Origin of the sequence: Sphingobacterium tenebrionis, from assembly GCF_037126265.1 — a bacterium.
GTDB lineage: Bacteria > Bacteroidota > Bacteroidia > Sphingobacteriales > Sphingobacteriaceae > Sphingobacterium > Sphingobacterium tenebrionis.
Map to the genome: position 1 here is coordinate 1 of NZ_JAYLLN010000008.1, position 57,671 is coordinate 57,671.

Sequence of the window (57,671 nt, forward strand, 5' to 3'; positions counted from 1 at the left end):
CTACATCGCAAAAGCGGCCTAATCAGAATATTATTTGGAGAAAATTTAATTTATTATTTGGATATATACACAGTTCATTGCGAGGAGGTACGACGAAGCAATCTTTGGACTTTGCTTTGGAATTTGACTTTGGACTATTGTCATCCTGAGCGCAGTCGAAGGATCTGTACGGTTACATACGAACAGATGCTTCGACTACGCTCAGCATGGCATGTGGGAAGATTGCTTCGTTCCTCGCAATGACGCGGAGTTCCTCGCAATGACGCGGAGTTCCTCGCAATGACCCGGAATTCCTCGCAATGACGCGGAGCTCGCAATGCCAGAGAGCCCCTCCCAAAAACCTTTCTAATCCATTATCGCCTTCACACCTGGCAAGGTCTTCCCTTCCATATATTCCAATAAAGCACCACCACCGGTACTTACATAGCTCACATGCTCCGTCATCCCAAATTTCGATATCGCTGCAGCAGAATCACCACCACCGATCAAAGAAAAAGCACCACGCTCTGTAGCTGCTACAACCGCATTCGCCACAGCACGTGTTCCCTTCTCAAATGTCTCCATCTCAAAAACACCCATTGGACCATTCCACAACAAGGTATTCGATGCCATAATCACATCAAAGAAATGTTCTGAAGACTCCTTACCAATATCCAATCCTTGTAAATCAGCTGGAATCTCATCGATCGGACCATCATACACCTTCGCATCATTCGCAAAACGATCTGCAATCTGCGCATCTGTTGGCAACACCAAATTCACCCCTTTTTCATCCGCTTTCTTCACCAATTCATTCGCCAGATCCAACTTATCCAATTCTACAATGGATTTACCGATCTCACCACCACGAGCCTTGATAAAGGTATAAGCCATACCACCACCAATGATCAAATTATCCACTTTATCCAACAAGGCTTCGATCAGTTCCAATTTATCGGAAACCTTCGCACCACCCATGATCGCTGTAAACGGACGCTCAGGCTTGTTCATTACCTTCTCCGCATTATTGATTTCATTGGACATCAGGTATCCAACAAATTTATTTCCTGGAAAATACTCCGCAATAATAGCTGTTGAAGCATGCGCACGGTGCGCAGTTCCAAAAGCATCATTCACATACACATCCCCAAGTTCAGCTAATTTCTTAGCAAAATCCTTATCTCCTTTTTCCTCTTCCTTATGAAAACGAAGGTTTTCCAACAAAAGCACTTCTCCAGGTTTTAATGCTGCAGCTTTTTCCTTTGCCTGCTCCCCAATGCAATCATCAGCAAACTGAACTTCTACACCCAACACTTCCGATAGGTGCTTAACAATATGTTTCAAGGAATATTTATCGGTAGGACCTTCTTTTGGTCTACCTAAATGGGACATCAAGATCACAGAACCACCATCCTTTAAGATTTTCTTGATGGTCGGCAATGCCCCTTGAATCCTGTTATCATCTGTAATATTAAAGTCGTCATCAAGAGGCACATTGAAGTCTACTCTCACCAATGCTTTCTTGTCCTTAAAATTCAAATCGTCTACTGTTTTCATGATATTTTTTTATTTCCGGTTGATTTTCGTGTCTAAAGATATAAAAAAGGCGTTGAACCCAAAACGATAGTCAACGCCTTTTTAGTTTAATATATTTCTACCAAATAAGGTATTCGTGCCTGTATTCCAGACCGCTTCGTAATTTTTTTAATTTCCGTGAGGTATTTCACATAATCACCCATCTCATCCTCCAGCATCCACATCTTGATTTTTTCTTTGGAGGTGGATAATAGATTGGCAAATGGTTCTTTCGCTCGAGGGTATTCGGAAACACGGTAATTATCCAGTTTCGCCTTTTTTGCAGCGGCTTCAATAGCCTCATCCAACCCAGCTACGCGGTCCACCAGCTTTAACTTAACTGCCTGTTCCCCAGTCCATACACGTCCCTGCCCGATACTATCCACATAGGCAACATCTATTTTACGACCATCAGCCACACGTTTCATAAAAACCTGATAGATCTTGTTCACCCCACCTTGAATGATACTTTTTTCCTCTTCCGTTAGTGGTCTATCCATATCGACATCCATATCTGCGAATTTAGCTGTCTTCACCGCATCAAAATGGATCCCTAATTTATCATTGAACAGCTTCTGCATATTCGGGATCATTCCGAACACCCCAATAGAGCCAGTCAAAGTCGTCGGATCAGCAAAAATAGAATCTGCTGCTGCTGAAATATAATACCCTCCCGATGCGGCATAATCACCCATGGAAACAATCACAGGTTTTACCTTTTTGGTCAGATCCACTTCGCGCCAGATATTTTCTGATGCCAATGCCGAACCACCTGGTGAATTTACCCGCAAAACGATCGCTTTAACCCGATCATCCGTGCGGAGATCCCGAAGTTCTCGAGATATTTTATCTCCCCCAATCTGACCTTCCATCCCTTCGCCATCTACAATCTCGCCATAAGCATACAATACCGCCACACGGCTAGCACCTGCTTCGCCTGCATCAGCTTTATTATTATAATCCAAGATCGAGACATAAGGAACATCCTTTTTCGCATCGATCCCTAATTTTCCACGCAATTTTGCCAAGACCTCATCTTTATATAACAGACCATTAACAAAACCATATTTCTTGGCATCCTCCGGTTCACGGATCAGATATCCGTCAGCAATATGCTTCAAGCTATCCACGGTGATCTTTTTGCTGTTGGAGATGTCCTGTAAAAAGGTATTATAGATACTTCCTAAGTAGGAATTCACCTGTTCTTTATTCGCTTCGCTCATACTGTTCATCATAAAAGGTTCCACCGCACTTTTATAAGTTCCCACCTTCAGGATCTGCATATCTACACCCAGCTTTTCCATGGCTTCCTTAAAGAACATCACCGAAGTCGCTAGCCCGCGAAAATCCAAACTTCCTTGCGGATTTAGGTAGATTTCATCGGCTACACTGTTCATGTAATATCCTTTTTGGCTCATTACATCACTGAACGCGAGTACAAATTTTCCTGATTCTTTAAAATCTACAATGGCTTCTCGAATGGCTTTAGCAGTAGGAAACCCCGCATTAACGCCTGCAACATTCAAATAAATCCCTTTGATATTTGCATCTTCTTTAGCGGCTTTGATCCTGGAAAGGATATCATTCAAGCCAATGCTGCGCGTACCGGAATAACCAGGAACATCCAGCCCCTCGAAAGGATTGGGCTCCGTTTTTTCGGTTATGGTATGATCCAGATTGATCATGAGCACGGCATTGCTCGGGGTAATAGTTTCTGATTTTGTGCCAACAGAACTCACCATGGCGCCAATTATTCCAATAACGATAAAAAATAAAATAATGGAACTAATAATAATACCGGTGATCGTGGCTAATACATACTTAAAAAATGATCTCATACATGTTATGCTTTAGCGTCAGTAAAAATAAGTTATTATTCCAACTTTCCTAATAACTATTCCTATATTAAACGCATGAATCGAGTATACATTTTGTTGGGTGCAAACATAGGTGATCCTTGGCAGCAACTGGCTGCTGCAAGGCTGGAAATTGAGGAACGTATCGGTAGCATTGAACTTCAATCCAGCATTTATGAATCGGAGGCCTGGGGAGTAACTGATCAGCCTGTATTTTTAAATCAGGTATTAGCCGTATCCACTGCGTATTCGGCCATGGAATGTTTGGACATCGCCTTGGACATTGAGCGTGACCTAGGTCGGGTTCGCTTAAAAAAATGGGGCTCACGTGTAATTGACATCGATTTACTCTATTTCAACGAGGAAATAATTAATACGGAAAGACTGAAATTACCACATCCCTATATCCAAGAACGCAATTTTACCCTGGTGCCTTTGGTCGAAATTTCTCCACAATATCTTCATCCGGTTTTAAAGAAAATAAACAAAACCTTATTATTGGAGTCTAAAGACACATTAACAGTTAAAAAACACATTCATGAACACCTATAATATTATCGACGCTGATATTATTCAAAGCAATATGATGAATAATACAGAAGTGATAAAACAAATGATTTCCATGTTTTTGGGACAGGGTAAGGAGGATTTTAAGGCTCTTCAAAAGCTGGTGGAAAACAAGGATTTCGCGGGAATCAAATCCAAAGCCCATCATATCAAACCGACCATGGAATACATTGGCGCAAGCAGTCTAAGATACCAGTTCCAGGAATTGGAAAACTTGGTGACATCAGGCGCGGCTTACACTGCCTTGAAAAGCCATTTCACGATTATGGAAAGAGACTTCAAGGAAGCCATGGAGGAGCTCGAAGATTATGCCTCTACCCTTTCCTGATTTTTCTCCGACGAAAAATGGATAAAGGAAAAGAGGATATAGATCAACAACACTAACGGTAAGGCCAGAAAACTTAACCAAACCAATAATAGCACACTAACGATCAGAAATAGGTATTTGTATTTGTTCACAGACCATTTCAAGCTATTCAGTTTCATCGAGAACAATTTAATTTCAGATACCAAAAGTAGGCTGGATACGATCGCTATGCCTATCAATAGGTAAGCGTTGTTCAGTATTTGGTATTGTTGGGCAATAAAGGGAAGGGAGATGATCACAAAGGTGTTCATTGGGGTGTTCACGCCTATGAAATCGGTCGTTTGGCGGGTATCAATATTAAATTTCGCCAGGCGTAAAGCTGAGAAAACTGTAATAATAAAGCCAATATAGGGCAGGTATTCTTGATCTGTAGCGTTTTTCAACATCATATACATAATCACCCCCGGTACAAACCCGAAACTGATCACATCTGCCAAAGAGTCCAGTTCCTTTCCTATCAGCGATTTTACATGGAGTGCGCGAGCCACCATACCATCGAAAAAATCAAATATCCCAGATGCCAATACGCAATAAAAAGCATAATTAAATTCTCCTTTCAGAACGAACAGCACAGCAATGCATCCGGAGAATAAATTGAGGGACGTTATGGTATTGGGGATATATTTCTTCATAAATAAAAAAAGCCATCTTTGTAACAAAGATGGCTTAAAAATATCAATTTCTCATGGTTTTTTAACCATTCATACTAATTAAAAATTCGGAATTCGATTTGGTACCACGCATTTGGGTCAATAAAAACTCCATAGCTTCCTGAGAATTCATATCCGCTAAGTGGTTTCTCAATACCCATAGACGTTGTAGTTCCTCACGGTCAACCAATAAGTCATCACGTCTTGTACTAGATGCTGTAAGATCGATCGCTGGGAAGATACGTTTATTGGATAATTTACGATCCAATTGAAGTTCCATGTTACCTGTACCTTTAAATTCTTCAAAGATAACCTCATCCATTTTAGAACCAGTTTCTGTCAATGCGGTAGCTAAGATCGTCAATGAACCACCGTTCTCAATGTTACGGGCAGCACCGAAGAAACGTTTTGGTTTGTGGAGCGCGTTAGCATCCACACCACCTGATAGGATTTTTCCTGATGCAGGAGCCACAGTATTGTATGCGCGGGCAAGGCGGGTGATGGAATCCAATAGGATAACCACATCATGTCCACACTCGACCATACGTTTAGCTTTTTCCAATACGATGTTAGCAATCTTTACATGGCGATCTGCCGGTTCATCAAAAGTTGATGAAACCACTTCCGCACGTACGCTGCGCGCCATATCGGTTACCTCTTCCGGACGCTCATCGATCAAAAGGATAATCAAATAAACTTCTGGGTGGTTCTTAGCAATGGCATTTGCCACTTCCTTCAACAAGTTGGTTTTACCTGTTTTCGGTTGTGCTACGATCAATCCACGCTGACCTTTACCGATCGGTGTGAAAAGATCCATGATACGGGTAGAATAATTGCCTGGACCTAAATCCAAATTCAATTTTTCATCCGGGAAAAGTGGTGTTAAGTAATCAAACGGTACACGATCGCGAACTTCGGCCGGATCTTGACCATTGATTGCTTCTACACGTACCAATGGGAAATATTTCTCGCCTTCTTTCGGCGGACGGATACACCCACGTACATTATCTCCAGTTTTCAATCCGAATAATTTGATCTGCGACTGGGAAACATAGATATCGTCTGGTGAAGTCAGGTAGTTATAATCAGAAGATCTTAGGAAACCATATCCATCAGCCATGATTTCCAATACACCTTCATTAACAATGACATTGTCGAAGTCTGTAGGGTTTGCTGCTGGTTTTTGTGTTTGTTCCGGAACTGATGGCTTCTGAGGTTCAGCTGGTTCTTTTTCGGAAGGTGTAGTTGGGAATTCGATCTTCGGTTGATCTTCTTCAGGTGATTTCTTACGACCTACGGCTACTGGTTCAGCCGTCTTTACCGTGCGCATTCGCTTTCTAGGTCTTTCACCACTTGCGTCCACATCCGCATCTTCATGAACAGGTGCTTCTTCAGCTGTTCCTTTTTGTGCCTCTTGGGCTATTACACTAATACGATCAATCAATTCTTGCTTCCTAAGCTTTTCAGCATCGGCAATACCAAGAACTTTAGCGATCTCGCGCAATTCAGACACGAGTTTCGTATTCAATTCATTAATATCCATTAATTTATTCTATGATTTATAGGATTTTTATTTTTATTGAAATTTATCTTTCAGGACTTCGCTATTCTAAGACTTGAAGTCAGGTAACTGACGATCCTTTAAGTGATTTTCCTTTTACCCTGATGAAAGACAATTTTTAGAACCGCCACAAAGTAAAAAAGATAAAATGTAAATTCAAAAGAAAAATAGGTTTTTTTTCCCACTTTTACCAATTTCTAATACAAATTCATTTAGTAAAATGTTTTAGCATCCGTTAAATTTTTGAGAAAAATCAAAAATTAATTCTTTATTTGTAGGTAGATAATCATAAATCAACGCTATTTGATATGAATAACCAACAAACAAACACCAATTACCCAGCACTATACACCCTCATTGTGGTGTTCTTTTTTTGGGGCTTTATAGCCGCCGGAAATAGTGTTTTCATCCCCTTTTGTAAAAATTATTTCCACCTCGATCAGTTTCAATCCCAATTGATCGACTTTGCCTTTTATACGGCTTATTATATAGGTGCCTTGCTCCTATTTATCTTCGGTACGATCTCCGGAAAGGACCTTGTCGGAAAATGGGGCTATAAACGGAGTATCGTTTATGGGTTGCTGTTCTCGGCTTTGGGCGCAGCGGCCATGATCGTGGCTGTGGAGGTCAATGTATATGTGGGAATGTTGATCGGTTTGTTTATTGTAGCCTTAGGTTTTTCCCTTCAGCAAACGGCTGCAAACCCATTTGCCGTTCTGTTGGGTGATCCTAAAACGGGAGCTTCCCGGGTGAACCTTGGTGGTGGTATCAATTCTCTCGGTACTACAATCGGTCCCTTGATCATAGGTTTTGCATTATTTGGCACCTTTGAGACGGTTTCAGACAGCCAGATCGCCAGCTTACCCTTGAATAAAGTGGTATATCTATACGTGGGAGTAGGACTATTGTTCATATTAGCTGCTGGCCTATTCCATTTCTCCAAGAAAGTACCTGCAGGATATAACCTGGAACCGATGGAAGCCGCCAATAAGGCGAGAACAACGCTGGTTATCATGACCATTCTGTTGTTATGTGCGTTCATTCCTGTATTCACCAGTTATAATTCAGCAGAAGCGCTGCAGATCGAGAACCTAAAGGAAGTGGTGAAAACCAGCCGGGATGCAGGCCCAGCTTTTGAATTGGAAATGCTATCACATTCCTTGGAACTGAAACGCATGTTCTGGTTATTAGGAGCCCTATTGGTCGTGGTTGTGGGCTTATTGTTCGCCTATGGTAGTGCTAAGAAAAACCCGGCCGGATGGGGTGCCATGAAATACCCACAATTGGTATTGGGGATGTTGGCATTGTTTGTCTACGTAGGTATCGAAGTGGCTATCGGAAGTAATCTAGGGGAATTATTGACTTTGGAAGAATTCGGAAGTCTGCAATCTTCACAGATCACGCCTTATGTATCGATGTATTGGGGCGGAATGATGATCGGCCGTTGGGCTGGTGCGATTTCTGCATTCAACCTGACAAAATCCAAAAAACAAATGCTGACCATTATTGTCCCTCTTATCGCATTTAGCGTCATTATTGGTGTAAATGCCTTAGCAGGGTTTGATATGTCGGTATTATATTATTATATCGTTTGTGTCGCTATTCAGATCGTTGCCTTCCTGATCAGTAAGGAAAAACCGGTACGTACCTTGATTATTTTTGGAACATTCGGTCTTGTGGCGATGGTGGTTGGATTGATGACTTCAGGTACGATTGCCATCTATTCATTCCTTGCAGGTGGATTGGCTTGTTCCATTATGTGGGGATCGATTTTCAGTCTGTCCATTCAGGGATTGGGAAAATATACCGAACAGGGATCCGCATTCTTGGTGATGATGATTTTAGGTGGAGGTATCATTCCTCCTATCCAAGGAAAACTTTCCGATATCATTGGTATCCACAACTCTTATATTATTCCGGTTATTGGATTTGCCTATATTATCCTGTTTGCGATCTTGGTTAAAAACTTCTTGACCAAGCAAGGGATAAATATGGATGAGATTGAAGCAGAAGCTGGGCATTAATCGCCCATCTAATTGTAAAATATACACTAAGTAAATATTAATTTTACACTTTGTTAATAAGCTCATAATCAAAAAATTATGAGCTTATTGCTTAAAATCAGCAGTCAAAGGGCTTCAAAATTTTTGATTATATCCAATAAAAATTCTTATTTTTAGTAATAAATCCCGTATTTTGGGAACAATACAGTAAAAATTACCATTGTAAAACGTAAAAACAAGTTACTTAATTTTAAAACTATTAAATAATGATAATAATTGCAGATGGAGGGTCTACAAAAACAAACTGGTGTTTGTTAGATGATACTAATAAAAAGATCTATTTCAACACCGAAGGTTACAACCCATATTTTGTAGATAGCGATTACATTGTTGCATCCCTAAAGAAAGGTTTACCACAGGATATTCCATACGATAAGATCACCGAGGTCAATTATTATGGTGCGGGGGTACATAACGAGGAGAAAGCGAAGATTGTGGAAGAAGCCATTCAAGCGGTGTTTCCAAATGCAAAGGTTGAAGTAGGACATGATTTATTGGCAGCTGCTCGTGCGCTGTTGGGTACAGAGGCCGGATTTGCGGCCATCTTAGGAACCGGTACCAATACTTGTATTTACGACGGTAAAGATATCACCCATAACATTGATTCTGCAGCTTATATTTTAGGAGATGAAGGTAGTGGTAGCTACATCGGAAAAAAACTATTGACAGATTTTATCCGTGGTCTTATGCCTAAGGATGTTTCTGATGTGTTCTATGAAACTTATAAACTGACTCCAGATGAGATTATGGACAATGTTTATACGAAACCTTTAGCAAACCGTTTCTGCGCAAGCTTCAGTAAATTTGTTTATGATAATAATGTAAATATTCAATATACACGTAAGATTGTTGATGATGCGTTTGAAGCTTTCTTTAACAATTTGGTGAGTAAATATCCAGATTACCAATCGTATACATTTAATTGTATTGGTTCGGTTGGGTATAATTTCAGAAATGTTCTGGAAGAAAAAGCAGATCAATATGGGATGAAAGTGGGTAAGATCCTACGCTCGCCTATTGATGATTTGGTACAATTCCATATCAATAGATCTAAAAGCATCGCTTAATAAGCAGCATAGTTTAGTCTTTATATACGTCATTGCGAGGAAAACGTCATTGCGAGGAAAACGTCATTGCGAGGAAAACGTCATTGCGAGGAAAACGTCATTGCGAGGGACGAAGCAATCTTTACACTAATCGAAAGATTGCTTCGTCCCTCGCAATGACGTTTTTAGATTGCTTCGTGCCACGCAATGACGTTTTTAGATTGCTTCGTGCCACGCAATGACGTTTATTTACAACTCATAACTCTTGCCAATCTCTGGCAAAGTCAAATCCACATCAGCTTCACTGAATAACTTCTCAACTGCAATTTCATCAATTTCTATTGGTGGGAAAGAATTGAAATGCGTTCCTACCACATGTTTACACTTAATAAACTGTGCAGCGATCACTGCATCTTCCGCATCCATGGTATAATGTCCGCCAATTGGTAAAAAGGCATAATCCACCTGATACCTCTCCAATAACTTCATCTCCATTGTCAAAGCTGTATCACCAGATACATATATAGTCTTCCCTTTGACAATAAACACAAATCCTACAGGAAATCCACCATAACTTCCGTCAGGCGTACTGTTAGAATGCGCCGCAAAAACCATCTTCACCTTTCCAAATGGCAAATTAAGAGTTCCGCCCAGATTAAAGTCAATCACTTTATCTGCATGCACACCTTGGTTCTTTACCCAATTAGCCGTCTCCACAATTGCCGCAACGGTCGCATTCTTCTTCTTCTGAACGGTCACCATATCCGCCACATGATCCTCATGTCCATGCGTTAGGAAAATATAATCTGGAGCCAAATCTTCTGCCTTCACCTCTTTAGCAATGGGGTTATAGGTTATGAAAGGATCCAAAAGGACTTTCGTCCCATCGAAATCAAATTCAAAACAGGCATGTCCGTAATAGGTATATTTCATTTTAAATCCTTTTGAATAATTATTTATTTCCGAACAAGTTCCCTAATCCGCCCAATCCTCCTAAAAGATCTTGGGAAGCTGCCTGCATTTCCGACTGACTGATGTTCTCAGCTTGGGTTAAGGCCTTATTGATCGCTACGATCAACAATTCTTCCAATTCTTCCTGATCTGCCTCTGCCAAAAACTCCGGATCGATCTTCACTTCCTTGATCTCCTTATTTGCCGTTGCAATGACACGTATTTTACCACCCTCAGCATCTCCAGATACGGAAATATGGTCTAATCTCTCTTTAATCTCCTTTGCACGTTGTTGCGCTTCAAATAACTTATCGAACATATGATTTTATCTTTTAAAACATCCAAAATACGAATAATTTAGGATTCTTGACAATCTTTATAGGTTCTTTTGCCGAGCTTGCTTACCTTTGCAGCAACAATATTTTTTCCAAGAATGGATCATTTAAAACATTATACCGCATTAGCGGACAACTTAGCATCTACCAACCCACAAGCACACGAAACCCTCGAAGAGGAGATCAATATCCTTATCCATAAGCTAAAATTCATCCCTATGGAAAGCAGACCAGTAGTGCTTATTCAGAACTTATCCACTTCGCAGATCGAACCGGATTACCTGGAAGAGATCTTGGCTGTTGCCGGTGGAAGGAAAGCAGGTTTGGAAAATGATCTTGCTGAAATTGATATTTTGATTTTCATTCAGGAAAGCCCTGATTTCTTGAGTAAGTTGCCTACCTTGTTGAGCGCCCAATACCAAGGAAGCAAGGCTGTTGAAAATAATCAGGTATACATTATCCAAAAGCCAGCTTTTGGTTCCCAACGATCAGATTATTTGCAGGATATAGAGATCCTTGCCGAGATCGTGCAATCCAAATATTTCATCTATGGGCATGAAGGTAACCACTGGATGAAATTCGGGCTATAAACAAAGGACTTAACATCTTAAATAACCAAAAGAGGTCGGTTGCTTGATGGCGACCGACCTCTTTTTATTGGATCAACTTATTTCCTTCGTTGTTAAACGAACTTCTTTCTTAGGATGGAATATAATTTTTCTACGGTTTGCGGTTTGGTTGCCCAATTATTTTTAAGCGCATAATTGGTCTGCAAAAAGGCATCTGCCTCCGCAAAATTATCAAACCTGTTCAGTAGCTCGATCGCCTCGGAATAAGCTAAACTATAACCGTTGAAAAGATCTTTGATGAACATGAGCTTATCGTTCAAGCTGACCGCTGTTTTAAGATCCACTACCGTTTCTGAACCTCGGCTAGCAGACGTATTGAACTGCTGCACATTTGTCAATCCAGCACGTTTCTGTTGTTGGATGAGTTCGTTCAATGTCAATGGCCTACTTGGTTTCGCCTCTGCTTGTTTGGCAAGATCATTTAACGTCACCTCTTTTTCCGCCGGTTCCTCAATCCTTACCTCTTTTTCCTCAATGCGAACCTGGTTTACCACCGGTTCAGAGGAGATTGATGCAGATCTTTCAGGAGTTGTTTCTTCTTTTGGCTCTACTTTGGATTCTTCCTTAGCTTCTACTTTGGAGTCTTCCTTAGCTTCTTCTTCATAAGCTGGTCTTACCGAAGTGTAATTGGAGCTTGAAGTATGTACTGGAGATTGTAGAGAATCCGTTATGGAAGTACTTGCCTCCGCTAATTCTTCTTTATCAGCGTCGGTTTCCCCTTCCTGCTTATTATCTTCTTCAGGGTTTTCTAAATCTTGCTCAGAATCCTTTGCCTCCTCCTCAGATTTCACCGTTGTTTGTTCTTTTTCTTCTTCCTCTTGATATTCCTCTACTACCGCATCATTTTCTTTGTTGCTCTTCGCTCCAAAGGTACTGGAGAATGGAATCTCTTCGTCGTATTCCTCTATCACAGGAGCATCATTATTCGATACCTCTTCTTTTTCAGTTTTTACTGCATCTGGGTTTTCTGTTGCTGTTTCTGCTTCAATATTTCCATCAGCCTCCACTTCCTGAATCTCATTTACGACCGGTTGATCATCCGCTTCATGTTCATCCACCTGAACCGCCGGTGTAAAAACAGTATCTTCCTCTTTTGCAGATTCAACATTCGAAGAATCCTCTTTTGTAGACTGGTCTTTCGTAGACTCCCCTTGCACAGGTTCATTTGAAACCGGTGAAGCAGCCAATAATCGAGGTTCCTTTTCTACTTGTAGGTTGGCCAATACATCTAGGTGTGCTGCCAAATATTTTGCCTGAGCGGCCAATAAAAGGATCTCTGTCCGATGTCCTGAAATCTGATTCCCATCCAATGAAGCGTACTGCTCATTGATCTCCACCAATAAGTCGCCGATTTTACCTAAAATATCTTGTTCTTTATAAGCCATAATGCTGTTTTGATCCTTTATTATTCTATCTTGTTCTTCTATATGAACAAAAAACAAACCAACTGAGTTTGACTAAGTTTGATTTTTTATTCGATGATGCTCAATCAAAAATAGGATTTTATTCTGATATTCGTAAGCAAAACGAAGTCCTATGATGTTATTTTCTGAACATAATTTCCACCGTAGAAGAGATTGTATTGGCAGTATCGAAGTGATCTGTGGATCGATGTTTTCTGGAAAAACGGAGGAGTTGATTCGGAGGCTTAAAAGGGCTCAATTTGCCAAATTACCGGTGGAGATTTTCAAACCGGAAATCGATATTAGATATGGCGCTAATGAAGTGGTTTCGCACGATAGCAATGCGATTCCTTCTACGCCGGTTTCCCATTCTTCAGCGATATTGTTGTTGAGTAATGAAACGAAAGTGGTGGGGATTGATGAGGCTCAATTCTTTGATGAGGAATTACCGAATGTCTGTGAGGAATTGGCGAATCGTGGAATCAGGGTTATTGTAGCGGGTTTGGATATGGATTATTTGGGACAACCCTTTGGCCCGATACCAAATTTGATGGCGATAGCAGAGGATGTGACAAAGGTGCATGCGGTATGTGTGCAATGTGGCGCGCCAGCGAATTATTCTTATCGGACGCAATTGGATGATGCTAGGGTTTTGCTTGGCGAGAAGGATAAATATGAGCCGAGGTGCAGGGGCTGTTATTTTGGACTGGAAGATGAGGATTGTTAGGTTGGATAGGCCAAGGCGAGGTATTATTCGTCATTGCGAGGTATTATACGTCATTGCGAGGAGGTACGACGAAGCAATCTTTGTATTCATGTCATCCTGAGCAACGTCGAAGGATCTGTACGGGTACCAAATGTAGATCCTTCGACTTCGCTCAGGATGACATGGGTTGAAAGATTGCTTCGTTCCTCGCAATGACGGTAGAGTTCCTCGCAATGACGGTATCTTTCCTCGCAATGACGGTAGAGTTACTTCAACTCCTTCACAATACTTTCATCCAAAGGCGTTACCTTCGATCTATATCTATGCGCTAATTTCCCATCCTTACCAATCAAAAACTTCTCAAAATTCCAATTGATTGCTCCGGTAAAATCAGGGTTCTTTGCAGTCGTCAGATACTTGAACAACGGGATCATCTTCTCCCCCGTCACATCCACCTTTTCCGACAACAAAAATTTCACGCCATAATTCTCCTCACAAAAGGCTGCAATTTCTTCATTACTATCAAATTCCTGGCCTTTAAAATTATCCGAAGGAAAACCAATTACGACCAAATCCTTTCCGTACTTATCAGATAACTCCTGCAGTTCCTTATACTGCTTGGTAAAACCACATTTTGAAGCCGTATTAACGATCAAAATCTGCTTGCCCTTGAACTCAGACAAGGAAACTTTCTTCCCATCCAAGGTCTTAAAGCTATAATCATAAACCGTCGGCTGATTGAACAGCATGGTAAAAACCATTAATATCGAATAAATCATCTTTTTAAATTTTATATTTCAACATTCAGCTCCCTATTCACCACAAAATGAAAAAGCTGCTCTATAGGATTCTTCAAAATCGTGCCAATCTTAACCCCATGTAGATTACACACCTCCCGCAAATGGATATCAAAATTATAGGCTATCTGACCCACAAAATGACATTCATATTCCCAGAAATTAGGATAAGTCATGATATTTGTCCGCACAAATTCATCAAAACCATTCCTCAACAGGTTATCAATAAATGGATGCGAACGGTTATCCCCCATGAATTTCGCAAAACTTGCCAAATAGGCATTCGGACGATCCCTTTGGTAGACATTCTTGATAATGATATCCTTGGTAATCGGATGCACTTCCTGGAAAATACGCATCAGATCCCTAGGCATGGATTCGTAGAGGTAAGCAGTTATCAATTGTTTACCGAACCAGGCACCCGAACCTTCATCCCCCAACACATAACCGATCCCGTGGATGCTTGTGGACAAACCTTCACCATCAAAATAGCTGATGTCCGACCCTGTCCCTAAATTCGAGATCAGGCCTTTGCCCGAACCAAAAGTAGCATAGGCAGAGCCGAGCAGATCGCTTTCTACTGCAACATAGGAACTGGGAAAAATCTCCGACAAGGCATTGGATACCAACTCCCTACGATCAGGAGTAGAGCATCCCGCACCAAAGAAATATACTTCATTGATCTCATTGATATAGGGAATGATCTCGGGAACACCGGAAAGGGTATTAGCGATTTCCTTTTCACTCACAAAAAATGGATTAAGGCCTTTGGTACTAAAACTTAAGGGTTTACTATCTGGAAGATGGAGCATCCAATCGGATCTTGATGAACCACTATCTGCAACTAAAATCATATTATTTAATTCTCATCAAACCCAAATATACGAAATGTAATATTATCGTGAAAGTGCATTTTATACGGATAAAAAAAGAGGCATTTCATATTCCTTTTCTATCTTTATGATGATTATTTAACCCTTTCTAATTATGATAAAATTTCGAAAACCTTTTTGGTTGATCGCTGCAGCCTTACTTGCATTCCAATCGGTACAGGCCCAGGAAGTCAGCCATCCGAAATCGCATTTTGGATTTAATATCGGAGATGATTATCAACTAACGAACTATACCCAAACAGAAGCCTATTTCAAAAAACTGGCTCAGCAATCCAATCGGGTAAAGCTCCAGGTGATCGGTAAAACCGAAGAAGGTAGAGACCAGATCATGCTCATCATCAGTTCCCCAGAGAACCTGAAGGAACTCGCGAAGTACCAGAAGATCGCTACAGATTTAGCGAAGGCAAAGATCTCGGAAGAAGCCGCTAAGCAATTAGCGAAAGAGGGAAAATCCGTGGTGTGGATTGATGGCGGACTACATTCCACCGAAGTGGTGGCTACCCACCAGTTGATCCAAACGGCCTATCTCTTAGCATCTGCAAACGATGAAGAGACCAAAAGGATCTTGGATAATTCGATCATATTAATGACACATGCCAATCCCGATGGCCATGAACTGGTAGGCGATTGGTATATGCGCCATACTGACCCGCAGAAAAGAAGCACCAGTCTGATTCCTGTCCTCTATCAAAAATATGCTGGACATGATAACAATCGAGATTTCTTTATGCTCAACCTTAAGGAAAGCCAGAACATTGCACGGCAATTGTTCATCGATTGGAACCCACAGATCATGTACAACCATCATCAAACTGCGCCTGCTGGAGCAGTGGTGGCTGGAGCACCCTATCGGGATCCTTTCAATTATGTATTCGATCCTTTGCTGATGTCGGGAATCGATGCCCTTGGGGCAGCCATGTCCTCCAGGCTGAACGCCGAAAATAAACCGGGATATACCGCAAAAGGTGGTTCCGTCTTTTCCACCTGGTATAATGGTGGTCTGCGAACAACCACCTATTTCCACAACATGATCGGTTTATTGACCGAAATCATCGGAAATCCCACACCTTATGAAATTCCATTGGTGTCCAAAAGGTTAATTCCATCCAGTGATACCCAGAACCCTGTCATCCCACAGAAATGGCATTTCCAACAATCCATTGATTACTCCGTTTCGCTGAACTATGCGGTTATGGGCTATGCGGCTCGCTATAAGGATGAGGTGTTATATAACATCTATCGGATGGGTCGCAACTCGATTGAACGAGGATCCAAGGATTTCTGGCCATTATCACCGAGTAAAGTAGCATTGATTGATTCGGCCATGAAAGGGAGCAACATTTCCTCTACCAGAGAAATGACCCGTGGTTTCGAAAAAAGAAGTTTGGAGACCTTGTTCGGAAATAAAAACCTGCGGGATCCAAGGGGATATATTCTTCCGTCCGACCAAAAGGACTTCAGTACGGCCAAAAAATTCCTGAATGCTTTAATCCAGAACGGCATCGAAGTTAAACAGGCAACGGCTGATTTTACCGTCAATGGCACATCCTACCCTGCCGGAAGTTATGTGATCAAAACCAATCAGGCTTTCCGTCCTCATATCCTGGACATGTTCGAACCACAGGACCACCCTGATGATTTCGAATACCCAGGAGGCCCTCCGATCCCACCTTACGATGCAGCAGGATGGACCTTGGCTTACCTGATGGATATTAAGTTCGATCGCATATTGGAAGATTTCAATGGTCCATTCCAGGACCTAATCCTCGGTGAGCAGATCTCCCTTTTGAACAGCAAAAAACCGGTTGGCAAATTCGTTAAATTGCCAGCGGAGATCAATGACAGCTATAAGATCGCCAACCAACAACTGAACAATAAAGGTAAGGTTTGGCGTGATCAGGTTTCAGGAGATTTCTATATCGAGAACAAAGGAAATATGGCCCTTACCTTTGATGCTGCAGGCGCCAATGCACTTCCAAAAAGTGTAAAACCATTAAAATCCCTTCGGATTGGTTTATGGGATACCTATGGAGGTTCTATGGCTTCGGGCTGGTTAAGGTTCAATCTGGAACAGCATCATTATAATTTCGAACTGGTCTTCCCTGCGGATATCGACAAGGGCAATCTGAATAGTAAGTTTGATGTCTTGATCTTCCCTGGCGGAGCGATCCCAAGATTTGGAACTTCCACAACAACTCGACCTGGGAATAGAGGAGAAATGGCGATGCCTGACCATATTCCGGCAGAGTATAAGAATCGTTGGGGCAGATTGAGCGCCGATAAATCCATCCCTGTCTTGCAGGAATTTATGGAAAAAGGCGGCAAGGTAATCACGATAGGCAACAGTTCCGATCTTGCTGAACACCTTAAATTGGGCGTGGAAGATGCATTGGTCGATCAAAACAAAGTGCCTTTGAAAAGAACGGAATTCTATACTCCAGGTTCTGTATTGACTGCCAAAGTAAATTCGGGTGTGCCGAGCACTTGGGGATATGGAGATCAGATCGATCTTTATTATTCCAATGACAATCTGTATAAGATCACCAATAAGGATATTACACCGTTGATCTGGTTTGATAGTGAAAAGGTATTAAAATCAGGTTGGTCTTGGGGAGAAAAATACCTGAAGGATGGTGTTCTGGCCTTTGAAACGAATATTGGCAAAGGAAAATTGGTTTCCTTTGGTAATGACATCAACTTCAGGGCGCAAACACACGGGACTTTTAAATTCTTATTCAACCAATTGCAATAGGTTTTTAATCCTTTAATGATAAAAAGAGCTGCTATCTTAAAATTAGCAGCTCTTTTTATGAAAGATAATTTTCTTTTTTATTGATTGAGCTTAGAAGTTCAATAGGGAAGTTTTCATCTTCATACTTTTCTAATAAAATTCCTGTTTTAATTGGTTTTAATTTCATCCTTCTAAATTTTGCTTCCTTCTATTTTTATCATATTCATAGTAAAAGATAGAAATCAATTCCCAAATTGGGAAATTCAATTTTAAATTTACATTCAAAACAAAGTATGGAAACTGAATTAAGACCGGTTTGGTTCTTCCTAAAACCAAGGTGAAAGCAATGTGAAAGTATGTAAAATGTATGTCAAGCATCCTAAACACCTACTTATACCTTGGTTTAAACCTACTTAAACCACGAACTTAAACCTATTTTATCCTATTTTAAGGGACTCAGGTCCTAATCACTTGACAATTGATAATAAGGAATTTCTTCTATTATTGAATCGGTATCCCAGCCCTAACATCAGGTAATTAGGCTCATGAAAATCTTTGATGGAATAGCCAATATGCAGAAATGCACTTTTGCTGACGCCTGTTTTCAGGGCAAAACTTTGGTAAGTACCCTTAAAATCCCCTTCACGATTAAGGAAATGTGTTCCCAATCCTATACTCAGTGTAAATATCGGCATGATATAATCTGCTCTTGCTGACACTCCCGCTGCAATCTGTTCTTTCCAATAAGGCTTAAAGAATTGCTGTTCCGTTCCTACAATATAGTCTTTGGTATACACATTAGCACTACCATCATGGATCAGGTCCAGGGATGCTCCCGCTCGGACGCGATACCCAAAGTTGTACATGGGTGCAATATATGCCCCCAAAACGGGGTAACGGTGTGGCGAAGCAATCTGATTACCTATGAAATAAACTCCTTTTCTACGCCAAGATCCAAAAGCCACCACATCATAGCTCCAATGCCTTTCAAAGGCTGGGATTTGCTTCTTCATCCGCCATTTTTCCGCGTTCGGAAGTTTTTTCGAAAGATCATATTGTAAGCCTAACCGAAAGCTGCTGGTATTAAATCCGGAATTGGGATATTCCGTATTTCCATTGGAAAAATGGGTGAAATCAAAGCCCGTATTCAGAGCTAGGCGTTTCCCCAAATACCAGCGCAGAAAAAGACCCGCATTGATATAGGCATTCTCCTTGGAACCAATAATTACGTTTTTTGGGTTTTCATGCGTATCGAAATATTTCCAACCCGTGGATAGGCCAAAATTCCATTCATAATGCAGACCCAGTAATTGGTTTAACCGTAGGATCTCCGCATTCTGGAAAATATACCCCGCCATTGGATTCCCTAATTCCTTTCCATTTCCATAATTAAAATAAGCTAAGCCAATTCCCTGGCTGGTCTGGGGGAAAATACAATTCCCAAAGGAACCTTCAGGCAGACCAAATGCATATTGCAGGTGAGCGGAAATCCCTTTTTCGGAGAGCGAGTAATCGTTGTCCATCCCTTTGTAAAAAGGTGCGGTAGGAATGACTTTTGCCGCCCGAAAATCGACACTGATCAGGTTTTTGTAGCCCCCTTGCATAATGGTCTCCCTTTGAATTGGCTGTTGGATAAGACTATCCTGGGCAAATACAAATCCTTGGGAACAGAAAATAACAAACAAGTAAATTATCCGGTAGAATAATCGAGTCATTTTAAATGGTTAACCATCAAAAATAACCAAATAAATCCTAAAGCAAGGTTAAAAATTCTTAAATATGGCGGCTAAATTCCGCTATTTTAGCGCAGCTTCGATCAATTCGCCGTAAAAAGCAGTTTCCGTTCTACCAGATGCCCTTACCTGTTGCGGAATAAAGCTCTGCGGAGTCTGACCCGGAACCGTATTGATCTCAATAAAAAAGAATTTATCTGTTTCATTCTCCAGGAAAAAATCCACTCTTACCATCCCACTGCAGTTCAACCGGATATATATTTCCTTGATGATTTCATCAGCTCGGCTTTTCTGATCAGCATTCAGATCGGCTGGCGTAATCTCCTCGGTCAGTCCTGGGGTATATTTCGCCTCAAAATCAAAAAACTCGCGGGTGGTTCGGACTTCTGTAGCCGGCAACACCTGCAGTTCGCCTTGTGCATTGCGGTAAATGCCTTGGGAAAACTCACGCCCTACCACAAATTCTTCTACAAGAACCTGCTTTCCGGTATTCTCCGCATCATAAGCATTATCCAAGGCTTCTTGGAGCGCATCCCAGGATTTCACTTTGCTCATCCCGATACTACTACCACCAGCATTCGGCTTCACAAATAAAGGCAGCACTAATTTTTCCTTAACGGTATTAAAAGCATCTGAACGATGCGCTTCAAAAAGCAACACCGATTTTGCTACGTATAATTGGGGGATATCCTGGATGATCGCTTTGGTATAGCCTTTATTCATGGTCAAAGCAGAGGTCAATGCGCTGCAGCTGGTATAAGGTAATCCGATCATATCGAAATAACCTTGTATCCTTCCATCCTCTCCGGGTGTACCGTGCAAGATGATAAATGCCACATCAAAATTGATCTTGCCGTTAATGTCCAAAGAAAAATCCTGTCTATCTATCTCATGCCTGTTTCCTTGATCATCGGTATAATACCAACCATCCAAATTAATGGCAATAGGATACACTTCATATTTTTCTTTATCCAATTGGGAGTACACAAAAGCGGAGCTTTTGAAGGAAACTTCGGCTTCTCCGGTATACCCACCCGTAATTAAGGCTACTTTAGTTTTCATATTATTCATTGAAGAAACAAATATAATTTGAGATACGAGGAAAAACGAATATTTTTGCCCTTATATTCTATCGATAATTCGAAAATTCTAAAAAATGGAATTAATATTGATAGTGCAACACTAAAAAAGCAACAGATCGATGTCGAAACTCTTTTTATACCTGAGGACAGCCACTTTCAGGAAAAACCTTATCGGGTCTATAATCTTCTTGATTGTCCTGTTCATCCTTATTTATTTTGGACTGAAAATTTACACCAAACATGGGGACTCCCAGGAGGTTCCAGTGCTGAAAGGCCTACATATCAATGAAGCCTTAAGTATCTTGGATAAGGCAGGCTTAGAATATGAAATAGACTCCATCTATCAGATGGATGCAAAACCAGGCTTGGTCATCGATCAGGATCCTGATCCTAAATCGCATGTTAAAGGCGGTCGGACCATCTATCTGACGATCATTACACAATCTGCACCGGAAATTGCTTTCCCAGAAGTGATCGACAAGACCTATATCGAGGCTTCGGCTATCCTGAAAAACCATTCCTTGAAAATTGCGGACACTACCTATATCAATGATATTGCTAGAGATTTGGTATTGGATGTTAAATTTGCCGGACAGTCGTTACGTGCTGGAAGAATGGTTCCTAAGGGATCGAAGATCTCCTTGATTCTTGGAAATGGCCGTGGTGATAGTGAGGTAGAAATCCCTAACCTGGTCGGATTGCCTTTGATCGAAGCAAAATTTGCTTTGGCTGGCGTAGGGTTGGTACTGGGTTCTGTTAAATTCGCAGATGGATCCAACGACTCCCTGAATGCGATCATCGAAAGCCAAAGTCCAGACACCAGCGCAAGAATTATTTCCATCGGTTCAGCGATCCATGTGATCATGTCCAAACCAAAAGAAGTAGCACCCGAAACTCCAACCCCGCTAAACCCATAACATGGCAGAGAACAGAAAAAAATCGAGCCTTCCTTTATTTATTGGAATTATCGTATTGATCATAGGATTAACCGCTGCAGGTTTTGCCTATTTCACTTTCATGGCACCATCCATCGCCACCGATGAGCCTTACTTTTATGTAAAGAGCAACGAGCCTTATGAGGAAGTGATGAAGCGGATAGAAAGTGAAGGGGTAGTCAGTAATCCGGCATTGTTTCAGTATGCGGCAAAATTTATGGACCTGAAATCCGCAGGTATCAAAGCAGGTAAATACAAATTATCTAAAGACCTTTCCAACCGCAGATTCATTGGAAATCTTCGTGGGGGATATCAGGAAGCCGTTAAATTCAGGTTTCAGAACATCCGTTTAAAAGAAAATTTCGCAGGTTTATTGGGCAGAGAATTTGAAGCGGATTCCACCGCCTTCCTTCAGCTATTGAACGATGAGCAATTGGCAACAAAATACGGTTTCACGAAAGATAACTTCTTCAGCATGTTCATTCCGAACACCTATGAAATCTACTGGAACACCGATCCTAAGGAGATCATCGATCGTTTTGCAAAGGAGTACACCAAATTCTGGAATGATGACCGTAAGGCCAAAGCAGCAGCATTGAACCTGACCACGCAAGAAGTTAGTGTGCTGGCTTCTATTGTTAAAGGAGAAGCGCTTCACGTGGATGAAATGCCAAAGATTGCAGGGCTATACCTTAATCGTTTGAAGAAAGGAATGTTATTGCAGGCCGATCCTACGGTAATCTTCGCAAACAACGACTTTACCATCCGTAGGGTGCTGAACAGACATTTAACCATTGATAATCCATACAACACTTACCGGTATAAGGGATTGCCTCCAGGGCCAATCATGATGCCAAGTATCGCCTCTATTGATGGGGTATTGAACTACGACCATCATAACTATATCTATATGTGTGCGAAAGATGATTTCTCCGGATACCATTTATTTGCAGAAACCGTTGCAGAACATTTGGTGAACGCACGGAAATTCCAAAAAGCATTGGACGAAAGAAATATCAAAAAATAAGGTTATGTTCTCTTACCAACATCAAATCCGGGTCAGGTATGCCGAAACGGATCAAATGGGTTATGTTTATTATGGCAACTATGCTTCCTATTACGAAGTGGCACGTACGGAGATGTTGCGTAGTACCGGTGTTTCCTATAAGGAGTTGGAGGACATGGGCGTCATGCTACCTGTTACAGACTTGAACAGCAAATACTTAAAGGCCGCCAAGTATGATGATTTGATCACAATAAATATTTATATTAGGGAAAAACCAGGTATTCGGATTAAATTTGAATACGAGCTATTTAACGAAGCGGGCGAATTGCTGAACACCGGATTCACCCAATTGGTATTTGTTGATATGGAAAAAGGTAGACCCTGCAAACCACCACAGGTTTTCGTTGATAAAATGGCTCCATTTTTTGGAGGATAATGAAAAAAGTACACCAACAACTTCTTCGTGTAAGGCCGTATGACCGTTTGATAGAATGGTCTAAAGGGGCCACCCTACCTGGTTTTGGGAAGTTGCCACTTTACACTGTACTTGTATTTTTCTTCCAAGAAATAGCCCGGGAATCCATTCTGAACAAAGCTTCTTCCCTCGCCTATAACTTTATGTTGGCGGTATTTCCAGGGATTATCTTCCTGTTCACCTTGATTCCCTATATCCCGGTTGATAATTTTCAGGAACAATTGTTGGACCTGATCCAATTGGCTTTGCCGAACAATGCCTTTGAGGTCCTACAGACTACACTGATCGATATCATCAAAAGACAGAACAGTGGGTTATTGTCGGTGGTATTTGTATTGGTCACTTTCTTCTCCACCAATGGGATGACTACCTTGATGATGACCTTCAATAAAGCTGCGCTTTCCAAAGAATCGAGGACCTGGCTACAACGACGGGTCATCGCTTTAGGTTTGGTTTTCGCTATCGTCCTTGCCCTGGTAGTTGGCATAGCGCTATATGCGGGTTCCAACTACTTCATCAACTACCTAAAAACACATATCGATTACGACCTGAAATATTTTTGGGCCACCCTGATCAAGATCGCCCAGTGGCTGATTCTCTTCAGTATCTACTTTTTTACCGTCAGTTTAATCTATAAATTTGGACCATCCTCTACAAAAAAATGGAAACTTTTCACCCCGGGAGCTACCTTAGCTACCCTTTTGGCCATGCTTTCCTTCTCCCTTTTCACCTTCTACATCAACAACTTTGGGGCCTATAACAAACTGTATGGATCAATCGGAACATTGATCGTAGTGATGATCTGGATGTATATTAACGCATTAATACTTATTATTGGCTTTGAATTGAATGCCAGTATTGCTTTATCAAAACAAAGTATTAAAATTGTAAAGCCAAGGGTATACAACTCTTTTAAACCAAACAATACTTAAATACCATCTTGTTAATTTATTTGGCTTTTTAATTAACTTTGTGTCGAATATGGAAGATAAGACTTTATTGAAGAGCTCTAAGCGGAACAGAAATGTCCGTAATATCCTATTATTTTCCATCATCATCCTTTTCATCACCTTCGTTATCGTATTTATATTTTCGTTTATCCAATATAAATCCATTCAGAACCGGATCAAATCCATTTACGTTTCCATCAATAGCGATAAAAATGACTTCTCCGATTTATTGGATGTTTTCAACGAAGCGGAACATGATTTCCGGGAGTTCTCCATCACCTATAGCAGTGAGGATTATGAAAACTACAAGAACAAGCTGGTCCACCTTAAGAAATCTGTTGATTCCCTGATCAATATCAAGGAATTGACCGACCTATGGTATGATGATCAACCAAAATCCAATCGGGAGGTGCTGGATCTCATTCCGAAATATAAATCCCTGAACGCAAAACTGGACTCCATGATCCTGGCATCAGAGACCCTACGGAATTTCCACCAGGAAACATCCAAGGATTCCATGTTTGATCTGCCGCTTCCGAAAATTGAGAAGGATAGTATTTTCAGTAGCGAGAAAACCTTGAGCAATAGGCAGATCCTTTTGGATAGAAAACCCCTATTGCAACGTATATTCCAGAAAAAACAGGATACTATCAACGTCGAGGCCTATGAAACTTACGAAACAGAACGTTTGCAGCTGCAGGAGACTTTGGTCGAGATCCTGGAAGATAACAATACCTTTACCCGAACCAAATTAAATGAACTGCAAGAAACCCTGAACCGGTTGCGGAAGAATGAAAGGGCTTTGCTAGCGGATAATTTCACCTTATTGCAAAGTGCCAATCAATTGGTTCGGATCATCCATAATGAACGCTTTCAGATACAAAAGGAAAAAACCGATCGTGACCTGATCTCTTTGATTTCCAGTACAGAGACGTTCAGGTGGCAGATCATCATCTCCCTAACCTTTGTATTCATCATTATCTGTATTCTGATCTACTACCAATTTTTCTCAGCCTACTACGAAAGGAAGCTGATGGAAGAAAAAGTGTACGCCTCCAAATTGGCAGAACAGAAGACAGACATCCTCGCAGAGATCACCCATGAGATCAGAACTCCATTAAATTCCTTGATCGGTATTGTGGATCTGTTGAAGAGTAGAAAAGACCTCTATCAGCCGAAGGATATCCTGTTGTTGGAATCGGCCTATTCCAATATCACCATGACTTCCAAAACCATCAATGATATATTGAACTTGAGCAAGATCGATCAGCATGACGCGATAGAACCGAGCTTCTTTGATTTCAAAGAATTGGTTATGGAAGTGATCGAAGGCCATCAGAACCAGGCAGCTTTAAAGAACATCACCCTGGATTATCATGTACAGCCGGAAGCACCTACGGTGATCTATACCGATGAAGTCAAGGTTCGGCAGATCTTACATAACCTGGTGAGCAATGCGATTAAATATTCTTCCAAAGGGGTAGTTCGGACCAGTATCTACATTAATGATAATGGCATGTTGTTGATCAAAGTTTCCGATCAGGGACAAGGGATACCCGATAACCTGAAGAAGAACATCTTCAAGAAATACTATACGGTGAATAAATCCACCAAGGTGGATAGTGGGGTTGGCTTAGGCCTTTACATCACTAAAAATATCGTGAACATGCTGGAAGGCAAGATTGGGTTCAAGACTGCTTCTGGCGCGGGTACCACATTTATTGTGGAGATCCCTGTTCCAGCACCAAGGTACCGCCGGAAGAACAATATCGAGGCCAATCGGGTAAACGACCTACCAAAAAACATCAGCTGGCTGATTGTTGATGATAACGCTTTGAATCTGCTCTATTTACGGCAGTTCTTTTCGTTACATAAGCAAGTATTTACGGCAACGAACGGTAAGGAAGCAGTGGAGATCATGGACCGCGAAAAGATAGATGTGATCATTACCGACATCAATATGCCGGTGATGACGGGGGATGAACTGCTCCTGAAACTACGCATCAACCCGGCCTTTGACCACGTGAAAATAATAGCCACATCCTCTGATAATGACCAAGTTAAGCGACTGGAAAAGGAAAGAGGCGTTCGATTCGACGGTATATTGATCAAGCCGTTCAACGAGAAAAAACTAACGGAAATTATCCTGAAAACCATCTATCCGATATTCGATGATCAGGAGTAAAATCCAAGGACTTCCGATGGGCTAAACTTTTTTTCATCTAAACTCTTGTAAATAAACTTTTTTCGTATCTTTGCAGTCCCTACCACGTAGGGAAAAGGAGAAAATTAATTAATGGCAAAAAAACAAGAAGCAGAAAAAGAGTTAGCGGCGAAAAACGCAGAGCTACAAGGTGCTGACACAAAAGTTGTGAAGGACACTGAAAAGATTGAGTCTGAGGCAGATTCAAATTTGATCGATGAGATCAAATCGAACACTTGGAGTACTCCACAAGGAGACTTCGACTGGGATCTTGATGAGAAAGCATTCGGTAACTATAGCGATGCTGAGCGTGTTAAATTGGAAGAGGAATATGCTGGAACATTTAACCAAATCAATCAAGGTGAAATTATTGAAGGTGTTGTTGTATCAATCAACAACAAAGATGTTGTTTTAAACATCGGTTTCAAATCAGACGGTCTAGTAGCATTATCTGAGTTCCGTGACTTACCTGACTTAAAAGTAGGTGATACTGTTGATGTATTCGTTGAATCTCAAGAAGATGCAAACGGTCAATTGGTATTATCCCGCAAACGTGCTAAAACACAAAAATCTTGGGAAGAGATCAACAATGCATTGGAAAATGACAAAATCATTGATGGTTTCGTTAAATCACGTACTAAAGGTGGTTTGATCGTAGACATCAAAGGTGTTGAGGCATTCTTACCAGGTTCTCAAATTGACATCAAACCTATCCGTGATTACGATGTATACGTAGGTAAAACGATGGAATTCAAAGTGGTAAAAATCAACCACGAATTCAAAAACGTAGTCGTATCGCATAAAGTATTGATCGAAGACGATTTGGAAAACCAAAAATCAGAGATCGTTGCGAAATTGGAAAAAGGTCAAGTATTGGAAGGTACTGTTAAAAACATTACAGATTTCGGTGTGTTCATCGACTTGGGTGGTGTTGACGGATTACTTCACATTACAGATATCTCTTGGGGCCGTATCGAGCATCCAAAAGAGGTATTGGCATTAGACCAAACTATCAACGTTGTAGTTCTTGACTTTGATGACGAGAAAAAACGTATTGCATTAGGCTTAAAACAATTATCAGAGCACCCTTGGGAATCTTTAGACAAAGGATTAGAAATCGGTTCTAAAGTGAAAGGTAAGATCGTTACTGTAGCTGACTACGGTGCTTTCTTAGAAATCATCCCTGGTGTTGAAGGATTAATCCACGTTTCTGAAATGTCTTGGTCTCAAAACCTACGTTCTCCTCAAGAGTTCTTGAAAGTAGGTGATGAAATCGAAGCGGAAATCTTAACATTAGATCGTGACGATCGTAAGATGAGCTTAGGTATCAAACAATTAACTCCAGATCCATGGCAAAACATCACTGAGCGTTACCCAGTAGGTTCTAAACAATCAGCTGTTGTTAAAAACATGACTAACTTCGGTGTATTCGTTGAGTTAGAAGACGGAATCGATGGTTTGATCCACATTTCTGATCTTTCTTGGTCTAAGAAAGTTAACCACCCTAATGAATTCACTAAAGTTGGTGAGAAATTAGATGTAGTGGTATTGGAATTAGACGAAGAAAACCGCAAGCTTTCTTTAGGTCACAAACAATTAGAGGAAAACCCTTGGGATACTTTCGAAACGATCTTCACTGAAGGTTCTGTTCACGAAGGTACTGTAATCAAAGTTGGTGACAAAGGAGATATCGTAGCTTTACAATATGGTGTTGAAGGTTTCTGCCCTAACAAACATTCTGTAAAAGAAGATGGTTCTTCATTGAAAGTTGACGAAGTTGCTGAATTCAAAATCATCGAATTCAACAAAGAGAACAAACGTCTAGTGATTTCTCACTCTCGTATCTGGGAAGATGCTAAAGCTGAAGCTCGTATCGAGGAATTCAATGCTCGTAAAAAAGAAGCTAAAACTGCTAACGCAGCAGTGAAGAAAGTTAAAGATTCTGTAGAGAAATCTACTTTAGGTGATCTTGACGTTCTAGCTCAATTGAAAGAGCAAATGGAAGATGATGAAAAAAAATCTAAATAATTAGATTTTAAAACATAATCCAAAGCCCCGAATGTAAGATTCGGGGCTTTTTTTATGCCTTATATTTCCTTAGCTTTATGAAAGGAAATGTAGGATTTGAATGTTTTTAAGAAATGATTATGGAAAAGATGGATATGCGTGAAAGCCCGCTGATTAGTACGGATGTTGCCTTGCAGATGATCAATGATGATCAGGTGGTGCTATTGGATGCGACCATTGATAAGGTTAATGAGAAAATGGATCGGGATCGGTTGGAACTGATTCCTGGGAGTTTGTTCTTTGATATTGAGGGAGGTTTTTCTGATCATGGAAGTGTTTATCCGCATACGATGGTGGATGCTGCCGTATTTGAAAGGGAAGCGAGGAAATTGGGGATAAATCAAGGGGATAAGGTTATTGTTTATGATCGTTGGGGGATTTATTCCAGTCCTAGGGCGTGGTGGATGTTTAAATTGATGGGCGTTGAAGAGGTATATGTCTTGCGTGGAGGATTGCCAGCTTGGAAGGCTGCTGGATTGCCGATTGTGGATGCTTATAGGGAGGTTGCTGGTTTGGAAGGTGATTTTGTGGCCAAGGAGGATAAGGATTGGATGATTGGAACGGAGGATTTGATGGAGAGGTTGGGATTGGATGGTCAGATGATCGTTGATGCGAGAAGTGAGGGAAGGTTTCATGGAACTGCTCCGGAGCCAAGGGCGGGCTTAAAATCGGGGCATATTCCAGGGTCTAAGAATATTCCTTTTGATCGGGTGCTGGATGGGATTGATTATAAGGAGGATGAGGAGTTGGAGCTGATTTTTGAAGGGAAGTTGGTTTCGGATGGGAAGATGGTTTCAGAAGAGAAATTGATGTCGGAAAATGTTTTGGATGATGATAGTAAGCCGATTGGAAATAAGCCTTTAGGAAATAGGAATATATTCACTTGTGGATCTGGGGTATCGGCAGCGATATTGGCCTTGGCCGCTTATCATTTGGGGAGCAGGAATGTGGCGGTGTATGATGGGTCTTGGAGCGAATGGGGAGCGAGAGAGGATACGCAGATAGAACGGTAATATTTCCGTCCTTGCGAGACCTACGTCATTGCGAGGAGGTACGACGAAGCAATCTTTGGACTTTGTCATCCTGAGTGGTCTCTGTCATCCTGAGGTCTCTGTCATCCTGAGCGCAGTCGAAGGATCTGTACGGGTACCAATTGTAGATTCTTCGACTTCGCTCAGCATGACATGAAGGAAGATTGCTTCGTGCCTCGCAATGACGGAAGGCCTCGCAATGACGCAGTAGCTCCTCGCAATGACGCCAAAAGGCGTCCCAATGTCAAGTACCCCCCTACTTCCTAGCTTCCGGCAAGGGAACATATCCATCATCCCCAGGAACTTTCGGAAACTCATGCTTCCGCCATTTATCTTTCGCTTCTTCAATAATCTCCCTTGAAGTCGCTACAAAATTCCAATAAATAAATCTTTCCTCCGGAAAAGGCTCCCCACCAAAAATATACACCGTCGTCCCAGCCTTCATCTCAAAAGAACATAAATGCGCGTCCTTCGTAATCAAAATATGCTTAGGCGCATAATCATGGCCATTACTGGAAATCTCCCCTTCCAAAATATACAAACCACTCTCGCCATAAAGCTCACCCCGGATATCAATCAACGCATCCTTACTCGCTTTGATCTCCATCATGTACAATTTACTATGTACCGGAACTGGCGATTTCTTCCCAAAAGCTTCCCCTGCAATCAATTTATAACTTACACCATCCTCTTCCCAAGCAGGAATATCCGACGCTTCCACATGATGGAATTCCGGTTCTTGAAACTCCAATTCCTTCGGCAAAGCAACCCAAATCTGCAAGCCATGCAAGAACTTATCCTTGGTTCGCAGATACTCAGGCGTTCTTTCCGAATGGACTACCCCTTTTCCAGCGGTCATCCAGTTTACCGCACCAGGTTTGATCTCCATGGCCGAACCAATGCTATCCCGATGAAAAATAGATCCTTCGAAAAGATAGGTCAACGTGGATAAACCGATATGCGGATGAGGACCAACATCCAGGTTTTCATGGTCTGCCAAACAAGCTGGCCCCATATGATCAATAAATACAAAAGGACCAATACTTCTTTTCTGACGGAAAGGCAATAACCTTCCCACCATAAAATTCCCAATATCCGCAGCGGTTTCTTCTTTTATGAAATCAATATTTGACATGTCTCTCCCTATTTTTTTAAATACTTAACTAATTTAAGCATTTGAAGATAGATTCTGAACAGCTTTAAAAATAAGATTGGCTGCCAAACGGGCTGTACGGTTATCAATATCGTACAAAGGATTCAGTTCTGCCACATCCATACTACGGAGATTGTCCAAGTTCATGATGGTTTCAAAAATGCGGTAGAAGCCATGCGTAGGCATGATTCCTTGAAAGGAGGATGCACTCACACCGGGCGCAAATGCCGGTGAGAATACATCCATATCAATAGTTAGATAGACATGATCTACAGCGTTCGCAAATTCAAATATTTCCTGAATGATCGGATCGATCTGTTCGTGATGGATATTCTCTGCCTTCACGATTTTAGTACCCATTGAATCTGCATAATCGAACAGGGCTTTGGTATTGCTGATATCCTGAATACCGATGGCCATATAACGGAATGCGCTATTGTTCTGTTTAGCTTCCTCTGCAATCTGGTAAAATCCAGTACCTGAATTTGCTCTTCCATCTGCCGTGGCACGGATGTCAAGATGAGCATCAATATTGATGATGCCAATCTTTCCTGATTTAGCAGCTTGTAATCCTTTAAAATGTCCATAGGTGATCTCATGGCCTCCTCCCAATAAAATTGGAAAACCACCAGCTTTCACGATCTGTGTTACCCTGTTTGCTAGTTCCTGCTGAGCTTCTTCCAGCTCCTCTCCAACACAGACTACATTTCCGGCATCCAGTAATTTGGTCTTGCCATCAAAGTGAACCGGGAGATTGGCAATGGATTTCCGTAGGGCTTCAGGAGCCTCCTTGGCCCCTACCCGACCTTGATTCCTATGAACGCCCTCATCACAGACAAAACCCAAAAAAACAATTTTACCTTTTAATGGAGGTTGATCATTCAGATCTATTAGTTCTATTTTCTGATGCCAACGCAAAAATGATTCATCTGTCCCATCAATTCTCCCTGTCCAAAGATTTCTGTCTACGGGTTGGTAATAAACTTGTACTAATGCCTCCATAATATTATCAGTCTAAAAGGTTAGAAATTATATCTTCTTCCACTAAAATGGCAGGTGTTACCTGTAGTGTAGAAGTACGTTTAAGTTCGGTTTCAATAGCTTGTTGAGCTTCTTTGTTCCTTGCCCAAGCTCTGCGGGCAATACCATTGTTCACATCAAAGAACAACATCTGTTTCAATTTCTGATCGGCTTCCTGGCTACCATCCAACAACATCCCAAAACCACCATTGATTACTTCGCCCCAACCTACGCCACCACCATTATGTATAGATACCCAGGTTGCTCCACGGAAGCTATCACCAATCACGTTATGGATGGCCATATCGGCTGTGAATTTACTGCCGTCATAGATATTGCTGGTCTCGCGGTATGGAGAATCCGTACCACTCACATCGTGGTGATCCCTGCCGAGAACCACAGGCGCGGAAAGTCTACCCTCTTCCACAGCCTTATTAAAAGCTTCTGCAATGCGCATTCTTCCCAAAGCATCTGCATAGAGGATCCTCGCCTGAGAACCTACGACCAACCTGTTTTTCTCCGCTTCTTCGATCCATTTGATGTTATCTGCCATTTGTTGGTAGATCTCTTTAGGTGCATCCACTTGGATCTCTTTCATCACTTCCAGAGCAATCTGATCTGTTAAACGTAGGTCTTCTGCCTTTCCGGAGGTACAAACCCAACGGAACGGTCCGAAACCATAGTCGAAACACATTGGGCCTAGGATATCCTGCACATAGGAAGGATATTTAAAATTCACCCCATCTGCAGCAAATACATCAGCTCCGGCACGACTACATTCCAATAAAAAGGCATTACCATAGTCAAAGAAATATGTCCCGCGAGCGGAATGTTTATTCACTGCATTCGCATGCCTTACCAAAGTTTTTTGTACTTCTTGGGCAAAACGTTCCGGATGGTGGGCAATCAGTTCATTGGCCTCTTCAAAACTGATATCTGCCGGATAGTATCCGCCAGACCAAGGGTTGTGCAAAGAGGTCTGGTCTGATCCCACGGTTATAAAAATATCTTCTTCATAGAATTGCTCCCATACATCCACGATGTTGCCGATATAGGCAATGGAAACCAATTCTTTGTTTTTCATGGCTGTTCTTACGCGATCGATCAAATCAGGCATGTTGTCGACCAACACATCTACCCATCCTTGTTCATGACGTTTGGTCGCTGCGGCAGGGTTTACTTCAGCACATACCGTAATACAACCTGCTATATTACCTGCTTTCGGCTGAGCACCACTCATTCCGCCTAATCCTGATGTAAGGAATACTTTCCCTTCAATACTTTCGCCTTCTTTCAGGTGTTTTCTAAAAGCATTCATGACCGTGATCGTTGTGCCATGCACAATACCCTGCGGACCAATATACATATAGGATCCTGCGGTCATCTGCCCATATTGGGTAACCCCTAGGGCATTGAACCTTTCCCAATCATCTGGTTTGGAGTAATTGGGGATCATCATCCCATTGGTTACCACGACTCTTGGCGCATGAGCGGAAGATGGGAATAAACCCATCGGATGACCACTGTACATGTGCAGGGTCTGCTCATTGGTCATTTCCGCAAGATATTTCATCGTCACTAAGTATTGTCCCCAGTTCTGGAACACTGCACCATTACCACCGTAGGTGATCAATTCATGCGGGTGTTGTGCCACGGCAGGATCCAGGTTGTTCTGGATCATCAGCATTATAGCTGCAGCCTGTTGGCTTTTTGCAGGGTATTCTTCAATACCACGTGCATACATTTCGTAAGTAGGTCTGAACCTATACATATAGATTCGTCCATATTCACGAAGTTCTTCCAAGAACTCCGCTGCTAATTCGGCATGCCATTCTTTCGGAAAATAACGCAGTGCATTACGTAGCGCCAATTTCTCCTCTTCTTTATTTAATATGGCCTTGCGCTTGGGCGCATGGCTTACACTTGGATCTAGTTTGGTTTTTGCAGGCAATTCTTTCGGAATGCCTTGTATAATGGTTTCTTGAAAATTCATTGTTCTTTAGTATTAAAGGTTTTCGCCTTTGCGGAATACTTCCATTCCGGATTTCCATACCCGTGCAGGTTTTAATGAACCCTGCAGGTAGGTGATATTCTGATAATTAGCTGTTTCATAGATGATAAAGTCGGCTAAAGCTCCAGCTTTCAAGATGGCTCTATCTTTTAAGTTCAATGCTTTGGCCGCGCGGAAAGTTATACCGGCAAACACTTCGGTATTGCTCAGTTTTTCCATGGATGCCAAAATGCTGGCACTTTCGATCAATTTCCCCATCGGTGCTGAACCTGGATTCCAGTCAGTGGCGATGGCCAAACATGCGCCGGCATCCAATAATTTTCGGGCAGGTGTAAATGCACACCCAATTCCCAAGGATGCCGCAGGTAGTGCAACAGCCACCACATTGGAATTTGCCAAGGCTTGGATTTCTTCTGCAGTGGAAGCTTCCAAGTGATCAGCCGAAACCGCATCTACCTCAACGGCCAAAGCCGAACCGGAAGTGCTGAACTGATCGGCATGTACCGTAATATCAAAGCCCATACTTTTTGCCTTTTCGAAATACGGTTTGGTCTGTTCTGCGGTAAACGCACTTTTTTCGACGAAGGCATCTATCCTATTGGTCAATCCTTCCGCTTTTAGGACTGGGAATAATTCTTCTGCGATCCATTCCAGATACGATTCCGGGCTTCCCTCATAATCCTTCGGACACATGTGTGCAGCCAAACAGGTACTGATCAATTCTGCTTTACTGCTTTCATTCGCCTTTTTGATAGCGCGGAGGGTTTTCAATTCCTCTGCCACATTCAATCCATACCCACTTTTCACCTCGATGGTGGTAATCCCCTGCTCCAATAAAGCATCTGCGTGTTTAAGGATCACCTCGGTCAATTCTTCCTCCGACAATGCCCTAGTATGTTTAACCGTGCTCCAAATCCCACCGCCGGCTTCCGCTATTTCCAGGTAAGAACTACCGGCATTACGCATGGCAAAATCATTGGCGCGGTTTCCGCCAAAAGCGATATGGGTATGGCAATCGATATAACCTGGAAGAACCACCTGGTCACCTTGTAAAAGGATCAAGTTTGCTTCCTGGCCATATTGGGTCTTTAAATCATTGAAATTTGAAATAGCCTTTATTTTATCCCCTTCCAGCAGGATTCCTGCATTTTCCTGGATCTGTAATTGGCTATCTTTTAACGCCCCTTTCATCGGCAGGTTGGCCATACTGACCAATTGCTTAAAGGGTCCTATTAACGTGAGTGCTTTGTTCATGCTTAATAGTTTTCGAAATATTCTACACCTGTACCGAAATAAGGCACACCTTCCTTCTCGGAAACCTCTTTGGCCAACTCAACCAATTCACCCGATTTCACCAATGCTAAAGCCGCATCTAGGATATCGGTCATAGGTTGGTCCTCTTCGATATGCGGGATGCTTTTACGCACATGCTGATGGATGGCTTCCACTACCGCCGTAGATTTCAACGGTGCATGGTAATCCTTCGCTTGTGCAGCACATAATAGCTCGATACTTAATATCTTATCCACATTATCCAACACCTGTAATAATTTCCTTCCGGAAATCGAACCCATGCTAACGTGGTCCTCTTGCCCCAATGAAGTTGGGATGCTATCGGCACTTGCCGGGAAACATAATCCTTTATTTTCAGAAGCGATTGCTGCTGTACTGTATTGCAGGATCATAAAACCAGAGTTCAATCCAGTGCTTTTCATCAATAATTTTGGAACGCCATTGGTCTCGCCTTCCAAAGAAAGATAAACCCTACGATCGGAGATATTTCCCAATTCAGAAACGGCCAAGGTCGCGTAATCTAACGGAAGAGCGATCGGTTGACCATGGAAAGAACCTCCAGAAATGGTCAATTCATTGTTGATGATGATTGGATTATCTGTTACAGCATTGATCTCCGTTTCAATGATCTCCTTGAAGTGTAACCAGGCATTGCGGGATGCGCCATGAACCTGTGGGATACAACGTAAGGAATATGGATCCTGAACGCGGGAACAATTTTTATGTGATTCAAGAATATCGGAACCTTTTAAGAGATTAAAAACCGTAGCAGCTACAAAGCTATTTCCCTTATACGGTCTTAATTGATGTAATTCAGTATAGAAAGGTTTGATGGAGCCATTCAATCCTTCGATCATCAGGGTCGCGATCAGGTCGGCATTGTTCATCAGGCGGTTCATTTCTACCACGGCTTTAACGCCATGAGCAGCCATAAACTGGGTACCATTGATCAAGGCCAATCCTTCTTTAGCGCCAAGGGCAACAGGAGTAAGATTATGTTTCTTCAATACCTCAGCGGTAGAAACCTCTTTTCCGTCCTGCCATACTTTTCCATAACCGATCAAAGGAAGGAACAAGTGGGACAAAGGCGCTAAATCGCCCGATGCACCTACTGAACCTTGTTTTGGAACCACAGGGATCACATCCTCTTGGATGTGCCAGATGATCCTTTCGATGGTGCTGTATTGAACCCCTGAAAATCCTTTTGCCAAAGCTTGAACTTTCAGGATTAACATTAATTTACTCAATTCTTTATCGATGGCCTCACCCACACCTACGGCATGGCTCATCAGGATGTTCTCTTGTAATTTACGGGTATCTTGAGCACCAATCAGGGTAGTACACAATGGACCAAATCCTGTATTGATACCATAAACCACTTTTCCGGCATCAACAATATCTTGTACATATTGGGCACTTTGGTTTACTTTTGCTTTGCTTTCCTCGCTCAATTCACCTTTTAAATCTCCTTTTGCAATAGAGACAGCTTGGGAACTGCTCAAAAAATCTTCACCGTATTTAAATATTTTCATCATAATTATCTGTGTCTATCAAATTTAGCCGCTATATTTGATAATTAGTAATACCAATTTTTTCATCAATTGATAACTATGAATTATCAAATAGAACTGAGACATCTGCATTATTTTAAGGTTTTGGCGGAGGAACTGCATTTTAGGCGTGCAGCAGAACGTTTGTTTATTGCGCAACCTGGATTATCGAGGCAGATCAAGCAATTGGAGGATTATTATCAGGCTCAATTGTTTGAAAGGGATAAGCGGAAGGTTTCTCTAACGCCTGCGGGCCAATACCTGCAGATGGAGGTGGATCTGTTGTTTAACCAATTAGGGAAGATCAAGGAACAGGTGGAAAAGATCGAGGAGGGGAAGCTTACTTCCTTGAAATTGGGATTTATCGGATCGGCGGTGCAGACTGTGCTGCCGGAATTATTGGTTAGCCTAAAGCATGAACAACCGTTGATTGATATTACCTTGAATGAGTTGTCCAATGAGTTTCAATTGGAGATGTTGCTGAAGAATGAATTGGATTTTGGTTTTGTTCGGATGGAAAAAGCTTTTCCGCCATTAAAATCGATTCCGGTGTTGACGGATCATTTTAGTTTGGTGGTTCCGAAGGATGCGAAGAACAAGAACATTAAAAAGGTGGATATCTTGGATTATCAGAAGGAATCTTTTATACTTTTTTCGAAGGATTATAGTAGTTCGTATTATAATTTGGTGATGAGTATTTTTTATGATCATGGTTTTGAGCCGCATGTGACGTTGAAGACGGTGAATGCGTTGAGTATTTTTAATCTGGTAAGTCAGGGATTGGGCGTGGCGATCGTGCCATCTTCCTTGAAAAAGGGGTATCATACTCATGTTGATTTTTTGGATTTGAGCCATCTTCCACAACGGACGACATTGTCGTTGGTATGGAACGAGGAGAATAGGAACCCGGGGTTGGGGTTGTTGTTGGATATTGTGAAGAAGATGATTAAGTGAAGGGGTTGATGGGAGGTTTGCATGATTGGGGGGGCGTCATTGCGAGGAGGCACGACGAAGCAATCTTCCTTCATGTCATGCTGAGCGCAGTCGAAGCATCTACATGTGGTACTCGTACAGATCCTTCGACTTCGCTCAGGATGACAGAGACCTCTCAGGATGACAGAGACCACTCAGGATGACAAAGGCCAAAGATTGCTTCCTCGTGCCTCCTCGCAATGACGTGGAAATAAACAAAATAAAATATTTTTTTACCCCACCATTATGGAAATCTATATTATCTTGCATCAGATGAATAAAAACATATGGCATTCATCAACTTACCAACACCATTATGAAAAAAGCACTCTGGATTCTCCTCCTCTTCATCCCCTTATTTTCAATAGGACAAATCTCTCCACAAACAAATGATCTTACCAAAACATGGTTGGAAGTAGATCGCCTATTCAGCATAAAAAATTACGAACAAGCCTTACCCTTGCTCGCAACAATAAAAGCTGAATCCATAAAAAGAAAAGATGACGCCCTCTGGTTAAGAGCCTTTTTGGCAGAAACCCAAGTCGCAACTGTTAATACCAACGACGATAACCAATTCGAAAAAATCGACCAGCTTTTCCAGAATAACATCTCCACCGCCAAACCCTTGGTAAAAGATGTACTCTATAATTTTTATGCCTCCTTCCTCGAAAACAACCTACACAGGTACCTCAGCAATTCGAGCAATAAATTTGTAGCGGCAGACCATAATCAAAAATGGGATATAATCGATTCCCTTTATAAGCTCTCTTTAACAAACAAACTCAGATTAAAAAAAGAAAAAACAGAGAAATGGAGTTCCATGTTTTCGGATCTTAATAATATACAACTCACACCTACCCTATTCCATTATCTAAGCATCAATTACCTATCTTTTCTTAAAAAAGATATGGTCAGCTATAAAAGTGCTTATCAAAATCTTCATCAGGAAATCATGGCCTTAAATAAAAACGAAGACTATAAAATTTCCGCCACTTTTTTTGCTTCCCAAAATCCAACCATAAAAGCAAATAACAACCTCCTCTACTTCCAAGCCTTACGGGATATCATGAAAACCTATCCAAGTGATTATAATGCTTATTTGCTTTATCAGATGGCATATAAACATTTTTATATGGGAAATAAGAAGGAAGCCTTAGCCTTGGTTGAAGAAGCTGAAAAAAATTACCCTAATTCTCCTTGGCTAAATAATGCAAAAAACCTGAATGAGGACATTAAAAGAGTAGAAATAGGAATGGATATGAAGGAATTCCAGTTGCAGAATTCCTATTTACCGATTAGTTTAAGACTGAGGAATGTAGACAACCTTTATATCCGAGTCTATCGCACAACCAACCATCCGAAGGAACTGAAAAAATTTACAGTAAAATATGATAGTACGACCTTCGTGAACAGCTTAGATGCACCTCTGGCCTATGAGGAAGTCATACCCATAAAAGACCTAGCAGTTGGAGAATCTAAGCGCACCATCTATAAAATTAATCCCCTTCCGTATGGCCATTATACCATCTTGATCTCCAATAACGCAGCTTTTAAGGATGATGATAAATTCCAAAAGGTAAGTATCAATAATTTCTATATCACTGATTTCTTCTTTTCGGCAACCTTCGAAAAAGAAAATGAAAACAACGAAGAGTATCATACTTTATTCATCAACAGAAGGACCGGGCAACCCTATGCAAACAAAACATTCAGCCTCTACGAATTCTATGATAAAAATCCTCTGAAATTAATCCAGAAGATAAAAACAGACCAAAGAGGTTTCTATCATTTCAAAACAAACGAAAAGAAAGACATCACGGATATTAATGATTATTATATTTATTTAGCTGATGAAAATCAATTTATAGATCTATCGGAGTTTCCGGAAACAGCTGATCATGTCCGATACGATCAAGAAAAAGAAGAAATTGAGGGTGAAGTCAGGATAAATGCCATGTTAGACCGCGGCATCTATAGACCCGGCCAACCTTTATACTTCAAAGGAATCATTTACAATGATCACTATCTGAAAGGCAGGGTATTGGCCGATCAGAAAATCAAGGTCTATTTACATGATGTAAATTTCAGAAAAATTGACTCATTGGAACTGACAAGCAATGCTTATGGATCCATTCATGGAGAATTCAACCTACCAAGCCCCATATTGGCTGGTCGATTTAGATTATCCTTTCAACAGAAGGAGCTGCAGATTGGCGAAATAAGCTTTCGGGTAGAGGAGTATAAACGACCTACCTTTGAGGTTAAGCTGGAAACCAATAAAGAAACCTATACCAAAAAAGATACGGCCATATTCCAAGGTCAAGCCATGTCTTTAAATGGTGCGCCTTTGGTCGGCGCAAGTGTACATTATAAAGTAAACTATAGCGCTCGGGGTAAGCAGTATAAAAATGGTCTTTTTGTCGATTCGACTACGACGACCAATGAACTTGGAAAATTTACCATCAAAGTTCCATTGATGGATTCCACCTTCCAAACATTTACCGATTTCAGACTGAATTATGAGGTGGAGGTAGTCAATCAGAATGGTGAAATGCAATCGGCAGCTTCCAGTCATCAATACAGTGATAAACCATGGCGGATACAAATTCAAACGCCAAGGAATGTAGAAGAATATAAATGGTCTTCCATCCAGGTCCACACCTTAAATAACAATAATCAACCCCTGAAATTTGCTGGCGATGTACAGATCTTGAAAATAAAAGACCCTACTGTTGTGGTTCCGGAACACATGCGGAGTTATTTTAGGGATGTAGACTTTCATTTATTTTCCAATTCGGAATATAAAAAATATTTCCCGACCATATTTGATGATGTATTTATTGGTGATCAAAAATCAGAACTGATCAAAAGCTATTCTTTCGATACTCGGGATACCACGTTGGTTAGAATAGATTCTAATCTATTTGGACGTGGAAGATATTTCATCAAAGCTTTATCCATTCAAGGCCGGGATAGTATCCGAGCACAAGCCCTGGTAAGTGTATTTGATAAAGCGACTGGAAAAAGTCTTAATTCTGAATTCCTAACCTATACCTTGGATAAGCCGAGTTATAAAGAGGGCGATGAAGTGACCCTGAAACTATTTACGGATCTAAAAGAAGTAAAGCGTCTTTATTTATTCAGCCAGATTGGAAACAAAAAACTTCCTTTGCAGGTATTGTCCTGGAATAATGGGAAAATTATCTATAAATTCAAGATTACCGAAGAACAGCTGAACAATAATATGCAGTTCCATGCTATGTTGATCTTCGACAACAAATTGTCGTCCTTACCTATCCACATCCCAATTGAAAGGGAAAACCAGTCGGTGGAGATCAAGACCCAAACTTTCCGGGATAAGATAACGCCTGGACAAAAAGAAAAATGGAGTTTTACCATCACTAAAAAAGAGGAGAAGATGCAGGCGGAGGTATTGGCCAGTATGTATGATGCTTCATTGGATGTTTTCCAGGGTAATTATTTCAGCTCATCCCTTTCCAAGCAATATCCATATTTCCAACCCTATTATTACCACCATATGTATGGCAATTTTTATGCATCGAGTGGTTCTTACTCCCTATTTAGGAACTTTAAAGTAAGGAATACAAAAGGCACCGAATTCCCAAGTATAAAAAATTATGGTCTTTGGATTACGCCATATTGGGGAGAAAATAAAGTTTATGATTTCGCCTACTCGGATGGAGTTCACGAATCCTCACGTCGTCAAGTCATCGAGGAAGTAGTTACTGTTACTGCAGCTGGGAAAGTAGCAGGAGTGAATGCATCACCAAGTTTAATGCTCCGCGGAACATCCTCTTTAAATACTAATGATCCCCTATATGTCATCGATGGCGAAATTGTTAGTCAAGAAGAGTTCAATAGTTTCAATAAGGATGAAATTGCGGATTTTAAGGTCTTAAAAGATGCCGAAGCGACTGCTCTGTATGGATCAAAGGGGGCAAATGGTGTTATTATTTTAACCAGTAGGCTCGGGAAACAGGCGAATGAGCAATTATCGGATGTAAAGACCCGAACCAATCTTCAGGAAACGGCCTTCTTCTTCCCTACCCTTTACACGGATGCTGAGGGAAATGTTTCCTTTGAATTTGATTCGCCGGAAGCATTGACCAAATGGAAATTGCAGTTATTTGCCCATGACAAGGAATTGAATGCTGGATCTGCTACCTTCTATACCCAAACCCAGAAACAATTGATGGTGCGACCGAATCTACCACGTTACTTCCGGGAAGGGGATGAAATTGTGATCAAAACACAGATCCAAAACCTGAGTAAGAAAGCACTTTCAGGAACGGCAAAGATCGAGATCATCAACCCGGAAAACAATGAGGTGATCAGCAATAAATTTATTGGTGAAAAAGCGATAACCCGTTTTGAAACCCAGGAAAATACGCATGGATTAATAGAATGGACCTTAAAAATACCTGCTGGTTATCCAACGGTTCAGATCAAAGTGATTGCAGGAACAGATGAATTCTCGGATGGTGAACTATCCGAGGTTCCGATCCTGACCAATAAGGTGCTGATAACCGATTCGGAGAAGATCATGCTGAAACCGGATCAAGAAAAAGATTACCTCATCAAAATAGCTGGTAAGGAAAATGTACAGGCTAAGGTTCAGATCCAAAGCAATCCTATTCTGGAGATTATTTCGGCATTGGATTACCTGAAGAATTATCCATACGAATGTACAGAGCAATTGACAAGCAAATGGTTTGCCCTTAAAGTACTGCAATATGTGGACAAGAGCTATCCAGCAATTTCCGATTATTTCAGAAAACTGAATACGGAGGAAAAACAAAGTAAAATGGAATCCAATGCAGAGTTGAACAGTTTCAAACTGGAGGAAATGCCTTGGTTGAAGTCCATTGAAAATGATGGCAAGAAATTGCAGGAATTGGCAAAATTATTCCGTTCGAACTTTCCGTCAGAGCTAAAGGCTATCGAGGAGAAGATCGTCAAGAATCAGACCCGTGAAGGTGGATTCCCTTGGTTTGATGGTGGCAAAGCGGATCCTTATATTTCCATCCGGATCCTGGAGATCATGGGTAAAACATTGACCCTGGACAAGAGCTTGATCAGTAAAGATATGAAGGGCATCCTTCCAAAACTGACCAGTTATTTGGATACAACAAGTACAGTATTTGGACCTAAGGCTACTGAAAGTACGGCCTTGGATTATCTATATGCAAGGAGATATTGGTCTGCTGAGTTCCCTATTTCGGAGGCTATTAAAGCGAAATTGAAGAGTAAAGTGGCTATAGCGCCGTTGTTGACAGCAAATAGACCTGCAGGAGTTGCGGCTAAAGCATGGATCGTGAATCAATTGTTCGGAACAGGTAAAGAATCGACAGAGATCAGGAATAGGCTGCAGCAGGAGGTGATCTTGGATGAACTGAAAGGAATGTATTGGGAGAGTAATGAAAAATATTACAATGGCATCTCCATGCAGGCTTATGTTTTGGAAGCTTATAAAATGCATGATCCAAGCAAATTGATGCCGATCAGTCAGTGGTTCTTTTATAAGAAGGAAACGAATTATTGGTACAGTACCTGGATGACGGTGGATGCGATCTATGCGATATTATTGGCAAATAATCCGAAGGACTTTTCGTTGGAGAATACGGTGTCGGTGCGGATGAATGGAAATGAGCTGGCTATGGATGATAAGGTTTTGGGTCAGGCATCGAAGGTAATTCCAAAGGAGGAACTTAAACAGGATACCCGGTTTTCGGTGAAGAACAATAATGTTCGGAATATTTTTGGTGGAATTTATCATCAATATTTTGTGCCGATGGAGGATGTAAAGAGCAGTACGAACGAGATTAAGGTGAGCAAGGAATACTTGGTGGAAAGGGAAGGAAAATGGGTGGTGAGTAATCAGGCTGTTCTTGGTGAGAAGATTAAGGTGAGAATTACGGTGATAAATGATAAGCCTTTGCAATATGTGCATTTGAAGGATAGTAGACCTTCTGGCGTGGAACCTGTGTATCAGCCTTCGGGGTATAGGTATTGGGAGAGGTTTTATTTTACGATGAAGGATGCTTCGACAAATTATTTCTTTGATCGATTGGGTAAAGGGAAGTTTACTTATGAATATGAGGTGAAGGCGAATAATCTGGGAAGGTTTAATTCGGGGATCACGACCTTGGAATGTATGTATGATCCGACGGTTAACGCAAGATCGGAGAATGTGGAAATGAGTATTGTTAAGTAGAACTTTAAGTAGAACTTTAAGTAGAAACCGCGTCATTGCGAGAGCCACGTCATTGCGGGAGCCACGTCATTGCGAGGTACGCAAGCTAATAAAACCGCGTCATTGCGAGGTACGAAGCAATCTTTCGATATGTCATGGTGAGCGTAGTCGAACCATCTGTTCGTTTATCAGCGTACAGATCCTTCGACGATGCTCAGGATGACAGAGTTCAAAGATTGCTTCGTCGTGCCTCCTCGCAATGACGTAGATTATCGCAATGACGGGTTATTTACTCACCTTACTAACCAATTCCTGCTTACCCACCCTACTAACCAACTCCTGCTTACCCACCTTACTAACCATCTCCTGCTTATCCCCCGCCTTTTCCTTCTTACTCATTTCCTTCAAATGATGTCCACCTAATATCGGCGCAATCACCAAACCCACCAAACAAGTCAACTTAATCAAAATATTCATAGACGGTCCAGAAGTATCCTTAAAAGGATCCCCTACCGTATCCCCCGTAACCGCAGCTTTATGCGCCTCAGAACCCTTAAAAGTCATCTCCCCATTGATCATCACCCCTGCTTCAAAAGACTTCTTCGCGTTATCCCAAGCTCCACCTGCATTATTCTGAAAGATTGCCCACAACACCCCTGATACCGCAACACCAGCCATGTAAGCGCCCAACGCCTCCGCTCCCATCACAAACCCTACAATAATCGGTGTAATAATCGTAATCGCCCCAGGCAACATCATCTCCCTTAAAGCCGCTTTTGTAGAAATATCCACACACTTCCCATATTCAGGCTTCCCAGTACCTTCCAAGATCCCTGGAATCTCCCGGAATTGCCTTCTTACCTCATTCACCATATCCATCGCTGCCTTACCAACAGACTGCATTGCCAAAGCTGAAAACACCACCGGAATCATTCCACCAATGAATAAAGCTGCCAATACATCCGCCTTAAAAATATTGATACCATCGATACCCGTAAAAGTCACATAGGCTGCAAACAAAGCCAATGCGGTCAAAGCTGCCGAGGCAATAGCAAAACCCTTACCAACCGCAGCTGTGGTATTCCCCACCGAATCCAATACATCGGTACGCTGGCGCACTTCTTTTGGCAATTCGCTCATCTCTGCAATACCACCGGCATTATCCGCAATAGGTCCAAATGCATCAATAGCCAGTTGCATAGCCGTCGTCGCCATCATCGCAGATGCAGCAATCGCAACCCCATAAAAACCCGCCAAGGTATAAGATCCCCAGATCGCCAAAGCAAATAACAATACGGAAGAAAAAGTAGATTTCATCCCAGTTGCTAAACCAGCAATGATATTAGTTGCGGCTCCTGTGGAGGAGTTCTGCACAATATTCAGAACCGGTTTCTTACCAAGACCTGTATAATATTCCGTAAAGGAAGATATCAATCCCCCAACAGCCAATCCAACAATCGTTGAATAGAACACATTCATGCGAGATATATCCTTAAAACCTTCTCCGAAGAACTTCATCTGAATGGTTTCCGGAAGCATATATTGGATCAGGAAATAACAGGATATCACCGTTAAAATAATGGAAGTCCAGTTCCCCATGTTCAAGGCTCGCTGAACCTGCGCCTCCTTAGCGTCATTATTGGAAATCTTCACCAGGAAGGTTCCAAGTATGGATGCCAAAATACCAACTCCTGCAATGACAATTGGTAATAAAATAGGTCCCATTCCGTTAAAAGCATCCGTATAGGCAGTGCCCGAAGCTTCCGACATATCTCGGATAATATAATTTCCCAGCACCATAGATGCTAGAACCGTTGCCACATAAGAGCCAAATAGATCCGCTCCCATCCCGGCCACATCGCCCACATTATCGCCTACGTTATCAGCAATGGTAGCTGGATTCCGTGGATCATCCTCCGGAATACCGGCCTCCACCTTTCCCACAAGGTCTGCCCCCACATCTGCTGCTTTGGTGTAAATACCACCTCCCACACGTGCAAATAAGGCAATGGATTCCGCCCCTAGGGAAAATCCAGCCAAGGCTTCCAATACAATGGTCATTTCATGAACGAAATCACCACCATTGGTCACAAACATTTTTAGAAACAAAAGAAAGAAAATACTTAAACCGAGAACAGCCAATCCTGCAACGCCCAACCCCATTACGGTACCTCCCGAAAAGGAAACTTTTAAGGCCTGAGGTAGGCTCGTTCTAGCGGCCTGCGTGGTCCTTACATTGGCGCTCGTAGCGATCCGCATTCCGATATTTCCGGCAAGGGCAGAAAAAAAGGCACCAAAAATAAAAGCGACCACAATGATCCAATGCGTGGTTTCCACCAAGGTGGATACAAAGAAAAGCGCAACGGATGCGATGACAACAAAGATCAATAGGATACGATATTCTGCTTTTAGGAAAGCCATCGCTCCTTCTTTGATGCTCTTGGAAATGGTTTGCATGTGGCCATCGCCTGCATCCTGTTTGTTTACCCATCCGGACTTAACCAGCATGAAGAGTAGACCCAAAACAGCCAAGACTGCTGGTAAATAGATAATAAATTGTTCCATAGAAAGTTTATTTGGTTATCACTAATTTATCATTTTTTTTATCAAATAAAGAAGCAATAACCAGAACACCGTATAAATAACTTATTGATTATCGGTATAATAGACCATTCCAGGAATACAACCCGTCCTGAAGGAGGACTTTCTGCTGGTCCAGTAGGCTGCGCAAGGTCTGCAGGCGGAGTTCCTCCTTGCCAATCTGTAAGGCTTCGATCAATTCATACAGATACATGGGCTTTGCGATCAAAAGTTGCTGGATTTCCAAGGCTATTTTTTCGGACTCGTTGGTTTTGAAATCGCGGGTAAGGCAGAGGTCGCAGGCACCACATACCTCTTCGCCTTCCTCGCCAAAATAGCGTTGAATAGCCAAACTTCGACAATGCTTTTCGTCCAGATATTGGTAGATGGCCTTTACCTGCTCCTGTTTATAGGCCTTTCGCATCGCAATAAACTGGGTATCGATGTAGAGGTTTTTATAATCTACCCTAGCCTGCAGGAATTCCAATTGTGGCGCATCGGTTTTGGGAAGATAAGTCGCGATTTCCTGGGTCTGCATCATGGTCAGCATCTTAACGACTTCCTCATAAGGCTTTTTGATCAGCTTTGCCAATTCAAACTCATTGATGGGCACAAAATAATCATAAACTCCTCCATAGAGACGTTGGATAGCTTTTATTAATGGGTCGAAAAAGGCGCTTTGCACTTGGAATTTATAGAGTTCCTGAAAGTCCACTTCAAATTTAAATCGAGCAGGAATATAGACCGACTCACTCAAACTCAACCATCGGTCCCTTTCCAGAAATTTGAGGGCACTGATGGTCTTTAGAACCTCCAGTTTATATTTTTTAGCAAATTCAACGAGGTCAAAATCATAGACCAGGCCTTTTCCAGCACCATAGGCTATCTGGAAATAATTGCAAAGATAATGATATACCTGTTGGATAAATTTAACATCCGGAAAATCATTTTCGATATTTAGCCAAAGGTTATCCCTATCAGCTTGTTGATAGAGCAATACCGGGAATGCTTTTTTGCCATCCCTTCCGGCCCTTCCTGCTTCTTGATAATAGGCTTCCAAGGAATCCGGTAAGTCCAAATGGACAACGAAGCGAACATCGGGCTTATCGATCCCCATGCCGAAGGCATTGGTGGCAACAATGACCCGTACTTGGTTATTTGTCCAGGCTTCCTGTTTCTTCATCCTGCTAGGCATATCAAGCCCAGCATGGTAAAAATCAGCAGGTACCCCGTGGTTGAGCAAAAACCTAGCTACCTCCTGTGTTTCCCGCCTATTCCTTACATAGATTACCCCTGAGCCTCCCATCTTCTTGATGACACGCAACATGCGGTTCATCTTGTTCTCCTCATCAAAAACCATATAACCTAGGTTTTCCCTTCGGAAACTCATCCGGTATTCATTCCGTTCTCGAAATCCTAGCTTTTCTTGGATATCCTCTACCACTTTGGGTGTGGCCGTGGCCGTTAATGCCAAGAAAGGAACATTAGGTTGGAGTTCACGGAGTTTAGATAATTCAAGGTAAGGTGGCCTGAAGTCGTATCCCCATTGGGAAATACAATGTGCTTCATCGATGGCAAAGAGATTGACCTTCATATGCCTGATCCGCTCCTGTATAAGATCTAAATAGAGCCTTTCTGGTGCTAGATAAAGGAATTTGATGTTCCCAAAGATGCAGTTGTCCAACGCAATGTCCACCTCACGGTAACTCATTCCTGAGAAGATGGCTATGGCAGGAATATCTCTTTTACGCAAGTTCTCGACTTGATCTTTCATTAGGGCGATCAAAGGAGAAATAACGATACATATACCCTCCATCTGCAGGCTTGGAACCTGAAAACAAAGGGACTTTCCTCCACCGGTTGGCATCAAGCCTAAGGTGTCCTTTCCTAATAATACATCATGGATGATGGCTTCCTGCAAAGGCCGAAACCGATCGTATCCCCAATACTGCTTTAATATTTCCAGACTAGTCTTTTCCATGTGCCTTATTCTCCCAAACATACGCAAAATTATCCTTCAAAATATAGTAGGGCTGCTTTTTGGCATCCAATAAAGCGATGGATTCCTGGATAAAACGCTCCGTATTGGATGCATCAAATATCCATGTTTCAGTAGCATTTAGCTGTTTAGGAAGTTTGTTGTTCCTGATTAAACATAACTCCCCCTGGAAGCTTATGCTTCCTTCCATCCAATTCTCTAATCGGACAAACTGAATCTCATTCAAGGCTTTAAACTTTTCCAGGTCTGGCCAAACGGCATATTTCAATCTTTTGTCCTGTATGGAATCCATACTGCTAAACAACGAAACATGGCCATTATTTATAATGGCAAAAGCAATTTCCTTCTGGACATTATATAATCTTATCCCGTTAAAGTGTTGCTTGGAAAAGGTCTTCCAAACACCCCAACCAACCAGCAAGCAAGACATTAGGAGACAAAGAAACAGGGATTTTATATGTCTGAAATAATAGGCGACACTTAATAAAAGTAATATTGAATAACTTATGACTAAGGCATATCCATCCATTTGAAGCCCTTTTATACTTGAACCTGGTAAGTTATCCATCCAGGTTAGCATGGAATAACTGTACGTGATGATATTTTCCAAAATTATGGCGAAGTAGGTATTGATGCCTTGGAAAGGACTTATCATTAAGATACCACCAACAATAACCATCATGCTGGATGGAAGTGTAAAAAGCACATTGGCCGGCAAAAAGTAAGTTGGAAACTGATGGAAATAGTATAAGGCAAGCGGAGTAGTGATCAATTGTGCGGATAAGGAAACGGCAAGCAAGGAAATCATTTTCTTAAAAATGCTTTTATCATGATTCATCAGACTTTTAAAAAAGGGAGTGAATAGGATCAATCCTAACACGGCCAAGTACGACAGTTGAAAACCGATATCAAAGAGCATATGTGGATCAAAGCAGAGCAATATAAAGGCGGAGGCCGCCAAGGAATTAACAGAAAATTGGAAACGATGCAGCCATTGGCCAATAATAAAAATACTGATCATCAAAGCTGCCCGTTGGATAGGTGGTGCGAAGCCACAGATGGCTGCATAGAGCCATATGATGATCAAGACCAGTATATACCTACAAGCAGGACCTCCTAGGTAGGTATCAAATTTTTTAAGGATGATATTTAAAAACCAGAATACCAGCATCACATGATAGCCCGATACACTTAGGATATGGATTGTTCCGGTATTGGCGAAGGTTTGGGTAATCTCTTCCGAAAAATCTGTTCGATACCCAAAAACAATGGCCGAAGCTATCTGAAAAGCTTCTTTAGCTTTCATCAAGGTGTTGAATTTATCAGCAAAATGCTTTTGTTGTTTTCTTGCCCAGTAGGAAAAATTCCATCCTGAGTATCTTTTTATGAGCTTTACTTCTTCGGCCTTCCCCTCACTTTGAAAATAGATCCCCTTGCTTTTTAAATAGGATTTATAATCAAACTGATGTGGATTATAGGCTGGTTTTATGGATTTTAAATGCGCTTTAAAGCTTATTTGGTCCCCTAAATGAAAAGGGAAACTAGAAAGACTATCTTTCCATAATACGGCTAAGGTTTTGGAAGGTTTTATGGATTGCCCTTGAATTTCCAAGATCATTATTTCCATGCGTATCTGTCGCTTCGTAATTTTAGGTTCAGAAATTAACTTCGCCAAAACCTGTTGATCTTTCCCCATTTTCAACCTTGTGGCTGGCAAATGTTGATGCATGTTCAACAAGGAAAAAATAGTGAGCAATAAAGCTATTATCCAGGCATTTGCTTTATAATGGTTTTGGATTATTCGGTTGTGATAGATCATCAAAACCAATGCACCTGCTATCCATAAAATTAAGACAAGAGGGCTGGACCAAGTTATGTACTGGGCTATTACATATCCTAAAACCAAGAAAAAGAACAGGAATACGAATATGTATTTACCTAATACTATTTTCTCTAATTCCATGAATACCGGATCTGGAACCTGATGTCTGTCCGTTGATTTCCCGCGATGAGATCTAATCCCGATCCCATTTCATCAATCCCAAAATAATGGGTATGAGCAGCCTTTCCCCAGAACTCCAAGGACTTTCCAATACGGTATTTTATATTTGCATAAGTTCTGATGCCTTTTCGGAAAAATGATGGAAAGGAAAATGCATACAAAACATCCCTTTCATAGGTATAGATTCTTGCATCATAACTATCCACATTGAACCAAGCCAACCTGAGGTTTGCAGAAAACGGATTTCCAGGGTTTTTCCAGATCAGATCTTGAAGTGCTAAAAATCCTCTTTTAGGATAGGCGGCATCTTTGGCAAAATGCCTCCCTTCTACTTGATTGTTGAGCATCCAACTGTCTGTCAGTTTATATTGAAAATTCAACCTTAATTGATGCCGCAAGACGTTAGCTATCCTACTTTGCAGTTTACTTTCCGCTGGAAAATCCTCTTGGAACCATTTATACTGATATCGGAGTCTTAAATATCCCTTTTTATACCAGATATAGCTCATTTGGGACTGGAACAGCCAACCTTCCGAAGGTAATCTAACGCGATACCTTGGTTTCTCGAATTGAACATAATCGAAACTGGATATCCAATCGAATTTTCGGGAAGGATGATAGGCTAAGCTCAAATAGGCTCCTTGTTCATTTCCTAGATTACTTTGTGCTTGGAAAGATTGTGCAAAGAATTGCTGATAATTGGGTTGATAATGTCGATATCGGATATTGAAGGAAAACTTTCGACCAAGACTGGCTGTTAGACCGTGATAATTTGCCCAACCCGAAGATAAGCTATGGGCGGTTTCTCCATACAACAGCAGATTATAAAAGCTGTATTGATAATGGGCATTCAACTGATGGAGGGTGGTTCCCCTGAATCGATATTGATTATAATAGGTTGGTCGTGGTTGTAAAGGGTATTGCAATTGATGGTACAGATAGCCCAGACCTAATTTCCAGTTCAGGTTTGACCAATGCATGGAAGTTCCGGCGTTGAAAATTCCTGTAGTCTGTCGATTTCTTTGTTCAGAAGGCGTTCGATGGAGACCACTGTAATTGATGGAGGTCACTACCCAACCGAAATCCGGTAGGTGGTTTAAGGTGGCAGTTTCTTTTTTGTAGGATAAGAAAGGGATGAATTGAAAATTCTTTTTTATAAAAGAGGCTGCAATTCCCCGGAAGAAACGACTTTCGGTCATGCCGGTATGAGGTCTGATGCCTATGGGCTGTTGGAGGATCGGAGCTATGGCATTGCGATTCCCAAATTGCGGGCCAGTCCAGACTATAAGCCCTTGCCCAAGCTGCACATGAAAATCTCCGAGGATAAGATGATTTGCTTGTTTAATGTTTCGGTAATATATAGAACCTGCATAATAATCGAATCCATATCGTTGTTTAGCGGCGAAGAATGGTTCTCCTGGATCTTTTTTCATGTTTAGGGTAAAGAGGAGTTTATCCTGGTGGCTCCATCGAAATCGGGCCAATAAACGATCTGGACTGCCCAGATATTTGGACCGTTCAGGATCTGTTATTTGGTAGCCCTTAGCGGGTTGTAGGGTCCTGGAATAAGTGAACATGGACCAGGCCGAGTTATCGAGGGATTTTTTACGGAGATCGGATAGTTTAAAGGTATTGCTTGGTTTTACAGTGATATAAGGAAGCATAAGGGTAATCACTTCGTTGGTAAATCCTGGAATGACTTGCAGTTCATTAACGGAAAGGAAGGGTCCTGATTTTTGTCGGTGTAGGAAGAATTGATTGATTTGGTTGGCGGAGAGGAAGAAAAGTTGTTGGAGTTCCTCTTCGGAGATGGTATTGAGGTTTAGTGGATTTTTTTGGAGAGGTTTTAGGAGTTCGAGCTGTGCGGTAAGATCTTCGGTGAAGACATCAGGATCAGATGCGGATAAGGATATTTCTTCTAGGATTTTTTCTTCGGTTTGGGCATTAGAGAGGTTGGGGAAAAGGGTTATGAGGAGAAAAAGAAAGAAGATATATCGACGCATAATTTGATGTTTTTATTTATGTAAAATATTTAAAATCAATATGCTATAAATATATTATTGGGATATTATTGGGTTGTTATTAGGTTGTTATTAAGATATTATTTGGGTGTTATTGGGTTGTTATTGGGTTGTTATTGGGTTGTTATTTGTTTGTTACTAGGTTGTTATTAAGCAAAGATTTGCTTCTGACTTCAAGTGAGGTGTAAGTGACTTCTAAGTGAGGTGTAAGTGCTAAAAGGCACTTGCATAATACTTACACGCTCTTTAAACTATGCTTACATCTAGAAGCCAAATAGAAGCCACCTCCGTCATTGCGAGGAACGAAGCAATCTTTCAAACCATGTCATCCTGAGCGAAGTCGAAGGATCTACATTTGGTACCCGTACAGATCCTTCGACGCTGCTCAGGATGACATGAATCCAAAGATTGCTTCGTCGTACCTCCTCGCAATGACGGCGGGCGTACCGACTCGCAAGGACGAGATAACCTCCTCGCAATGACGCGGGCTCCCTAAGCTAAAATTCCACCCAAATAAAAAGGCAGTTCAAAATGAACTGCCTTTCTCAAATATTTCACGCTAATATCTATCGTCTAATATCTATCATCTAATATCTACCAATTAAATATCAATCTTCGCATACCTCGCGTTCGCTTCGATAAATTCCCTACGAGGAGCAACTTCATCGCCCATCAACATCGAGAAAATACGATCACATTCCGCAGCATTTTCAATCGTCACCTGACGCAACGTACGCTTATCCGGATCCATCGTAGTATCCCATAATTGTTCCGCGTTCATCTCACCAAGACCTTTATACCTTTGCACATGAACACTATCCTCTTTACCCGCACCTTTTAAGCGCTGAATAGCGGCCAAACGCTGATCTTCTGTCCATGCATATTGGAAATCCTTACCTTTCTTCACTAAATACAAAGGAGGAGTAGCGATATAAACATATCCACGCTCAATCAACTCCTTCATATAACGGAAATAGAATGTCAACAATAAAGTCGCAATGTGCGATCCATCGACATCGGCATCCGTCATAATAATAATCTTGTGGTAACGAAGTTTGTCGGTATTCAATGCTTTGGAATCCTCGGCGGTACCAATACTAACCCCTAATGCTGTGAACATATTCTTGATCTCTTCGTTTTCATAGATCTTATGTTCCATAGCCTTTTCCACGTTTAGGATCTTACCTCTCAAAGGCATGATCGCCTGCGTTCTACGGTCGCGACCTTGCTTAGCCGTACCACCCGCAGAATCTCCCTCGACGAAGAAAATCTCACAGCTCGCTGGATCATTATCCGAACAGTCGGCCAGTTTACCTGGTAAACCAGAACCTCCCATAACCGTTTTACGTTGAACCAACTCACGGGCTTTACGAGCCGCAGCACGTGCTTGGGCAGCAATGATCACTTTCTGTACGATCTGTTTTGCCTCTCTCGGATTCTCCTCCAAATAAGCACTTAAGATCTCACCAACGGCAACATCCACCGCACCCATTACTTCAGAGTTACCCAATTTGGTTTTTGTCTGCCCCTCGAACTGAGGTTCAGCAACTTTAACAGAAATTACCGCAGTCAATCCCTCACGGAAGTCATCACCTGTAATCTCTACTTTTAAGTTCTTCAATAAACCTGAATCATCGGCATATTTCTTCAACGTCCTGGTCAAACCTCTACGGAAACCAGCCACGTGAGAACCACCTTCGATGGTATTGATGTTATTTACATAAGAATGTACATTCTCCGCATATGTATCGTTGTATTGCAAAGCAAGTTCTACGGGAATACCTTGTTTGATTCCTTCTACATAGATCGGTTCAGGGATCAAGGCATGGCGATTGCCATCCAAGAACTTCACGAATTCTTGCAGTCCACCTTCTGAGAAAAAGATATTCTGGCGGAAAGAATCATCCTCCAATACCTCACGCTCATCGATCAATGTCAATCGAATCCCTTTGTTCAAGAAAGAAAGCTCTCTCAAACGGTTTGCTAAGGTATCATAGTTATAGACGATGGTTGTTGTAAAGATCTCCGGATCCGGATGGAATGTTACAATAGTTCCTGTTTTGTCACTCTCACCAATCTCCTTTACATCAAATTGCGGCTTACCCTGTGCATACTCCTGCACAAAGATCTTACCCTCACGATGAACTTCTGCACGCAATAAGGTCGACAGGGCATTCACACAGGAAACCCCCACACCGTGCAAACCTCCAGATACCTTATACGTATCCTTATCGAATTTACCACCGGCGTGCAATACCGTCATAACCAGCTCTAATGCCGATTTATTCTCTTTTTTGTTGATACCTGTAGGGATACCACGACCATTATCTTTTACCGAAACAGCGTTGTCTTTTTGGATAGTTACAACGATGTCATCGCAATAACCGGCAACAGCTTCGTCAATTGAGTTATCGACTACTTCATAAACCAGGTGATGCAGACCCTTTACTCCCGTATCACCAATATACATAGATGGACGCTTACGTACCGCTTCTAATCCCTCTAAAACCTGGATATTATCCGCTGAATACGTTGAAGGTTTTTTGTTTTCTTCGCTCATGAAAATGAATTAATATTACTGTTGATTAACTTTCAAAAATACGAAAAATTACCTTAATAATCAAACATAAAACGCTTAAAAATACGCTCGGGTACTCTCCCAAAAACATCCTCATCCAAGCCATTATTTACTAGCTTTTCATGCATTTTTGGTAAAATTTCATTTTTTTATCTTAGGTTTGTTCTTCAGAAAATCGAAATACAAGAAAAGAATGAATAAATTAGTAAAATTGACCTTAGGTCTTGTTGCCACTGCAGCAATCGTTTCCTGTAACCAAGAAGCAAAAAAAGATAACACTACTGCTTCCACTACAGCAGCAACAACAACCCCAACCACTGCCCAAGAAGAGAAGATCGTTTATGTAAATTCAGATTCTTTATCTGAAAAATACACGTACTACAAAGATGTACGCGCTAGATTAGAAGCGAAATTCAAAAAAGCGCAAGCTGATTTCCAGGCAAAAGGACAAGCTTACCAAAGAGAAGTAGCAGAATACCAACAAAAAGGTCAAGGCATGAGCGCAACGGAACGCCAGGCAACTGAAGAGCGTTTGGTTCGTTTGCAAGGCGACCTTCAACGTATGGAGCAGAATGCTGGTCAATCCATTGGTCAAGAAGAGCAGACAGAATTCTCCAAAGTTTATACTGCAGTAACAGAATACCTTCAGAAACATGCTGAAGATAAAGGGTACAAATTGGTATTGACTTATTCAAAAACCAACCCTGCCGTTCTTTATGCTGATCCAAAGATGGATATCACCAAAGAAGTGATCGACGCTTTGAACAAAGAATATGCGGATAAAACTCCTTCAAAGAAATAATACACAGGAGGAGGTAATTCTTCATTAAGATATAAAAATGGCAGTCTGAAAATACAGGCTGCCATTTTTTTGATATATCCTTAAATCTCCCTAATTTTCGGTAATTATTACGCTACTATGGTAAAACAGATTCTCAGCAAGGAAGACAATGGTTTCGACTGGTTCGACATCTTCAACCCTTCTATCGATGATTTCACAGATCTCAAAGAAAGGTACAACATTAAGGATGCTTCCATCAAAGATTGCCTGGAAATCGGCCATTTGCCAAAAATTGAAGAATTTGAGGAATACCATTTCCTCATCCTTAGGAATATTGCAGAGAGTTTTCCGGAAAGTTCCGATACCTTAACGGATATCACCAATCGAATTTCCTTATTCTACGGGCAGGACTTTGTCATCACGGTACATCGGAATGAAATCAATTTCCTTTCCGAATTGATCGATCTGGATAAGACCAATAAAAAACTGAAATCCAGCAAAAGCCTGGTGAATACCCTGGTTTCTTCTTCGCTAAAATCATTCGAAACCTTGATCATTTCCGATCTTTCCGAGAAACTGGATAATTATGAAGAGATTGTTTTCCTGCATAGCCGCAGAAAACCTTTCCTTCGAAAGGTGTACTATTTGAAAAGACAGGTTGACTTGATCCGGATCATTCTGACCCTGTACAAGGATATCGTGGACTATTTCCATATGCCCGAGTACCAGAACATCTATACGCAAGACTTAAGGGATATCTATTCCAGAACGAATACCCTTTACCGCAATATCAGTGAGAACACGGCACAATTGCTGTCCATCTATTTCAACATCGAATCCAACCATACCAATGAGATCATGCGTACGCTGACCATCATCTCCGTATTTTTTATGCCTTTAACGTTTATCGTAGGGGTTTATGGCATGAATTTCAAATACATGCCTGAACTGGAATGGTACTATGGATACCCGATCATTATTGGGGTAATGATGGCGCTTTCTGCCCTGATCTATATCTGGTTCAAAAGAAAACGATGGTTATAAGATTAAGAGGAAAGTAGGTTCTTTTTAGACTTGGTCACCACAAAATCCTTCAGGTAATACGGTTCAAAATAAGCAACATCCTCAAATTGCTGTTGTTTGAATTTATCATAGGCCTGCTTTCCTTGCTGAGAGGCATGGGATTCAAAGCCCTCTACTATAGTCACCCCCTCTTTGGAGGCAAACATCTCCTTGAACTTATCTGCACCAGCTCCAAATAAAACGACCTTGAAACCTTCCTTCAAATACGCATCAAAGGTTTGTTCATCCACGATCAGGGCATGGGTTTCCGTTAAAGTTGTTCCATCAGCATCAAAAAATGCTGTGTAGACTTCCAATCTCCGTGCATCAATCATTGGACATAGCATCAGCTTCTCCCCTACATGCTCATGATTCATCAGATACCCACCTAACATCGCTTCTAAGCTATTAATTCCGATCAAAGGGATATCCATTGCATAGCACAATCCTTTTGCCGCAGAAACCCCTATTCGCAACCCGGTATAAGAGCCCGGCCCCATGCTCACAGATATTGCTGCCAGGTCCTGAAACGTCAGCCCCGTCTTATCCAAAAGCTCTTGGATAAAGACCGTCAATGCCGTTGCATGCATATTGGGTTCATTGCTGAACACGGAATCAACTAAACGACCGTTATTGGATAGGGAAACCGAACATACCTGTGTTGCAGTTTCAATGGAAAGGATATAGCAGTTTGACATAGTAGAATTATGGAACAGGATCATGACCATGACCACCCCATGGATTACAACGAGCGATCCGTTTTACCGTCATCCATCCGCCTTTGAAAGGGCCATATTTCAGGATGGCTTCCTTCCCATATTGGGAGCAGGTTGGCGAATACCGA

General features: G+C 41.6%; 41 protein-coding genes (1 of these 41 running past the window's edge). 18 read left to right on the forward strand and 23 right to left on the reverse strand.

All coding sequences use genetic code 11. From position 1 onward, the window contains the following. Positions 1–345: 345 nt before the first annotated feature. Together VJ786_RS05125 and sppA are read right to left on the reverse strand one after the other, a co-directional pair. Complete coding sequence (locus VJ786_RS05125) at positions 346–1,536, reverse strand: phosphoglycerate kinase (protein ID WP_134776993.1); 1,191 nt, start codon at positions 1,534–1,536, stop codon at positions 346–348. A gap of 86 nt (positions 1,537–1,622) precedes the next feature. Next, on the reverse strand, positions 1,623–3,392 hold the full coding sequence (gene sppA / locus VJ786_RS05130; protein ID WP_134776994.1) for a signal peptide peptidase SppA: 1,770 nt from the start codon (positions 3,390–3,392) through the stop codon (positions 1,623–1,625). A 75-nt stretch (positions 3,393–3,467) separates the two neighbouring features. Between sppA and folK the strand changes: the two genes are divergently transcribed. Together folK and VJ786_RS05140 are read left to right on the forward strand one after the other, a co-directional pair. Then, positions 3,468–3,962: a 2-amino-4-hydroxy-6-hydroxymethyldihydropteridine diphosphokinase gene (gene folK, locus VJ786_RS05135; protein WP_134776995.1), complete on the forward strand. Its 495-nt coding sequence runs from the start codon at positions 3,468–3,470 to the stop codon at positions 3,960–3,962. Then, positions 3,949–4,305 carry an Hpt domain-containing protein gene (locus VJ786_RS05140; protein WP_134776996.1) on the forward strand — a complete coding sequence of 119 codons (357 nt, stop codon included), beginning with the start codon at positions 3,949–3,951 and terminating at the stop codon, positions 4,303–4,305. The genes folK and VJ786_RS05140 overlap by 14 nt, the downstream gene beginning before the upstream one ends. Here the strand turns inward: VJ786_RS05140 and pssA are convergent. Beyond that, positions 4,284–4,976, reverse strand: coding sequence for a CDP-diacylglycerol--serine O-phosphatidyltransferase (gene pssA, locus VJ786_RS05145; RefSeq protein WP_134776997.1), 693 nt, complete (start codon positions 4,974–4,976; stop codon positions 4,284–4,286). The genes VJ786_RS05140 and pssA overlap by 22 nt on opposite strands. A 61-nt stretch (positions 4,977–5,037) precedes the next feature. Then, on the reverse strand, positions 5,038–6,537 hold the full coding sequence (rho, locus tag VJ786_RS05150) for a transcription termination factor Rho (RefSeq protein ID WP_134776998.1): 1,500 nt from the start codon (positions 6,535–6,537) through the stop codon (positions 5,038–5,040). Between the two features lie 326 nt (positions 6,538–6,863). On the opposite strand from rho, the gene VJ786_RS05155 reads away from it, so the two are divergent. Beyond that, a complete protein-coding gene (locus VJ786_RS05155; RefSeq protein WP_134776999.1) occupies positions 6,864–8,579 on the forward strand; it encodes an MFS transporter in 1,716 nt (571 codons plus the stop codon). Between the two features lie 245 nt (positions 8,580–8,824). Then, the gene (locus VJ786_RS05160) at positions 8,825–9,685 is read left to right on the forward strand and encodes an N-acetylglucosamine kinase (RefSeq protein WP_099366943.1); all 861 of its coding nucleotides are present in this window, start codon (positions 8,825–8,827) and stop codon (positions 9,683–9,685) included. Between the two features lie 228 nt (positions 9,686–9,913). On the opposite strand, the gene VJ786_RS05165 is transcribed toward VJ786_RS05160, so the two are convergent. Together VJ786_RS05165 and VJ786_RS05170 are read right to left on the reverse strand one after the other, a co-directional pair. Continuing rightward, positions 9,914–10,597 (reverse strand): metal-dependent hydrolase, encoded by a 684-nt coding sequence (locus VJ786_RS05165; RefSeq protein ID WP_134777000.1) that lies wholly within the window; start codon positions 10,595–10,597, stop codon positions 9,914–9,916. A 19-nt stretch (positions 10,598–10,616) separates the two neighbouring features. Continuing rightward, complete coding sequence (locus VJ786_RS05170) at positions 10,617–10,934, reverse strand: YbaB/EbfC family nucleoid-associated protein (RefSeq protein WP_099366941.1); 318 nt, start codon at positions 10,932–10,934, stop codon at positions 10,617–10,619. 114 nt (positions 10,935–11,048) lie between these two features. Between VJ786_RS05170 and VJ786_RS05175 the strand changes: the two genes are divergently transcribed. Beyond that, positions 11,049–11,540, forward strand: a complete 492-nt coding sequence (locus tag VJ786_RS05175) for a hypothetical protein (protein WP_134777001.1) — start codon at positions 11,049–11,051, stop codon at positions 11,538–11,540. Between the two features lie 92 nt (positions 11,541–11,632). Here VJ786_RS05175 and VJ786_RS05180 read toward each other — a convergent pair whose 3' ends face one another. After that, the gene (locus VJ786_RS05180; protein ID WP_134777002.1) at positions 11,633–12,964 is read right to left on the reverse strand and encodes a DUF8457 domain-containing protein; all 1,332 of its coding nucleotides are present in this window, start codon (positions 12,962–12,964) and stop codon (positions 11,633–11,635) included. A 154-nt stretch (positions 12,965–13,118) separates the two neighbouring features. Between VJ786_RS05180 and VJ786_RS05185 the strand changes: the two genes are divergently transcribed. Continuing rightward, positions 13,119–13,709, forward strand: coding sequence for a thymidine kinase (locus tag VJ786_RS05185; RefSeq protein ID WP_099366938.1), 591 nt, complete (start codon positions 13,119–13,121; stop codon positions 13,707–13,709). Between the two features lie 245 nt (positions 13,710–13,954). Here the strand turns inward: VJ786_RS05185 and VJ786_RS05190 are convergent, their stop codons facing one another. Both VJ786_RS05190 and VJ786_RS05195 read right to left on the reverse strand, forming a co-directional pair. Further along, positions 13,955–14,467 carry a glutathione peroxidase gene (locus VJ786_RS05190; protein ID WP_134777003.1) on the reverse strand — a complete coding sequence of 171 codons (513 nt, stop codon included), beginning with the start codon at positions 14,465–14,467 and terminating at the stop codon, positions 13,955–13,957. Positions 14,468–14,478: 11 nt separating this feature from the next. Continuing rightward, a complete protein-coding gene (locus VJ786_RS05195) occupies positions 14,479–15,339 on the reverse strand; it encodes an N-acetylglucosamine kinase (protein ID WP_099366936.1) in 861 nt (286 codons plus the stop codon). Positions 15,340–15,472: 133 nt separating this feature from the next. Between VJ786_RS05195 and VJ786_RS05200 the strand changes: the two genes are divergently transcribed. After that, positions 15,473–18,130, forward strand: a complete 2,658-nt coding sequence (locus tag VJ786_RS05200) for a M14 family metallopeptidase (protein ID WP_134777004.1) — start codon at positions 15,473–15,475, stop codon at positions 18,128–18,130. Between the two features lie 446 nt (positions 18,131–18,576). Here VJ786_RS05200 and VJ786_RS05205 read toward each other — a convergent pair whose 3' ends face one another. After that, positions 18,577–19,824 carry an acyloxyacyl hydrolase gene (locus VJ786_RS05205; RefSeq protein ID WP_134777005.1) on the reverse strand — a complete coding sequence of 416 codons (1,248 nt, stop codon included), beginning with the start codon at positions 19,822–19,824 and terminating at the stop codon, positions 18,577–18,579. Positions 19,825–19,905: 81 nt separating this feature from the next. Continuing rightward, complete coding sequence (locus tag VJ786_RS05210) at positions 19,906–20,904, reverse strand: D-alanine--D-alanine ligase family protein (RefSeq protein ID WP_134777006.1); 999 nt, start codon at positions 20,902–20,904, stop codon at positions 19,906–19,908. A gap of 139 nt (positions 20,905–21,043) precedes the next feature. Here VJ786_RS05210 and VJ786_RS05215 point away from each other — a divergent pair, with 139 nt between their 5' ends. The 7 genes from VJ786_RS05215 (at position 21,044) to VJ786_RS05245 (ending at position 29,573) form a co-directional block, all read left to right on the forward strand. After that, positions 21,044–21,841: a PASTA domain-containing protein gene (locus tag VJ786_RS05215; RefSeq protein WP_134777007.1), complete on the forward strand. Its 798-nt coding sequence runs from the start codon at positions 21,044–21,046 to the stop codon at positions 21,839–21,841. Position 21,842: 1 nt separating this feature from the next. Next, positions 21,843–22,886: an endolytic transglycosylase MltG gene (gene mltG / locus VJ786_RS05220; RefSeq protein WP_099366930.1), complete on the forward strand. Its 1,044-nt coding sequence runs from the start codon at positions 21,843–21,845 to the stop codon at positions 22,884–22,886. A 4-nt stretch (positions 22,887–22,890) separates the two neighbouring features. Continuing rightward, positions 22,891–23,301 (forward strand): acyl-CoA thioesterase, encoded by a 411-nt coding sequence (locus VJ786_RS05225; protein WP_134777008.1) that lies wholly within the window; start codon positions 22,891–22,893, stop codon positions 23,299–23,301. Further along, positions 23,301–24,272, forward strand: coding sequence for a YihY/virulence factor BrkB family protein (locus tag VJ786_RS05230; RefSeq protein WP_099366928.1), 972 nt, complete (start codon positions 23,301–23,303; stop codon positions 24,270–24,272). Before VJ786_RS05225 ends, VJ786_RS05230 begins: the two co-directional genes overlap by 1 nt. Positions 24,273–24,321: 49 nt before the next feature. Then, positions 24,322–26,475 carry an ATP-binding protein gene (locus tag VJ786_RS05235; protein ID WP_134777009.1) on the forward strand — a complete coding sequence of 718 codons (2,154 nt, stop codon included), beginning with the start codon at positions 24,322–24,324 and terminating at the stop codon, positions 26,473–26,475. Positions 26,476–26,586: 111 nt separating this feature from the next. Continuing rightward, a complete protein-coding gene (rpsA, locus tag VJ786_RS05240; protein WP_099366926.1) occupies positions 26,587–28,521 on the forward strand; it encodes a 30S ribosomal protein S1 in 1,935 nt (644 codons plus the stop codon). Between the two features lie 119 nt (positions 28,522–28,640). Next, the gene (locus VJ786_RS05245; RefSeq protein WP_167554258.1) at positions 28,641–29,573 is read left to right on the forward strand and encodes a sulfurtransferase; all 933 of its coding nucleotides are present in this window, start codon (positions 28,641–28,643) and stop codon (positions 29,571–29,573) included. 274 nt (positions 29,574–29,847) lie between these two features. Here the strand turns inward: VJ786_RS05245 and VJ786_RS05250 are convergent, their stop codons facing one another. The 5 genes from VJ786_RS05250 to hutH are packed head-to-tail and all read right to left on the reverse strand — an operon-like array spanning position 29,848 to position 36,603. Next, complete coding sequence (locus VJ786_RS05250) at positions 29,848–30,726, reverse strand: pirin family protein (RefSeq protein WP_134777011.1); 879 nt, start codon at positions 30,724–30,726, stop codon at positions 29,848–29,850. 33 nt (positions 30,727–30,759) lie between these two features. Next, positions 30,760–31,746, reverse strand: a complete 987-nt coding sequence (gene hutG / locus VJ786_RS05255) for a formimidoylglutamase (RefSeq protein ID WP_134777012.1) — start codon at positions 31,744–31,746, stop codon at positions 30,760–30,762. Positions 31,747–31,753: 7 nt separating this feature from the next. Next, positions 31,754–33,757 carry a urocanate hydratase gene (gene hutU, locus VJ786_RS05260; RefSeq protein WP_134777013.1) on the reverse strand — a complete coding sequence of 668 codons (2,004 nt, stop codon included), beginning with the start codon at positions 33,755–33,757 and terminating at the stop codon, positions 31,754–31,756. Positions 33,758–33,769: 12 nt separating this feature from the next. Further along, on the reverse strand, positions 33,770–35,029 hold the full coding sequence (gene hutI / locus VJ786_RS05265; RefSeq protein ID WP_134777014.1) for an imidazolonepropionase: 1,260 nt from the start codon (positions 35,027–35,029) through the stop codon (positions 33,770–33,772). A gap of 2 nt (positions 35,030–35,031) precedes the next feature. Next, positions 35,032–36,603, reverse strand: a complete 1,572-nt coding sequence (gene hutH / locus VJ786_RS05270; protein WP_336557382.1) for a histidine ammonia-lyase — start codon at positions 36,601–36,603, stop codon at positions 35,032–35,034. A 75-nt stretch (positions 36,604–36,678) separates the two neighbouring features. Here hutH and VJ786_RS05275 point away from each other — a divergent pair, with 75 nt between their 5' ends. Then, positions 36,679–37,572, forward strand: coding sequence for a LysR family transcriptional regulator (locus VJ786_RS05275; protein WP_099366919.1), 894 nt, complete (start codon positions 36,679–36,681; stop codon positions 37,570–37,572). 334 nt (positions 37,573–37,906) lie between these two features. Continuing rightward, positions 37,907–43,825, forward strand: coding sequence for an alpha-2-macroglobulin family protein (locus tag VJ786_RS05280; RefSeq protein ID WP_134777016.1), 5,919 nt, complete (start codon positions 37,907–37,909; stop codon positions 43,823–43,825). Between the two features lie 264 nt (positions 43,826–44,089). Here the strand turns inward: VJ786_RS05280 and VJ786_RS05285 are convergent, their stop codons facing one another. The 5 genes from VJ786_RS05285 to gyrB form a co-directional block, all read right to left on the reverse strand. Beyond that, the gene (locus tag VJ786_RS05285; protein WP_134777017.1) at positions 44,090–46,369 is read right to left on the reverse strand and encodes a sodium-translocating pyrophosphatase; all 2,280 of its coding nucleotides are present in this window, start codon (positions 46,367–46,369) and stop codon (positions 44,090–44,092) included. An 88-nt stretch (positions 46,370–46,457) separates the two neighbouring features. Beyond that, positions 46,458–48,365 carry a RecQ family ATP-dependent DNA helicase gene (locus tag VJ786_RS05290; RefSeq protein ID WP_245153310.1) on the reverse strand — a complete coding sequence of 636 codons (1,908 nt, stop codon included), beginning with the start codon at positions 48,363–48,365 and terminating at the stop codon, positions 46,458–46,460. Beyond that, positions 48,352–50,346, reverse strand: coding sequence for a ComEC/Rec2 family competence protein (locus VJ786_RS05295; RefSeq protein WP_134777019.1), 1,995 nt, complete (start codon positions 50,344–50,346; stop codon positions 48,352–48,354). Before VJ786_RS05295 ends, VJ786_RS05290 begins: the two co-directional genes overlap by 14 nt. After that, complete coding sequence (locus tag VJ786_RS05300) at positions 50,337–52,388, reverse strand: helix-hairpin-helix domain-containing protein (protein ID WP_134777020.1); 2,052 nt, start codon at positions 52,386–52,388, stop codon at positions 50,337–50,339. The genes VJ786_RS05295 and VJ786_RS05300 overlap by 10 nt, the downstream gene beginning before the upstream one ends. A gap of 619 nt (positions 52,389–53,007) precedes the next feature. Continuing rightward, positions 53,008–54,966 carry a DNA topoisomerase (ATP-hydrolyzing) subunit B gene (gene gyrB / locus VJ786_RS05305; protein ID WP_134777021.1) on the reverse strand — a complete coding sequence of 653 codons (1,959 nt, stop codon included), beginning with the start codon at positions 54,964–54,966 and terminating at the stop codon, positions 53,008–53,010. A 211-nt stretch (positions 54,967–55,177) separates the two neighbouring features. Between gyrB and VJ786_RS05310 the strand changes: the two genes are divergently transcribed. Further along, complete coding sequence (locus tag VJ786_RS05310; protein ID WP_134777022.1) at positions 55,178–55,786, forward strand: OmpH/Skp family outer membrane protein; 609 nt, start codon at positions 55,178–55,180, stop codon at positions 55,784–55,786. A 117-nt stretch (positions 55,787–55,903) separates the two neighbouring features. Next, on the forward strand, positions 55,904–56,809 hold the full coding sequence (locus VJ786_RS05315) for a magnesium transporter CorA family protein (protein ID WP_099366912.1): 906 nt from the start codon (positions 55,904–55,906) through the stop codon (positions 56,807–56,809). Between the two features lie 2 nt (positions 56,810–56,811). Here VJ786_RS05315 and tsaB read toward each other — a convergent pair whose 3' ends face one another. Both tsaB and yidD read right to left on the reverse strand, forming a co-directional pair. Beyond that, positions 56,812–57,525: a tRNA (adenosine(37)-N6)-threonylcarbamoyltransferase complex dimerization subunit type 1 TsaB gene (tsaB, locus tag VJ786_RS05320; protein WP_134777023.1), complete on the reverse strand. Its 714-nt coding sequence runs from the start codon at positions 57,523–57,525 to the stop codon at positions 56,812–56,814. 7 nt (positions 57,526–57,532) lie between these two features. After that, positions 57,533–57,671 carry the 3' portion of a membrane protein insertion efficiency factor YidD gene (gene yidD / locus VJ786_RS05325; RefSeq protein WP_134777024.1) on the reverse strand. The gene runs 116 nt beyond the window's last position, so the window shows 139 of its 255 coding nt (coding positions 117–255); its start codon lies beyond the right edge, outside the window — the gene reads right to left on this strand; it ends in the stop codon at positions 57,533–57,535.

Coding starts and splice junctions, on each gene's coding strand:
- VJ786_RS05160 (WP_099366943.1), top strand. CDS start 8,825: ATGATAATAATTGCAGATGGAGGGTCTACAAAAACAAACTGGTGTTTG.
- VJ786_RS05215 (WP_134777007.1), top strand. CDS start 21,044: ATGTCGAAACTCTTTTTATACCTGAGGACAGCCACTTTCAGGAAAAAC.
- VJ786_RS05285 (WP_134777017.1), bottom strand. CDS start 46,369: ATGGAACAATTTATTATCTATTTACCAGCAGTCTTGGCTGTTTTGGGT.
- VJ786_RS05190 (WP_134777003.1), bottom strand. CDS start 14,467: ATGATTTATTCGATATTAATGGTTTTTACCATGCTGTTCAATCAGCCG.
- VJ786_RS05280 (WP_134777016.1), top strand. CDS start 37,907: ATGAAAAAAGCACTCTGGATTCTCCTCCTCTTCATCCCCTTATTTTCA.
- hutG (WP_134777012.1), bottom strand. CDS start 31,746: ATGGAGGCATTAGTACAAGTTTATTACCAACCCGTAGACAGAAATCTT.
- VJ786_RS05185 (WP_099366938.1), top strand. CDS start 13,119: ATGTTATTTTCTGAACATAATTTCCACCGTAGAAGAGATTGTATTGGC.
- VJ786_RS05315 (WP_099366912.1), top strand. CDS start 55,904: ATGGTAAAACAGATTCTCAGCAAGGAAGACAATGGTTTCGACTGGTTC.
- VJ786_RS05125 (WP_134776993.1), bottom strand. CDS start 1,536: ATGAAAACAGTAGACGATTTGAATTTTAAGGACAAGAAAGCATTGGTG.
- pssA (WP_134776997.1), bottom strand. CDS start 4,976: ATGAAGAAATATATCCCCAATACCATAACGTCCCTCAATTTATTCTCC.
- folK (WP_134776995.1), top strand. CDS start 3,468: ATGAATCGAGTATACATTTTGTTGGGTGCAAACATAGGTGATCCTTGG.
- VJ786_RS05290 (WP_245153310.1), bottom strand. CDS start 48,365: ATGGAAAAGACTAGTCTGGAAATATTAAAGCAGTATTGGGGATACGAT.
- VJ786_RS05230 (WP_099366928.1), top strand. CDS start 23,301: ATGAAAAAAGTACACCAACAACTTCTTCGTGTAAGGCCGTATGACCGT.
- VJ786_RS05195 (WP_099366936.1), bottom strand. CDS start 15,339: ATGATTTTAGTTGCAGATAGTGGTTCATCAAGATCCGATTGGATGCTC.
- VJ786_RS05275 (WP_099366919.1), top strand. CDS start 36,679: ATGAATTATCAAATAGAACTGAGACATCTGCATTATTTTAAGGTTTTG.
- hutH (WP_336557382.1), bottom strand. CDS start 36,603: ATGATGAAAATATTTAAATACGGTGAAGATTTTTTGAGCAGTTCCCAA.
- rpsA (WP_099366926.1), top strand. CDS start 26,587: ATGGCAAAAAAACAAGAAGCAGAAAAAGAGTTAGCGGCGAAAAACGCA.
- gyrB (WP_134777021.1), bottom strand. CDS start 54,966: ATGAGCGAAGAAAACAAAAAACCTTCAACGTATTCAGCGGATAATATC.
- VJ786_RS05225 (WP_134777008.1), top strand. CDS start 22,891: ATGTTCTCTTACCAACATCAAATCCGGGTCAGGTATGCCGAAACGGAT.
- VJ786_RS05175 (WP_134777001.1), top strand. CDS start 11,049: ATGGATCATTTAAAACATTATACCGCATTAGCGGACAACTTAGCATCT.
- VJ786_RS05180 (WP_134777002.1), bottom strand. CDS start 12,964: ATGGCTTATAAAGAACAAGATATTTTAGGTAAAATCGGCGACTTATTG.
- VJ786_RS05165 (WP_134777000.1), bottom strand. CDS start 10,597: ATGAAATATACCTATTACGGACATGCCTGTTTTGAATTTGATTTCGAT.
- hutU (WP_134777013.1), bottom strand. CDS start 33,757: ATGAATTTTCAAGAAACCATTATACAAGGCATTCCGAAAGAATTGCCT.
- VJ786_RS05210 (WP_134777006.1), bottom strand. CDS start 20,904: ATGAAAACTAAAGTAGCCTTAATTACGGGTGGGTATACCGGAGAAGCC.
- VJ786_RS05155 (WP_134776999.1), top strand. CDS start 6,864: ATGAATAACCAACAAACAAACACCAATTACCCAGCACTATACACCCTC.
- mltG (WP_099366930.1), top strand. CDS start 21,843: ATGGCAGAGAACAGAAAAAAATCGAGCCTTCCTTTATTTATTGGAATT.
- VJ786_RS05245 (WP_167554258.1), top strand. CDS start 28,641: ATGGAAAAGATGGATATGCGTGAAAGCCCGCTGATTAGTACGGATGTT.
- VJ786_RS05170 (WP_099366941.1), bottom strand. CDS start 10,934: ATGTTCGATAAGTTATTTGAAGCGCAACAACGTGCAAAGGAGATTAAA.
- VJ786_RS05295 (WP_134777019.1), bottom strand. CDS start 50,346: ATGGAATTAGAGAAAATAGTATTAGGTAAATACATATTCGTATTCCTG.
- VJ786_RS05250 (WP_134777011.1), bottom strand. CDS start 30,726: ATGTCAAATATTGATTTCATAAAAGAAGAAACCGCTGCGGATATTGGG.
- VJ786_RS05310 (WP_134777022.1), top strand. CDS start 55,178: ATGAATAAATTAGTAAAATTGACCTTAGGTCTTGTTGCCACTGCAGCA.
- hutI (WP_134777014.1), bottom strand. CDS start 35,029: ATGAACAAAGCACTCACGTTAATAGGACCCTTTAAGCAATTGGTCAGT.
- VJ786_RS05300 (WP_134777020.1), bottom strand. CDS start 52,388: ATGCGTCGATATATCTTCTTTCTTTTTCTCCTCATAACCCTTTTCCCC.
- VJ786_RS05140 (WP_134776996.1), top strand. CDS start 3,949: ATGAACACCTATAATATTATCGACGCTGATATTATTCAAAGCAATATG.
- sppA (WP_134776994.1), bottom strand. CDS start 3,392: ATGAGATCATTTTTTAAGTATGTATTAGCCACGATCACCGGTATTATT.
- rho (WP_134776998.1), bottom strand. CDS start 6,537: ATGGATATTAATGAATTGAATACGAAACTCGTGTCTGAATTGCGCGAG.
- tsaB (WP_134777023.1), bottom strand. CDS start 57,525: ATGTCAAACTGCTATATCCTTTCCATTGAAACTGCAACACAGGTATGT.
- VJ786_RS05200 (WP_134777004.1), top strand. CDS start 15,473: ATGATAAAATTTCGAAAACCTTTTTGGTTGATCGCTGCAGCCTTACTT.
- VJ786_RS05205 (WP_134777005.1), bottom strand. CDS start 19,824: ATGACTCGATTATTCTACCGGATAATTTACTTGTTTGTTATTTTCTGT.
- VJ786_RS05235 (WP_134777009.1), top strand. CDS start 24,322: ATGGAAGATAAGACTTTATTGAAGAGCTCTAAGCGGAACAGAAATGTC.